We start from the raw sequence: 56,132 nt of genomic DNA, 5'->3' as shown, positions 1-56,132 counted from the left end.
GTAGCGGTCGCGGGCGATGGCCCAGAGCGTATTGCCCGGCTGCACCGTCACGGCGGTCAGAGGCCCGGCGACGGCACCCGCCGCCTCGGCCAGCGCCTCGGGCGATTCGCGCAGGAACGGGCTTTCCGCGCGGGCGACCACCGTCCCGCTGGCGTCGACCTGGTCGACCCTCAGCGTGTAGGTGCCGGTATCGACCTCGGGCAATTCGGTGCGCCATGTCCCGTCGCGCCCGATCCGGACGGTGGCGACGGGGCGGTTGTCGAGGTAGACGCGGACGAAATCCGTACCGCCGCCGCGACCTGAGAGCGCCACCTCGCCATCCGCGTCATAGGTGATCGCCCCGATGTTCAGCTGGCTTTGCGCGACAGGCTGGCCGCCGGGCCCCTGCGGCGCTTGCAGGACATCGACGCCGCCCGGGCGCGACACGATCACCGTCGGCGCGGGCGCGGGGCCGGGATCGGAGGCGGTCGCCGGGGCCGAAGGCGCGGCGGCGACGGTCTCTGACGGGCTCGGCACCGGAGCGTTTTGCGCAACCTCGGGCGCCGCGGTTGCCGGAGTGTCGGCGGCATCGTCGGCGGCGGTTTCCGTTGAGGTCGCCGGAGCGGGTGCCTGCGCCGCTTCCGTACCCGCCGCCGGGGCAGTTTCCGTGCCTTCCGCCGGAGCGGGTGCCTGCGCCGTTTCCGAGCCGGTCGTCGCGGAGGGCGCGGCGGTCGTGCCCGGGCCGGCCGGCGGTGCGGCGGCTGTTTCGGTACTGGCCGAAGGTTCAGGTGCGGCGGTCGTTTCGTTGCTGGCCGTCGGGGCGGGCGCTGCGGTCGTCTCCGAGCTGGACGCAGACGCCGTGACCGTGTCGGTGCCCGCTCCCGGCGTCTCCGGGGCGGGAGGCTCGAGCGCGGCAATCGCCTCTTCCTCTAGCGCGGAACCGCCCTGCCCGCCGGTTTCCGCGACGCGCGGCGCTGGCGCGCCGGGGGCCGGGGTTCCCTCAACCTCGGTTTCGGCGATAGCGGTATCCGGCGCGTCCTCTTGGGTGGCGTCCCCGACGGGGGCCGCCGTATCCGCGGGTTCGCCAGCGGCAGGGGCAGACGCCCCGGCGTCGGCAGCCTGCGCATCGTCACCGGCCCCGGTGCCAGAGGGTGCGGCGGCCACGGCCACCGGGGTGGGTGCTATGATGACCTCTTCCTCAGAGGCGACGGCCTCGCCTTCGGGGTCCATGACCATGGTCAGGGTGCGCGGCGCATCGCTGGGCGGCAGGTCGAGGAAGGCGGCGAAGCGGCCCGTGCCGTCGGTGTCGATCCGCGACGCCTCTTGCCCGTTGACCAGCAGCGCGATGCTGGAGCGCGCCACGCCCTGCCCCGCGATCAGCGTCAGCCCGTCGGCTTCGACCCGCACGGTGTCGAATCGCGGGGGCTGCGGGGCGGTTGGTTCATCCGCGGCCGGCGCGGCCTGCGGCGCGGCGGCGGTGTCGGTGGCGCTCTCGGGGGCGGCGCTTTCGGGGGCCGCCGGTTCGGGCGCGGGGGTCGACACAGCCGTTTCGGGCGCCACGGCCGTGCGAGGCCCGAGGACCCCGGTTGCGTAGAGCACGGCGATCAGGCCGCCGATCGCGACCGCCGCCAGTCCAAGGCCGCCCCAGCCGGCACCGAACGCAACTTTTTTCATTCTCATTCCTTGCTATCCGCACGCCGCCGGCACGATCTGTGCCGATCCCCCGATGCGCGGTTGAGCGTGTATAGCAAGCGCGTTATCACCGGTCAAAACGCCATTTCCCCAACAAGGCCGCGCCCATGTCCCAAAAATCCATCTGCGTCTATTGCGGATCGCGCCTCGGCGCGGATCCGGCCTATGCCGAAGCTGCACACGCGCTTGGCGCGGGGCTTGCGTCCGAGCGCTGGCGGCTGGTCTACGGCGCGGGCGACGTGGGTCTGATGGGCGAGACCGCGCGCGCCGCGCAGGCCGCCGGGGCCGACACTTTCGGCGTCATCCCCAAGCATCTGCTGGACTGGGAGGTGGGCAAGACCGATCTGACGCGCTTTATCGTGACCGAGACCATGCACGAGCGCAAAAAGGTCATGCTGATGAATGCCGATGCGGTGGTCGTGCTGCCCGGCGGGGCCGGGTCGCTGGACGAGTTCTTCGAGGTGCTCACCTGGCGGCAGCTGGGGCTGCACGAAAAGCCCATTCTGCTCTTGAACGTGAACGGCTATTGGGACCCGCTCGAGACGCTGTTGCAGCATGTGGTGGATCAGGGCTTTGCCGATGCTTCGCTTTTGGGCTTCGTCACCTCGGTGGGCAGCGTCGAAGACGCCTTGGCCGCCCTGCGCCGCGCCCTGTCATGACCCAGATGCGCGGCGGAATAGATCGCCAGCGCCGTCCAGATCAACCCGAAGGTGACGGCGTGCAGCAGCCCGAACGGCTCGCCGAAAAGAACGACCGCGCAGAAGAATTGCAGCGTCGGATTGAGGTATTGCACCAGCCCGACGGTCGCCATCGACGCCCGCTGCGAGGCGTATGAGAAAAGGATCAGCGGCAGCGCGGTCAGCAGCCCCGACAGGATCAGCAGCGCCGAGGTGGCCGGGTCGCCCGCGCCAAAGACACCCCCCGCCCCCCCGGCATGATGCAGCCAGACCAGCCAGGCCAGCGCGATCGGGCTGAGCATCGTCACCTCGGCGGTCACCGACACCACCGGCCCCACCGGCAGCCGCTTCTTGATCAGCCCGTAAAGCCCGAAGGTCGTGGCCAGGATCAGCGAAATCCAGGGCGGCGCGCCCAGCCCCACCGACAGGATCAGCACCGCCAGCGCCGCCAGCCCCACCGCGAGGATCTGCGGCCGCGACAGCCGCTCGCCCAGCACCAGCACGCCCAGCATCACCGATACCAGCGGAAAGATGTAATAGCCCAGGCTGGCCTCGGTCGTGCGGTCGATCTGGATGGCGTAGATGAACAGGAACCAGTTGCACGACACCAGCAGCGCCGCCGTCAGGATGCGCCCGACCGTCGCCCGCGACAGCGCCGCCCGCAGCGCGCCCAGCCGGCCCTGCAGCGCCAGAAGCGCGGTGAAGATCACCAGCGACCAGACGGTCCGATGCGCCAAAAGCTCGGACGGCGGGACATGCACCAGGAGCTTGTAAAAGACCGGCGACAGCCCCCAGATCGTGCAGGCCCCGATCAGGGCCAGAAGGCCGGTATATGGATGCTGCATGGATGGGTCCCGACGGCTGATGCTCCGCACTTAGACAGCTGCGCCGCCCCATGCAAGCGGCGCGCCCCCGCTCAGCCCAGTTCCGCGCGCAAGAGCGCCTCGATCTTGTCGATGGGATGGTTGGTGAGGGTCTTGGGAAGCTCGGCGACAATGCGGTCGGCCACCTCCTTGTGCATCGCGTCGCGCAGATCGCCCAGCACATGCGGCGGCGCGACCACGACCAGCCGGTCAAAGGCCCCCTTGTGCACCTGCCGGTACAGGACTTCGGCCAGATCGTGGGCGAACCGTTCCTTGGCAAGCTGATGCCAGTCGGTCTCTTCCATTGCCGATCTTTGCCCTGATCCGCCATCCGCCCGGCGGCCCTGAGGCCCGGTGGATTGGTCGCGATTTGACGGATTGTCCTGCGATTGCAGCCGCACCACGTTGAGATCGGGGGTTTCGGCATCCAGATCGTTGCGCAGAAACAGCGCCTTTTCGCCATCGGCCACCAGAACCCATGTGCCTTGGGTGAGCGTCGTCATCCTTTTCCCTCCTGCGTGTCGTTCCCGCCAACGGGCCCCGGATGCATAGGCACCCGGCGGCCCGATTGACGCTCTTGGGGAACCGCACGCGCCGCCGAATCCGACCCGCAAACGCAAAGCGCCCCGGATGACAGCATCATCCGGGGCGCCCCATCGTGCATTGATCAGGATCAGGCGTTGGAAAGACGCTCGGCCACGTTTTCCCAGTTCACCAGGTTGTCCAGGAAGTTGGCCAGGTAGGCCGGCCGCTTGTTGCGGAAGTCGATGTAGTAGGAATGCTCCCACACGTCGCAGCCCAAGAGCGCGGTCTGGTTGAAGCACAGCGGGTTCACGCCGTTTTCGGTCTTGGTCACCTTCAGCGTGCCGTCGGTGTCGACCACCAGCCAGGCCCAGCCCGAGCCGAACTGCCCGGCGCCCGCGGCCGAGAAGTCTTCCTTGAACTTCTCGACGCTGCCGAAGGCGTCGACAAGACGGCTTTCCAGCTCGCCCGGCATGGTGCTGGCGTCGGGGCCCATCATTTCCCAGAACTGGTTGTGGTTCCACAGCTGCGAGGCGTTGTTGAAGATGCCCGACTGCGCCACGGCGCCGGCCTGGTAGGTGCCCTTGACGATCTCTTCGAGCGGCTTGCCCTCCCACTCGGTGCCCGCGACCAGCTTGGCGCCGTTGTCGGCATAGGCCTTGTGGTGGATGTCGTGGTGATACTCCAGCGTTTCCTTCGACATGCCCTTGGAGGCAAGCGCGTCGTGTGCGTAGGGAAGATCGGGAAGTTCGAATGCCATGTCAGGCCCCCTCGTTGTGAAATGAGTGTCTGGGCACTAACTGAGCGTTCGGCGGCCCCGCGTCAAGGCTTGGTCGGTGCGGGGCGGGTCAATTCCGCTGTTTCACCTCGCACTGGCCAGCGGCCTGAAAGAGCCTGTCGTACCCCAGCGGGCGGGCGGTCGCCATGGCGCTGCCATCGCCGCGCTGATAGGTCAGACGATAGCTCATCCGGGCCGATTGCCCCCCCGCCCCACGCACGAAAAGCTCCCATGCGAATGTGATGCGCCGGGCGTTGTCGGTCACGATGCGCCCCTCGACAGGGGCGCGGTCGTTGAACGACAGGATGAGGATATCCGACACCACCACCCGATCCGCCGCCGCGTCGTGGCCGATGAATACGAAATCCGCCAGCCAGCGGTTTTCGGCGCTGGGGGTCAGCAGACATTCATAGATCGTCGCCGCGCGGGCGTCGCCAGCGGCCGCGAGTGCGATCAGAAGACAGATGATATGCCGCACTGCTACCTCCCGGGCGTGATCGACGCCCAAGATGCGGCGGCGCGGCGAATTCCGCAACAGGAACCGGCGATGCAGGTCCTGGATGCGGGGCCCGGATGCGGGACCTAGAAAAAGCCGACGCGGGCCTTGGGATCGGCGGCGGTGCAGAGCAGATCGTTCACATATCCCGCCACCGAGCGGAAGCAGACCAGCTGGGCGGTCGTCTCGTCGGTCAGCCAGAAGGCCCCGGCCACCTGCGCCAGCCGCGAGCGGCGCAGCTCACCCACCGCGAAGACGCCCGGCGCCATGTCGACCGGCGCAAGCTTGGCGATGACCTCGCGCACCGCGCCGCCCGAAAGGCGGAAGAACGCCCGCGCGTCCGAAACGTTGACCGCCAGCGCGTGCTCGCCCGAGAGTGCGTCCGCCAGCGCCGCCGCCTTTGCGGCCGCCTCGCCGTAAGGGCAGAGCAACAGCAGCTCGTCCGGCGACATCCAGCCGACAGCGCCTTCGGCCCCGTGCACGATGCGCCGCCGGTCGGGCAGCGCGCAGCCCGTGGCGGCCTTGACCGCCCCGGCAAGCGCGGACGACGACAGATCGCCGCGCAGGGTGATCATGCCTTGCAGGCCCGCCTCTTCGACCGTGACCAGCCCGTCGAAACGCGCCTTGTTCAGAACGCTTGTCGCCTCAGACATTTTGCTTGTCTCCGTTGGGGTCGAAAAAGACGGGGCTGACGATCTTGGCCTTGACGCGCCCGCCGTCGGTCCTGGCGAACTCGATCACCTCGCCCATGCGGTCGGGGCCGTTCAGCACCAGCCCCATGGCGATGCCCTTGCCCAGGGTCGGCGAGAAATAGGTCGAGGTGACGCGGCCTTGGGTGTTGAGCTGGCCGTTGGCGTTGTGGCCTTCGGCCACCGCATAAGCGCCGTCGGGCAGGACCGAACCATCGGTCGTCTCGAGCCCCACCAACTTCCAGCGGGCGGGATCGGTCATGTGGCTGCGCTGCTGCGCGCGTTTGCCCAGGTAATCCTCTTTCTTCTTCGAGATCGCCCAGTCAAGGCCCAGATCCTGCGGAATGATCGTGCCGTCGGTCTCGTCGCCGATCATGATAAAGCCCTTCTCGGCCCGCATGATATGCAGCGCCTCGGTGCCGTAGGGGGTCGCGCCCCACTCGGCCCCGTCGGCCAGCAGCCGGTCCCAGAAGGCACGGCCGGTGTTGGCGGGCACGGCGATTTCATAGCTGAGCTCGCCCGAGAACGAGATCCGGTAGACCCGGCAAGGGAACCCGCCCAGCGTACCGTCCGCCCAGCCCATGAAGGGCAGCGCCTCGGCCGACACGTCCATGCCGCCCAGCTTTTCCAGAAGCTTGCGGGCGTTGGGGCCGACCACGGCGATCTGCGCGAATTGCTCGGTCAGGTTGGCGGTGTAGACCTTCCAGTCCCACCATTCGGTCTGCAGCCATTCCTCCATATGGGCATGGATGCGGTCAGCGCCGCCGGTGGTGGTGTGGCAAAGGAACGTTTCGTCGTCGATCCGCGCCACCACGCCATCGTCGGTCAGAAAGCCGTTTTCGCTGCACATCAGCCCATAGCGGCATTTGCCCGGTTTCAGGCTGCTCATCATGTTGGTGTAGAGCATGTCGAGGAACTTTGCCGCGTCCGGGCCCTTCACCAGGATCTTTCCCAGCGTCGAGGCGTCCAGGAGCCCGAGGCTATCGCGGGTCGCGCGGACCTCGCGGTGAACCGCGCCTTCGATGGATTCGCCATCGCGCTGGAAGCAATAGGGCCGGCGCCAGTGGCCCACCGGCTCCCAATCGGCGCCGTTTGCCGCGTGCCAGTCGTGCATCGGGGTCTTGCGGATGGGCTGGAAGATGTCGCCCCGCGCCTCGCCCGCGATGGCGCCCATGGAAATGGGCGTGTAGGGCGGGCGGAAGGTGGTGGTGCCGACCTGGGGAATGTCTTCGCCCAATGCATGAGAAAGCGTGGCGAGGCCGTTGATATTACTCAGCTTCCCCTGATCCGTGGCCATGCCCAGCGTGGTATAGCGCTTGGTGTGTTCGACGCTTTCGAACCCCTCTTGCGCGGCGAGCTGCACGTCGGTCACCTTGACGTCGTTCTGATAGTCGAGCCAGGCCTTGGCGCGCAGTTTGCGCGCCGCGCCCTGGGGCATCAGCCAGACCGGCTCGAGCGGCGCCTCATCCGGCGCTGCCGCCTGCGGCGCAGCTTCCGTCTTCGGCGCGAGGCCCAGAGCGGCCAGCGTGGATTTCGCAATGGTATTAGCGTCTTGCAGGCTGGTGTTGAGGTGCATGTGACCGTTGGCGCTGCCTGCTGCCGCGACGAAAGGCGCGCCGTCGTGACCGGTGGGCGCGCGGCTGGCGTCCGGGCGGAAGAAGGCGTTCTGCGCGTCCCAGGTCAGCTTGCCGCCGCAATGGGACCAGAGGTGCACCACCGGCGACCAGCCGCCGGACATGGCGACCGCGTCGCAATGGATCTCGTCCAGCACCGCGCCTTCGCCGGCCTGTGCGCAGATCTGCACGCTGATCACGCGTTTGAGCCCGCGGACGTTGGCGATGCCGCGACCCGTCTCGACCCGGATGCCGAGCGCCTTTGCCTCTTCCATCAGCGCGCCGCCGCCGCTGGTGCGGGCATCGATGATAGCGGGCACCTCGAGACCGGCTTTCTTCAGTGTCAGGGCGGTGCGGTAGGCGTCGTCGTTGTTGGTCACGACCACGGTGCGGTCGCCCGGGGAGACGCCGTAATTCACCACGTAGTCGCGCACGGCGCTGGCCAGCATGACGCCGGGAATGTCGTTGCCGGCAAAGCTGAGCGGGCGTTCGATGGCCCCCGTTGCGGTGATTATCTGCCGTGCGCGGATGCGCCAGAGCCGGTGCCGGGGGCCGCCCTGATCGGGGGCATGGTCGGTCAGGCGTTCGTATCCCAGAACGTAGCCGTGGTCATAGACACCCGCCCCCATCGTGCGGGTGCGAAGCCGGACATTACCCATCTTCTCAAGGGCTTCCAGCGCCTTCTTGACCCAGTCTTCGGGCGTCACGCCGTCGATTTCGCCGCCGTCGACCGGCGCGCGGCCGCCCCAATGGGCGTCCTGCTCGATCAGCAGGACCTTCGCTCCGGCGGCCCCCGCCGTGAGCGCGGCCTGCAGCCCCGCGACGCCGCCGCCGACGATCAGCAGATCGACGAAAGCGTAGAAATGCTCGTAGCGATCGGCGTCCCGGGTTTCTGCGTCGGGCGCCTTGCCCAGACCGGCGGACTGGCGGATGAAAGGCTCGTAGACGTGCTTCCAGAGCGGGCGCGGATGCATGAACATCTTGTAGTAAAAGCCCGCAGGCAGGAAGCGCGACAGCGCGTTGTTGACCGCGCCCACGTCGTATTCGAGGCTGGGCCAGTGGTTCTGCGACGCGGCCGCGAGCCCGTCGAAAAGCTCGGTCGTGGTGGCGCGCTGGTTCGGTTCGAACCGCGCGCCCTTACCGAGGTTCACCAGCGCGTTGGGCTCTTCGGCGCCCGAGGCCACGATGCCGCGCGGACGGTGATATTTGAAGCTGCGGCCCACCAGCATCTGGTCGTTGGCCAAGAGCGCCGAGGCGAGCGTGTCGCCCTTCAGGCCCCGCAGCCATTTGCCGTTGAAGGTAAACTTGATCTGCTGGCTGCGGTCGGTCAGACGGCCGCCTGTGGCAAGACGCGTGCTCATGTGTCAGGCCTTTGCGATAGCGGAGGCGACGGAGCCTCCTGCGGGAGTATTTTTGCCAAGAAGAAGGATCATTTCAGATCTCTCCAGGTCCAGCCCGGGCGCTTTTCGGTGATTTTCGCCATGAGGTCGGCGGGCGGTTCGGTGGTCTGGGCGATGTAGGTGCCGAAGACCTCTAGCGAGGCGGTGCAGCGGGCGGCGTGAAACCACTTGCCGCAGCCGTTGACGTGCCGCCATCGTTCGAAATGCACGCCGCGAGGGTTTTCGCGCATGAAGAGGTAGCCCTCGAACGCATCGTCGTCCGAGCCGGGGCCGTGGCGGGTCAGATGCGCCTCGCCGCCGGCGTGAAGCTCGGTTTCCTCGGCGTGGACGCCGCAATAGGGGCATTCAAGGATCAGCATGTAAGGCATCCTTCGCTCGGAATAAAACTCGCAAAGCCCCACTGGACAGTCGCGGTCGCGGTAATCAGCATGGCCCAAAATTCTTTGGATTGGACCAACACAAGGAATTGTTCTTTGTAAGGAGGTTCCTCAATAAATCCAAAGTCTAGAACAAAGCCCGCCTCGCTGAGTAAAAGCGCGCCTCCGAGAGTGCCAACCGCCCCGAAAGCAGAAAACAAGTCGAAGTCTCGATAAGTCAGGCAGTAGAGGCTTCCGAACAGCCACGCTGTCAAAGCTATTCTCGACAGGCTTTTGTACATTACCAACGACAGATTTTTTCGACTTTGCGTCATCAATGCGCCACCCCCGCCGCGACCGACTCGTCGATGAACTTGCCTTCGCGGAAGCGCCACATGGAGAATTCCTCGGTCAGCGGTGAGTGGCCCTTGGCCATCAGCTCGGCGAAGCCATAGCCCGACCCCGGGATCGCCTTGAAGCCGCCGGTGCCCCAGCCGCAGTTGATGAAGCAGCCCTCGAGCGGGGTTTTCGACAGGATCGGCGAGCGGTCGCCGGTGACGTCGACGATGCCGCCCCATTGCCGCAGCATCTTGAGCCGCGAGATCATCGGGAAGGTTTCGACCAGGGCCCTGACCGTTTCCTCGATATGGTGGAACGAGCCGCGCTGGGTGTAGTTGTTGTAGCCGTCGGTGCCGCCGCCGAGCACCATCTCGCCCTTGTCGGACTGGCTCATGTAGCCGTGCACGGTGTTGGCCATCACGACCACGTCCATGCAGGGCTTGATCGGCTCTGAGACCAGCGCCTGCAAGGCCACCGATTCCAGCGGCAGGCGGAAGCCCGCCATCTCGGCCAGAACGCCGGAATGGCCCGCGACGACGATGCCCAGCTTGTCGCAGTCGATATCGCCCATCGTGGTCGTCACGCCGGTGACCTTGCCGCCCTCGCGGCGGATCGCGGTGACCTCGCATTTCTGGATGATGTCCATGCCCATGTCCGAGCAGGCGCGTGCATAGCCCCAGGCCACGGCGTCATGCCGCGCGGTGCCGCCACGGTCCTGCCAGAGCGCGCCCAGCACCGGATAGCGCGGCCCGTCGATGTTCATGATCGGGCAGAGCTCTTTCACGCGCTTGGGGCCGATGAATTCGGTCTTGACCCCTTGCAGCGCGTTGGCATGGGCGGTGCGCTGGTAGCCGCGCACCTCGTGCTGGGTCTGGGCCAGCATCATCACGCCGCGGGGGCTGAACATGACGTTGTAATTCAGGTCCTGGCTGAGCGTCTCGTAGAGCGCGCGGGATTTTTCGTAGATCGCCGCCGACGGATCCTGCAGATAGTTCGAGCGGATGATCGTGGTGTTGCGCCCGGTGTTGCCGCCGCCCAGCCAGCCCTTTTCCAGCACCGCCACGTTGCGGATGCCGAAGCGCTTGCCGAGGTAATAGGCGGTGGCCAGGCCGTGCCCGCCCGCGCCGACGATGATTGCGTCGTAGCGCTTCTTGGGTTCGGCCTTGCGCCAGGCGCGTTCCCACCCGGTGTGATACCGGGCGGCCTCGCGTGCGACGGCAAAGACGGAATAGCGTTTCATGGGCGTCGAATCCGGATTGGGTGGTTAATGCCTATCTGTACTGGTGAACGCATTCCGCCACGATCACAACCGTCACAAATTGGCGCAGTTGCGACATGGTGCGCATTGGGGTTTTTTCCGGCGGCGCGGAGCTATACATCAGGGGCGGAATACGGGGCAGGAGACACCATGACACCCTTCTGGATCATCACCGGTGCGCTGGCGCTGGCGGTTGCGGCGCTGCTGGTGCTGGCGTTGCTGCGCGGGCGGCGCGACACCGGGCCGGCGCAGGCCTTCGATCTGCAGGTCTATCGCGACCAGTTGGAGGAGATCGACCGGGATGCCGCGCGCGGGGTGATCGCCGGGGACGAGGCCGAGCGGCTGCGCACCGAGGTGTCGCGGCGCATTCTGGCCGCTGATGTCCTTGCGCAGGACGCAGGCGACGCTGACGGCCAGCCGCGCGCATTGAAGCTGGCGATGGCGGGACTGATCGGTGCGGTGCTGATCGGCGGCGGCTATGGGCTTTATGCGCGGCTGGGCGCGCCGGGCTATGGCGACCTGGCGCTGGCCGACCGGATCGCGGCGGCGCAGGACGCGCGCGAGAACCGGCCCTCGCAAGAGGCTGCCGAGGCGCAGATCCCCCCCACCGCCCCGGTCGATGCGCCCGAGGAATACCGCGATCTGGTGCAGCGCCTGCGCGGCGCGGTGGCCGAGCGGCCGGATGATCTGCAGGGCCATGTGCTGCTGGCGCGGTCAGAGGCGGCCCTTGGCGATTTCGTCGCCGCGCGCAAGGCGCAGGAACGGATCGTCGAGATCAAGGGCGGTGCGGCGAGCGCCGAGGATTACGTCGATCTGGCCGACATGATGGTGCTGGCGGCGGGCGGTTATGTGTCGCCCGAGGCGCAAGATGCGCTCGAGGCCGCCTTGCAGATGGATCCGCAAAACGGCGTGGCGCGCTATTACGCCGGATTGATGATGGCCCAGACCGGGCGGCCCGATGTGGCCTTTCGGATGTGGGACCGTCTGCTGCGCGAGAGCGGGCCCGACGATTCCTGGGTGCCGCCGGTGCAGGCGCAGATCGAGGAGATGGCCTTTCGCGCCGGGGTGTCCGACTACCGGATCCCCACGATCGGCGGGCGCGGCCCCAGCGCCGCCGATATCGAGGCCGCGGGCGACATGACCGCCGAGGAACGGCAAGAGATGATTTCGGGCATGGTCGCGCGTCTGTCGGACCGGCTGGCGACCGAGGGCGGCCCGCCCGAGGATTGGTCGCGGCTTATTGGCGCTTATGGCGTGCTGGGCCAGACGGACCGCGCCGCCGCCATATGGCTCAATGCGCAAGAGGTCTTTGCCGGCAACCAAGAGGCGCTTGCCATCGTGCGCCAGGGTGCTGCGCAGGCCGGTGTGGCCGGGGTCACGGAATGATCCGCGCATGATAGCCAAGATCCACGACGACATCGCCGATTTCGCCGCCGCCCTGCCCCGGCCCGGCGCGCTGGCCGGGCTCGATCTGGGCGACAAGACCATCGGCGTTGCGGTGTCGGACGGGTTTCTGACCGTGGCGACCCCGCTGGAGACCGTGCGCCGCAAGAAATTCGGTGTGGACGCTGCGCGGCTTCTGGAGATTTTCAAGGCGCGCAACATCGCGGGCGTTGTTCTGGGTCTGCCGCGCAACATGGATGGATCGGAAGGCCCGCGCTGCCAGTCCACCCGCGCCTTCGCGCGCAACTTCGCGCAGCTCTGGGACGGGCCGATCGGCTTTTGGGACGAGCGTCTGTCCACCGTGGCGGCCGAACGCGCGCTGCTCGAGGCGGATACGACACGAAAACGTCGCGCCGAGGTCATCGACCACGTCGCCGCGTCCTATATCCTCCAGGGTGTGCTGGACCGGATTCGGCATATGGACCGGTCGGCATGAGGGACGGCATGAAGGACGACATCTGGAAGCGCGACGAGATCGAGAGCCCCTGCGTCAAGATCTGCGTGGTCCATCCCGAAACGCGGCTTTGCACCGGTTGCCTGCGCAGCATCGACGAGATCACCCGCTGGTCCAAGATGTCGCCCGAGGACCGCCGCGCGGTGATGGCCGAATTGCCGGACCGTGCGGGGCTTCTGACCAAACGGCGCGGCGGGCGCGCGGCCCGGTTGGCGCGCGGCGACTGACGCTCAGGGCAGCTTTAGCCATTCCGCGATGCCACCCGGCAGGATGGGTCGGAAATAGGCGATCATGCGCCCCTCGGCCGGGGCCTTCGCGCCCTCGGCCCAGGGCGCCATCCCGTGCAGCGTCATGCGGTGCAGCAGGATCGCCTCTCCGGGCTGGGCCGCGATCTCGATCCGCGCGCAGGTCTCGAACACCCGCCGCCGCGCCGCCTGATAGACCTCGGCCACGTCCAGCGTGGGCCAGTCCTGCTGCGGATGGGCGGCAAAGGCCGCGCGAAAGGCCGCGCGCATCACCTCGTGGCTTTGGTCCCAGACCACCAGCGGGCTCGCCCCCGCGCTGCAAGCGTTAAGCGGCAGGCCCAGGATGAAGGCATGCGGTTCGGCCAGGTGGCGGTGGCCCTGATCATCTCGCAAGAGCCCGTCCACATGCGCCGCATCGCGCCTCTGCCGATAGCGGAAGGCGGCGTCGCTTTCGCCTTTGCGCGGGCGCGGATAGCCGGGATAGACGATGGAAAGCTGCGCGGGATGCAGCGCGGGCAGATCGCCCAGAGCGTCGCGCAGGGTCCCGGCCAAAGGCACCGCCCCGATGGCGCCGGACGGGTCGTTGGGCAGCACGTCGACACCGACGAACCAGGTGCCCTGACATTGCAGCCATTTGGCTTGCAGGTCCGGGTCCTGCGACAGTTGGGCGCCGAGGCCCCGCGCCGCCTCGGCCCAGATGGCGGTCCTTGGGTCGAAGGGGATCACAGCCCAGCCGCGCTCCCCCAGCGACGTCATTCCAGGAACACCTTGCGCAGCATGTTCAGCGCGACGATCAGGATGAAGACCGCGAAGGCCCGCCGCAAGACCAGCGGGGCCATGGCGTGGGCCAGCCGCGCGCCCAGCGGCGCGGTCACCAGCGTCATCGTGACCGACACCGCAAAGGCCGGCAGGTTGACCGCCCCAACGGTGCCGGGCGGCACGCTTGCGCCACCGGTATCGACCAGCAGGAAGGCCGCGACCGACGGCACCGCGATCAGCACGCCGAACCCCGCCGCCGTCGCCACCGCCCGGTGAATCGGCACCGCGAAAAGCGTCATCAGCGGCACACCAAAGCTGCCGCCGCCGATCCCCATGAGAACCGACAAGAACCCCACCGCGGGCGACAACGTGGCGCGGCGCAGGCCTGTGGGCATCGCCGCGCCCAGCCGCCAATGCTCGCGCCCGAAGGCCAGATAAAGCCCGACCAGCACCGCGATCCCGCCAAAGAGCATCTGCAACGTCTCGGACCGCAGCGCCGAGGCCACCGCCACCCCGACCAAAGCGCCCAAAGCGATTCCCGGAGCCCAGCCGCGCAGGATCGTCCAGTCGACCGCCCCGCGTTTGTGATGCGCCGCGACCGACCGCAGCGACGTGATGATGATCGCCGCCAGCGAGGTCGCCAGGCAGACCTGCATCAGCCACGACCCGTCATAACCCAGCCGCTCGAAGACGTAGAAGAAGGCCGGCACGTGGACGATCCCGCCCCCCACGCCAAGCATCCCGGCCAATAGGCCGGCAAAGGCCCCCGCAACCGCCAAGAGGGCGATCAGGGGCAAAAGCGTCGCGATATCGGGCATGTGGCCCTCTCTTTTCGGTATCCGGTCGGGCGATAGACCGCGCGCCCGCGCATCGCAACCCCTACTCGGCCGCCTGCGCCACCGCGTGCATCTGCGCCAGCGCCGCCTCGACCACCTCGGGCCCGGATTGCGGCAGATGCGCCGCCTCGGACAAGGCGCGCCGCCAGTGCCGCGCCCCAGGACGCCCGGCGAAAAGCCCCAGCATGTGGCGCGTGACCTGGTGCAGCCGCCCGCCGTCCGTCAGGTGCCGTTCGATATTGGGCAGCATGGCGCGGGCCACATCCTCGGGGCTTTGGTACGGCGCGGGGGCGTCCCAGACCCGGGCGTCCGCTTCGCCCAGAATGTCCCAAGGTTGATGATAGGCGGCGCGGCCGACCATGACGCCGTCCAGCCCCTCGTCCAGAAAGCCGCAGACCGCGTCCAGCGACGCGATCCCGCCGTTGATCGAAAGATGCAGCGCGGGGAACTCGGCCTTCATCCGCCGCACCAGCTCGTAATCGAGCGGCGGGATGTCGCGGTTCTCCTTGGGGCTCAGCCCTTCGAGCCAGGCCTTGCGCGCGTGCACGATCACCCTGCGGCATCCTGCCTCCGACAGACGGCGCAGGAAATCGGGCAAGACGTGTTCGGGGTCCTGATCGTCGACGCCAATCCGGCACTTGATGGTCACCGGCACGTCCACCGCCTCTTGCATCGCGGCAAAGCAGGTGGCCACCAGATCGGGCGATTTCATCAGCACCGCGCCGAAGGCCCCCGATTGCACCCGGTCCGAGGGGCAACCGACGTTGAGGTTGATCTCGTCATAGCCCGCGCCCTGCCCCATCCTGGCGGCCTGCGCCAGCTCGGCCGGATCCGACCCGCCAAGTTGCAGCGCAACCGGGTGCTCTTCTGTGTTGAACTCCAGCAGATGCACCGCCCCGCCCCGCACCAGCGCGCTCGAGGTGACCATTTCGGTATAGAGCAGCGCCTGCCGGCTGATCAGCCGGTGCAGATAGCGGCAATGCCGGTCGGTCCAGTCCATCATAGGCGCGACCGAGAGACGCGCGGCCGTGACGACATTTGGGTTCGTTGCACTCTTCAGCATCGGAAAGTCATACCATATTCAGATCGCCCGGCCCTGGGTCCGCGGTGGGCCCTGCCCTTTGACGGCAGGTCATACACGAGGTGGCCGCGTCATGCGAGATGGCAAGCCTGCGGGACAGCCCGCCGCAAGGAACGCTCGACCAAGGGCATGGGCCCGAAGGTCCACCCAATGAAACGACGGGAATTGTCCCGTGACGGGGCCGCCGTCACGCGTTCCAGATCACCGCGCCGAAATCGCCGGTGTCATAGCCGCCGTAAGCCTTGGCGCGGCTTGCGAATGGCGCGCTTGCGCAGAAAGCCGCGAGTTTCTGGAACGGGGCCTCGAACCAGGCCTTTCGATCGACGAGGATCGCGAATTGCTCTTCGACGATCGGCAGGTAGTCCAGACCGTAGCTGCGCGCGACGGCCTCGAGCCCGAAGGCCGCGTCCGCCTCGCCGCGCCGCACCGCCTCGACCGCCTCGTCCTCGGTCCGCGCGACCTCGGCGAAGTCGAGCTGCGCCACGTCCAGACCGTGCGTCCGCGCCAGTTCCCGAAACAGGGTGTCGGTTCCGGATTCGGGCTGCCGGGGGACGATGCGCCGACCGGCCAGATCCGCAAGCCCCGAGGGCGCGTTCGCCCCGGGCCGAAACACCAGCCCCCGCCGTCTGGTCGCAAAGGCGATCAGGACGGCGTTCTGCCCTGCGGCGGCGCGCGACACCGCCGGAACGTTCCAGCTGCCAGTTACGGCGTCGTGAATATGCAGCCCCGCCGCGATCCCTTCGCCCCGCACAAAGCGGTCGAGCCCGTCGAGCGATCCGTCGTAAAAGGTCGCCAGCCCGCAGCGGGATTGCCGGATCGCCCAATCCAGCAACGGATCGTGGCTGCCCAGCACGATGGGCGGACGGGCGGCGGGCGCGGGCACCTCCGGCAGCCCGCCCGATGTCGCCTCTTCGATCCACGCCCGGATCTCGGCGGCGGGGAACAGCAGCTTTCCGGTCGCCTTCGAACAGGGCACCGCGCCCGAGGACGCGAGATCGTAGATCTTGCGCTCTTTCAGCCGCAAAAGCGCGGCCAGCTCCTTGACCGTCAGGTATTCGTGATCGGGAAAGGCGAGGTCTGTCATGGCGTTCCTGGCGATCTCTCGGGACGGCGGCCGCCCCGGCACACCTATCAATTCTCCGGCGCGTTGGGGAAGAAAAGTTGCTGGCCGGCGACGCTGTAGGCCGCGATGGCCGCCTGCCCGTCGTCCGAGACCAGCCAGTCGGCAAAGCGCTGCGCGGCATCGGCCTTGACGCTGGGGCATTTTTCCGGGTTCACCGGGATCACGCCGTATTGGTTGAACATATCCTCGTCACCCTCGACCGCGATCCGGTAATCCTGCTTGTTGCCAAAACTGATCCAGGTGGCGCGGTCGGTCATGACATAGGCGCCCATGCCGATCCCGGCGTTGAGCGTGGCCCCCATGCCCGAGCCCGTCTCGCGGTACCACGTACCCGAGGCAGCCACCGGATCGACGCCCGCATCGGCCCAGAGCGCCATTTCCTTCTTGTGGGTCCCCGAATCGTCGCCGCGCGATGCGAACAAGGCGCCCGAGCCTGCGATCCTGGCCAAGGCGCCCTGCACGTCATTCATGCCGCCCACGCCCGCGGGGTCGGCGGCGGGGCCGACGATGACGAAATCGTTGTACATCAGGTCGGTGCGCGCGGTGCCAAAGCCATCGGCGACGAATTTCTCTTCCGCCGGTTTGGCATGGACAAGCAGCACGTCGCCATCGCAATTCCGGGCGTTCCTGATGGCCTGGCCCGTGCCCACCGCCACGACATCGACCCGGATCCCGGTCTTTTTACGGAAGATCGGCAACAGGTGGTCGTAAAGACCCGAGTTCGCCGTCGAGGTGGTCGACTGCACGATGATCGACTGGTCCTGCGCCCCGGCGGCGCCTGCGATCGCAAGGGCCAAGGCGGTGGCGGTCAGTTTCTTTGCGGGCATGTCGGAGGCTCCATTCCTTGCCGTGTCAAACGACAATCCTGCCGTTCAGGTAATCCCGCGCCGCCGCGTTTTGGGGGGCGGGGAAGAAATCGGCGGCGCGGCTGTGTTCGGCGACGCGCCCGCGGTGCAGGAACACCACGTCGTCGGCCATACGCCGGGCCTGACCGATGTCATGGGTCACAAAGACGATCCGGACGCCACGGGCGCGCGCCTCGGTAACGATCCTCTCGAACGCCAGAACCGAGGCCGGATCGAGGCTGGCGGTGGGCTCGTCCAGAAACAGCACCTCGGGATCGGTGGCGAGCGCCCGGGCCAGCGCCAGCCGCTGGGCCTCGCCGCCCGACAGACGGCGGGCGGGCTGTCCGGCCTTGTGGGCAAGGCCAACATGGTCGAGCAGCGCGTCGCGCCGCGCCCCGTCCTTGCCCCGCGCCCTGAGCACAAAGTCGATATTCGCGGCGACCGAGCGGCGCAGCAACACCGGTTTCTGGAACACCAGCGCCTGCCGCGCGGTCACCTGCGCGGGCGCGTGACCGCCCCAGTCGATCCGGCCCGAGGTCGGTTCCATCAACCCGTGCAAAAGCTTCAGCAGCAGGCTCTTGCCCGATCCGTTCGGGCCCAGGATCATGGTGCAGCCGGTGGGGCCGAGGTCGAGAGACACGCCCTCGAGCACAGTCGCCGCGCCGAACCGCAACCCAAGCTCGCGCACCCGAAGCGGCAGGATCGCGCCGGTCGTTTCACAGGCCCCCTCGGGCATGGGCATGATCGCCGATAGCTCAGACATAGGCCTGCCTCGCGGCGGTCATGCGCACGGTCTGCACGGCCGCATTTACGCCAAGCGCGATCACTAAAAGCACAATGCCAAGCGCCAGCGCCAACGCCAGATCGCCCTTCGATGTCTCCAGCGCGATGGCGGTGGTCATGACCCGCGTCAGGTGGTCGATATTGCCCCCAACGATGATGACCGCGCCCACCTCTGCCACCGCGCGGCCAAAGCCCGCAAGGCCCACCGTCAGCAGCGAATACCGCGCGTCCCACAAAAGCGCCCGCACAATCTGCCACCGCGACAGGCACAATGACCGGAACTGCTCGGCATATTCGGCGTGCAGGTCCTCGATCACCTGCCGCGACAGCGCCGCGACTATAGGCGCGATCAGAATGGTCTGGGCGACGATCATCGCCGTCGGCGTGTAGAGCAGCCCCAGAAAGCCCAGCGGCCCCGAGCGCGAGAGGTGCAGATAGACCAAAAGCCCCACCACCACCGGCGGCAGCCCCATCAGCGCGTTCATCAGGATCAGAACCGCCGTCCGGCCGCGAAACCGGCCGATCGCAACCAAAGCGCCGATGGGAAAGCCGACAAGGCAGGCCAGCGCCGTCGCAGTCAGGCTGACGCGCAAGGAAAGAGCGACGATTTCCAGCAGATCCGCATCGCCCGACAGGACGAGCGCCACGGCAAGACCCAAGGCTTCCCCGATGCTCTGCAAATTCTCCCCCCAGCGCGCATTATTTCCGACGCCAGACCAGTGATGCAATTCGAGAACGGAAGTTCAAGAGCGAATTTGTTCGCAAATATCGGAACCACGCCAAGAATTGGATGTTTCAGCCATCCGATGACGCGCATAATACTGCAAAATTTTCCGAAGGGATCGTGATCGGCACCTGCTTTCGCACGGCACATCGCACAAAGCCGCGCTTTGTGCCGCGCCACGGGCATTTGCCGGCAGGGGTATTGCCCCGCAGCAAACGCGCGCATTTTCGCGCACGACAGTCCATCTGTCGCTCGCTATCCTGTCCCCGACAAATGCGCGACAAGAGAAGACCGGTATGATTGTCTTTAGGAATGCCCAGCCTTCCGATGCGGATCGCTGCTTCGAGATCGAGACCTCCGCCTATGAAGGTGACGAGGCCGCGACCCACGCCAAAATCTCCAAACGGATAGAGACCTACCCGGATGGCTTTCTTGTCCTCGAAGTGAATGGAAGGGTTGTCGGCTTTATCAATTGCGGCTGTGCGCATGAGGTCGAGATGTCCGACGAGGATTTCAAGGAACTTATCGGCCACGACCCGGACGCACCGAATGTCGTCATCATGTCTGTCGTGGTGGACCCCGCAGAACAAGGCAAAGGCCGTTCACGGGCACTGATGGACGAGTTCGTCGGCCGGATGCGACGGATGGGCAAAGCGACGATCTATCTGATGTGCAAAGAGCATCATGTGCCGCTTTATGAGAAACTTGGCTATGGCTATCTGAGACCGTCGGCCTCGGACCATGGAGGAATGGCATGGCATGAAATGTCCATGACACTCTGACCCCGAACCCCGCCACCGGTACGCGAAATGGTCAAACCCATAGCTTTCTGCCACCGGAGAGAACCACGCGTTGCGCAACGGTGCCATGAGGGCGCAGACCACCCATGCCGCGCTGCCCCCCTGCGCGCGTTGAACGATGGTATCCCGGCCCGCCCGGTGGGCGGGAGGCGCACCGCCGTCATGCGCCACAGCGCCCCGTGCTGCTGGCCCGCCTGGCTGGCCGCGCCCTCATGACGTTTGACGATCTGGCGCGGCTCGAGACCGAGGCGCAGGTCTTTCCGGGCTAGGCCCTTTGGCATCCCACCATGGAGTGGCACCGCCATCGCGACCCGGAAGGCTGATCTGCTTCGCGCACGCCGCCAAGGGGCTTGAATGGCTGATCGCCGTCGCCGCGGTGCTGGATCAGAAGTTCACCCAGCGCGCCGGCACGCTCGGGGCCGCATTCGAGGGTGTCGACGATCTGACTAACCTGCGGGATCGTGCGGGGCGAGGCCACCTGCCCGCCTTCGCCGCACCCCAAAGCCACGCGCCCTTCATCCAGGCGCAGCCGCCGGCGGACGCGCAAGCGCTGTCTTGCGCTGACCCGCACACGCGTTCGGCTGATCCTGCCGATGCCGCGCGAACAGGCCAGCGCATCGAGCTTCATCGGCAAGCCGAGACTCTGACGATGGCGGCGCGTGGCCCGGACGTGGAGGCAGCCCGCACAGGCCAGCGCTGTCTTGCCGGGGCCGAAGCGGGCGTGCGTCACGGGCAGACGACGATATTGCCGGTGTGCCGCTTGGCGATGAAGGCGGCTTGCGCCGCGTGCAGCTCTTCCAGCGGATAGGTCGCGGCCAGCGCCGGCCTGATCTCGCCTGCCTCGATGTACTTCACCAGATTGGGCATGACCTCGGGATCGATCACGGTCGAGCCGGTGAAGGTCAGATCGCGCAGGTAGAGGGTGCGCAGATCGAGCGCCACGATCGGCCCCGCGATGGCGCCCGAACAGGTGTAGCGCCCGCCGCGTTCGAGGATGTCGATCAATGTCGGCCAATAGGGCCCGCCGACCACATCGGCGACAACGGTGATTTTTTCATCCCCCAGCGCCGCACGCAGGTCGTCCGGCGCGCGCGGCAGGACGCGGTCGGGGCCCAGCGCCCGCACGTCGGCATGTTTCGCCTCGGAGGCCATGGCGATCACACGCGCTCCGCGCCGTCTGGCCAGCTGCACCAGCGCGCCGCCGACGCCGCCCGACGCGCCGGGGATGAGAACGGTATCGGACGCTGTCACGCCCGCGCGCGCCAGCATGCCTTCGGCGGTGGAATAGGAACACGAGAACGTCGCCAATTCAGCATCCGACAGCGGGCTCTCGATCGCCAGCGCGTTGCGCGCCGGGACAGTGCTGTATTCGGCAAAGCCGCCGTCCCGCTCCGATCCGAAATAGCCGGTCTTGGTCTTGTCGGTCAGATCCTCGGGGTCGCGCAGCCAGTTGTCGACAATCACCCGCTCACCGATGCGGGCCGGATCGACACCCTCGCCCACGGCGACGATGCGCCCGCAGACATCCGCGCCCTGGATGCGCGGGAACTGGATCGGCGCGCCGCCCCAGGAGGGCTCCTCGTCCGCCTCGCTGTCGTAGGGGCCGCCGGTCGTGGCCTCGCTTACGGCGCTGGAATACCAGCCCGTTCGGGTGTTCACATCGGTGTTGTTCAGCCCGCAGGCCCCCACCCGGATCAGCACCTCGCCCGGCGCCGGATCGGGACGCGGCCAGTCTTCTTTGAGGACCAGCTGGTCCATGTCGCCAAGGCCCATCGTGACCATGGCGCGCATCGTGGGGGGAAGGGTCATAAGGCGGGCTCCGTGATTGTGTCGCTACGGGTTTCGGGGCCTTGCGGATCGCAGGCCTCCTATTCCAGTACACGGGCCGGGCGCGGTTTGCCATGGAGCGCGACCTCGAGCGCGGTGTCCGGCAATCAGCGGTTCACGAGCGGCAGAGGCCAGGCGCCTGCGGCGACCCATGCCAAGCGACCGAAGCGGTCGAGCCGAAAACGCAGCCGGGATTGCTTTTGTTACTGCGCGCTGCCCCGAGCGGCTCGCATCCCGACGCGGCGGCATAAGACAGTTGGAAGGAACGACCCGGTGTCCAGTACCGGCGGTCCGCTGCGCCAAACGCCAACCGAGCGATGCCATGTCGAGGCGCGCATAGGTGCACACCGCAGGCCCCTTGGCGCCGGACAGCCATTCACCGCGCACCAAATTTCTTACAAAGAAATTTGCAAATTCCTTTGTAAGGAATTTGGTCGCCTGCAGAAGACCCGGCAGGCGCCATTCGAAGACGGCCGCGCCGACCAAGTGGAACCCGTCCATCTTCCACGAAGAAAGGCTGGCACGCATCGGGATTTCCGACCGTCCAGCCACCCCGGTCGTTCGCGCCCCGCGACACGGCGGTGCGGGACCACCAAGACGCCCCCGGCCAGGGCGAGACACTTCACCGCCGCCGCCGGCTTGGCATCGACACCGAGGCCCCCGAGTAACCGGCCTGCACCATCCGGTGCGGCCACAGGAAGTCTGCCAGCACACCGATCCGCCGATGTTGCCGACGAAAGAGAGGGCCACTGGCGGTCGACCCGCGCTGCGTTAGGAACGCGGAACACACGATCCTGCAGCCGCGAATCTCGATGCGCGAAGCGGCGGACGGGCCCACCCGCGTCAGCGGATCTTGACGTCGGTTTCGACGTGGAACCGGGCCGGGTCGAAGGTGGCCACCGACACTTCGATCAGCGTGCCGTCATCGGCAAAGAGTTTCGCGTCGATGCACAGCGCCGGCGCGCCCTCGGGAATGCCCAGGATCTCCGAATCCCTGGCCGAACAGGCCACCGCACCCACCGATTGCCGGACGCGGCCCACGCCGATGCCGAAGGCCTCTTCGATCAGCTGAAAGACCGAGGTTTCCGCCCGCCCGATCAGCGCCTCTATCCCGGCGAAGCGGGCCGGCACGTAGACGCGGTTCGCGCTGAAGGGCACCTTTTCGTCGCGCAGCCGGCGCACCGCGCTGATTTCCAGCCAGTACCCCGTTTCGCTGGTCAGCCCGGCCAGTGCCTGCACGCTGTCTGTGGGCACGCTGCGGGTGCCCAGAATGGCGAATTCGGTGTCGCGCCCGAGGCTCAGCAGCTCGTCGATGCTTTGCGTGGCCATGCGGAACTGGCGCTGCGGGGCGGTCGCGACGATCTCGGTCCCGGCCCGCTTGCGCCGCCTGAGGACGCCCGCCTTCTCGAGCTCGGCAAAGGCCAGCCGCAGGGTCGAGCGGCTGACGCCCAGCTCGGCGGCGTATTCCGCCTCGGGCGGCAGTCGGTCGCCGATCTTCAGCTCGCCAGACGCGATCCGGGCCAGAAGCCGGTCGGCAAGCTGCGCATAAAGCGGCGTCATTGCAGCGTCCCCGGCAGCCACAGCGCCAGCCCCGGAAAGAGCGCCAGCAGCACAGCGAAGACCAGCAGCAGCACGAAGAACGGCAGCGCCGCGCGGGCGATGGCGCCGATCCCCTCGCCCGTCTGCGACTGGATCACGAAGAGGTTGAAGCCGATGGGCGGTGTGATCTGGCTGATTTCCACGGCGACCACGACGAAGATGCCGAACCACAGCGGATCGTAACCCGCCGCAGTCACCAGCGGCAGCGTGATCGGCAGCGTCATGACGATGATCGAGGTCCCATCAAGGAACATGCCGAGCAGCGCGTAGAACGCCAAGAGCACCAGGATCAGCGCGAAGGGCGCAAGGCCAAGCCCCGCGATCTGCGCGGCGATGGCCTTGGGGATGCCCAGAAAGCTGAACGCTGAATTCAAGAGCGCCGCACCGATGATGATCAACCCGATCATCGCCGAGGTTCGCACTGCCCGCCGCCCGGCCCGGATCATGGCGGTGAGGCTGAAACGGCCCATCAGCACGGCGATGACGACAGCGCCCAGAACCCCGATGGCCGCCAACTCGGTGACACTGGCGATGCCGGTATAAAGCGCGCCCATGATGGCCACAATCAGCCCAGCAACGGGGCCGATGTCGCGCAGGCCTTGCAAACGCTCGGCCCAGCTGGGGGGATCGGGCTTGGGCTGCGTGCCGCTCAGCGTCTGATGCACCGCGATATAGGCCATGTAGATCCCGGCCAGCGCCAGCCCCGGGATCACCCCGGCGATGAAAAGCTCGAGGATCGATTGCTCGGCCACCACGCCGTAGATGATCATGATGATCGACGGCGGGATCAGAAAGCCCAGTGTGCCCGCCCCTGCGAGCGACCCCATGGCCAGCCGCCGGTCATAGCCGCGCGCCTGCAATTCGGGCAGGCTGACCTTGCCGACGATGGCCGTCGTCGCCGCCGACGACCCCGAGACCGCAGCAAAGAGCGTCGAGCCCACCACGTTCACATGCAACAGCCCGCCCGGCAGCCGCCCGACCCAGGGCGCCAGCCCGGAAAAGAGCGACCGGCCCAGACCGGCGGCCACCAGGATCTCGCTCATCAGGATGAAAAGCGGCAGCGACAGCAGCGGCGACGGGATCATCGCACCCCAGATCACGCCGCTGGAAAAGATGTCCATCGGGATGTTGGGCTTGAAGACCGACAACAGGATGTAGCCCGTCGCAAAGAGCGACAGGCCGATCCAGACCGACCCGGCCAGCAGCCCGACGAACAGAAGGATGGCCACGGCCGAAATCTCAAACATCGTCGGGCTCCGCATCCGCGCCGCGGAATTCCGGCGCGCGCCCCGTGGCGCGGCGCAAGGCGCGGGCCAGAAGGTCGAGCCAAAGCTGGATCATGCCCCACAGCACCAGCGCCTGCGGGATCCAGAGCGGCGTCTTGGTCACGCTGGTGGCAAGGATATTACGCTCAAACGAGGTGGCGACCTTGGTCCACATCGCCGCCACAATCAGTGCGACGATCGCCAGGGCCACGGCATTCGCCGACACATCGAGCCATTTGCGCGCCACCCCCGGCAGCCGTTCGGTGACCAGCGTGATGCGCACATGCACGCCCGTTCGCATGGCCGGGCCCGCCGCAAGGGCAAAGATCGCCGCCATGGCGTATTGGCTGAACTCCCAGGTGAAGGACAGGCTCTGCGCCTGCGACCGTGCGGCCACCTCGACCAGCATCAGCCCGCAATAGCCAAAGATCAGCGCCACGGCGGCGCTCTCAGCAAGGCGGGACAGCCGGTCTATGGGGGACAGGAGCGTTTCCATGTCTTGGACGGGCCGCCGGAGTTATGCCCGGCGGCCCTGTGCCTTACTTTCCGACCTCGGCGGCATAGGCGTCGACGACGGCCTCTGCCTCGGGGACCTTGGCGAAGAAATCCGCCCACATCGCCTTTCCCGCCTCGGCCATCTTGGCCGTGAGGCTGTCGTCGGCGGTGGACACGGTCATGCCGTTTTCCACCAGGATCGCGGTTTTCGCCTGATCCTCGGCGGCCGAGACGGCCCAGAACTCTGCCTCCATCTCGTCGGCCAGCGCCTCGATGGTCGCGCGTTCCTCGTCGGTCAGCGCGTTCCAGGCGTCGAGGTTGACGGTCACCGCGTCGGGCGACATCGACCAGTTGAGCGGGTTGAAGTGGTCGGTGAACTGGTAAAGCTTGGAATTCGCGCCCGTCGAGGTCGAGGTCGCGGCCCCGTCCACCGTGCCGGCGGCGACGGCGGCGGCCAGCTCTCCGAAGGGCAGTTCCACCGGTGCGGCCCCCAGCCGTTCGAGGAATTCGAACGAGGTGGCGTTGAAGGCGCGGATGCGCTGCCCGGCGATGTCGTCGGCGCTGACCACGGCCTGCCTGGTGTAGATGCCCGGCGACGGCCAGGGCACGTAATAGAGCACCTTCTGATTATGCTCGGCAAAGATCGCGTCATAGGTCGGCCCCGCCACGTCAAGCCAGGTCTTCATCTCGTCCTGGCCCTGGATCAGATAGGGCAGCGTGTCGATGCCCAGGAACGGCGCCTCGCCCGCCTGCAGGAACAGCAGCATGTCGGCCATCTGGATGATGCCGTTTTCGACCGACGACAGCTTTTCGGTCGCGCCCACGCCAAGCTCGCCCGACGGGTGCACGGTGATGTCGACCGACCCGTCGGTCGCCTCGCGCACGGCGTCGGCGAAGGCCACGGCGCTTTCCACATGGAAATTGTTGGCGCCCCAGGCGGTGCTGAGAACCCATTGCGTCTGGGCCGAGGCGACGCCGCCGCTGAGCGCGAGCGCGGTTCCCGCCGCGAAAATCGTCCTGGTGAATGTCATGATGTCTTCCTCCCGTGGGTTATGGGTTGATAAATCGTTTCTGCGGCCTCGTTCGAGACCATGCCATGTTCGACGTCGCGCGCCAGCGCCTTTGGGTCGCGCCGGGCCGGATCGCCAAAGCCGCCGCCGCCCGGTGTCTGCAAAATCAGCCGCTCGCCGGCCGGAATGCGATAGAGGCCCTTGTCGGCGATCCGCGTGCCATCGGTGATGGTGACCTCGCCCCTGGCCCCGTCCTGCCCGCCGTCGCGGCCCGCAGGGCCGGTGGAAAGCCGCTCGAACGCGGCGGCCGAAAGCGACAGGTCCTCGCCGATGCGCGAGCCGATCTCGATCCGCTGGCCGAGCCCGCCGCGATACTGCCCGGCCCCGCCGGTATCGGCGGCGAATTCCTTGGAATGATAAATCAGCGGGGCGGCGACCTCTGCCGCCTCGACCGGCACCGCGCCCACGCCCGAAGGAAAGGCCGTGGTCGACAGCCCGTCCGCGCCGGGCCGCGCGCCCATGCCCCCCAGCGCCACGTTCAGCGACGCGAATTCCGTGGGCCCCGCGCCCGACAGCGACAGCGTCCAGAGCGCGCCCGAGCTTTCCGCCAGCACCTCGCCCGGCAGCGCCTGTTCCAGACAGCCGAGCATGAGGTCGGGCAAGGCCTGCCCGATCACATGCCGCGCGGTGACCGGGCTGGGCCGTTCGGCGCTGACCACCAGACCCGGCGGGGCGGTCACGGAAATAGCATCCAGAGAGGCCTGGTTGTTGGGCACCTCCGGCGTCAGCAGCGCGCGGATGCCGAAGGCGGCATAGGCGGCGGCATAGTTCAGCGGGCAGTTGATCCCGCGCGCCACCACCGGCGACGACCCGGCAAGATCCACGTCGATCCGCCCGTCGCCGATCACCATCTGGGCGCAAAGCTCGATCGGCGCGTCGTAGCCATCCAGCGTCATCCGGTTGCGAAAGGTCCCTTTCGGCGCGCGTTCGAGCGCCCGGCGCGTGCCTTCGGCGGAGCGCTCGAAGATAAAGCGCGAGATACCGCTCAGGTCCTCAAGCGCGTATTCGCCCATAAGATCGCGCAGACGCGTCACGCCGGTGTCGTTGCAGGTCAAAAGCGACAGGATATCGCCCCGCGCCTCTTCGGGGACGCGGGAATTGGCGGCGACGATGGCAAGCATGTCCTCGTTGAGCCTCTGCCCGCGCCGCAGATGCATCACCGGGAAGGTCACGCCCTCTTCGAAGACCGATGCGGCCTCGGCCGACCATCCGCGCCCGCCGATGTCGACGATATGGCTGGTCGAGGCGAGGTAGCCCACGATCCGGCCGTCGATAAAGGCAGGCGTCACGACGACGAAGTCGAAGATATGCCCCGCGCCCAGCCAGGGGTCGTTGGTGACCAGCGCGTCGCCCGGTTGCAGCGTCTCGGCGGGCACCCGGTCGAGCATGGCGCGCACCGAGGCCGCCATGGTGTTCACGTGCCCCGGCGTCCCCGTCACCGCCTGCGCCAGCATCAGCCCGTCGGCGTTGAAGACCCCGGCAGACAGGTCGCCCGCCTCGCGCACGATGGCGCCGAAGGCCGCGCGCATCAGCGCGTTGGCCTGTTCCTCGCAGACCGAGATCAGCCGGTTCCAGAGCACGTTCTGCGCCACGATATCGAAAGCGTCGCTCATGCGTCCTCGCGCTCCATCAGCAGATGGCCCTGGGGCAGACGCCGCAGGGTCCAGCCCGGGCGGACCAGCGTCGTGGTCTGCGCCTCGGGCACGACGGCAGGACCTTGGGTCGCGCCGCACCCCAGCGCGTCGCGCCGGATCTCGTGGTAGTCCAGCCGAGCGCGGGCGTTGAGATCGTAGATCGGACGGGTGCCGGTGTCGGGGCTTTCAGGCGATGGCGCCGCGGGCGTGGCGGTTGTCTGATCGCGGTCCTCGCGCGCGGTGACACTGATCGACACAAGCTCGACCGGGATATCCGGCAGGGTAAAGCCGACGAGGTCGCGATAGCGCGCCTCGAAGCGGTCCTCGAGCCCGGCCAGCGCCTCGTCCATGGCGCTCTCTGCGTCCAAGGTCAGCGGCACGTCGAGCCCCTGGCCCTTGTAGCGCAGCTCGGCCCGGACGGTTTGCGCGATCTTGTGCTCCGGCACGGCCTCGGCCACCACCTGCGTGACCTCGTCCACTGCCGAAGCGATGCGCGCGGCCAGCGCCGCCCGGTCGATGTCGCCCAGGATTTCGACCACCGACAGCGCCTTTTCGAACGCCACCGGCGAGCGCAGGAAACCCACGGCAGAGCCCACCCCGGCATTGTCCGGCACGATGATCCGGCGGATGCCCAGCTTTTCGGCGATCCGCGCACCATGCAGCCCGCCACCCCCGCCAGACACCAGAATGTCGAAGCGCGCCACGTCGAGCCCCAGCTCGACCCCGTGCACGCGCGCGGCGTTGGCCATGGTCTCGTCGGCCAGTTCGATAATCCCGGCGGCGGCGGGCGCTGGGTCGTCGAGGCCCAGAGGCGTCTGGATGTCGCGCGCGATGACCTCGCCTGCACGCTCGGGCGCAAGCTGAATGATGCCGCCCGCGAAGTTGCGCGCCGCAAGGTTGCCGACCGCCAGATGCGCGTCGGTGACCGTGGGCGCGTCGCCGCCGCGACCGTAAGCCGCCGGGCCGGGGTCGGACCCGGCGCTGCGCGGCCCGACCTTGAGCCGCCCCAGCGTGTCAATCTGCGCGATCGACCCGCCACCCGCGCCGATCTCGACCAATTCGACCGTGGGTACCTTCACCGGCAGCCCGCTGCCCTTGGTGTCGCGCCAGGCGCGGGCGACCTCGAAGCGGCGGCTGGTCTTGGGGATGCCGTTCTCGATGAAACAGATCTTGGCGGTGGTGCCGCCGATGTCTATCGACAAAGTCCGCTCCGACCCGACCTCGCGTGCCACATGCGCGGCCAGCGCCACGCCGCCCGCAGGCCCGCCCTCGACCAGGCGGATGGGAAAGCGGGTGGCCTGATCGACCGTCGTCAGCGCCCCGTCCGAGAGCATCATCAGGAACGCGCCGTCAAAGCCCTTGGCCCGCAGCCCGTCCAGCAGCCGGCCCACGTAGCGGGTCATCAGCGGGCGGACATAGGCGTTGGCGCAGACCGTGGAAAAACGTTCATACTCTCGGATCTCGCCCGCGACCTCGGAGCTGAGGCAGATGGTGACCGCCTCGTCCAGCCGCGCCCGCAACCTCTCGGCCACATGGCGTTCGTGCGAAGGGTTGCGATAGGCGTGCAGAAACCCGATGGCCACGGCCTCGGCCCCGGCGTCTTGCAGCTGGACCGCCAGCGCGTCGATCTCGTCGTCCTGCGGGGCCTGCAAGACCGACCCGTCCGCCAGGATGCGTTCGCTCAGGCCCAGCCGCAGCGGGCGCGGCACCAGCGGTTCGGGCATCTCAAGATCGAGCGCGTATTGGTCGAAGCGCTTTTCGTAGCGCATTTCCAGCACGTCGCGGAACCCTGCGGTGGTGACAAAGGCGGTCTTGGCCCCGCGCCGTTCGATCAGCGCATTGGTGGCCAGCGTGGTGCCGTGCACGACGCTCGACACCTGCGAGAGCGGGATTTTCATCGCGTCCAGCAGCCGCCCCACCCCGTCGAGCGCCGCGGTCTCGGGGCTGTGCGAGCTGGTCAGCACCTTGACCGAGGCCAGCCGGTCCGCGGTCTCGGCGACCATGTCCGTGAATGTCCCTCCGATGTCGATTGCGATGCGGACCATTTCATTTAAGTACGTACTTAATATTTTCGAGTCAACAATAAGCTCCCCTGAAGTCACCGCCATTAACTTCAAACTTAAAATTTCAACTTTGAAATTTTAAGCCCGAAAGGTATGATCGACCCGGACAGCCCGCATTGCGCGGCAGAATCAGTCGGAGAGACAGCGATGAACGTGCTTTGCCTGGGCGGAGGACCGGCCGGCCTCTATTTCGCGATCAGCATGAAACTGCGCGATCCCTCGCACAAGGTCACGGTGCTGGAGCGCAACAAGGCCAACGACACTTTCGGCTGGGGCGTCGTGCTGTCGGACGACGCGCTGGGGCGGATGGAAAAGAACGACCCGCAAAGCACGCAGGCCATCCGCGATCACTTTGCCTATTGGGACGACATCGCGGTCGAGCATAACGGCGTGCGCACGGTATCAGGCGGGCATGGCTTTGCCGGGATCGGGCGCAAGCAGATGCTGATCCTGCTGCAGGAGCGCGCGCGCGAGCTTGGGGTCGAGATGCGCTTTGAGACCGAATTCAAGAGCGCCGAGGAATATCGCAAGGAATACGATGTGGTCGTTGCCGCCGACGGGATCAATTCCGCGGTGCGCCGCGAATACGAGGACGTATTCAAGCCCGACATCGACACGCGCCTGTGCAAGTTCATCTGGCTCGGCACGCATCAGAAATTCGACGACGCCTTCACCTTCATCTTCGAAAAGACCGAACACGGCTGGCTTTGGGCGCATGTTTACCAGTTCGACGACAACACCGCGACTTTCATCGTCGAATGCCTGCAGCCCACATGGGACGCCTGGGGCTTCGAGCATATGACCAAGGAAGAAACGGTCGAGACCTGCCGGAAGATATTCGAGAAATACCTGGGCGGGCATGACCTTATGTCGAACGCCACGCATCTGCGCGGCTCGGCGGTGTGGATGAACTTCCCCCGGGTGATCTGCGACAGGTGGTATCACGAGAATGTCGTGCTGATGGGCGACGCCGCGGCGACCGGGCATTTTTCCATCGGGTCGGGCACGCGGCTGGCCTTCGACAGCGCCATCGCGCTGGCCGATTTCCTGCACAGCGAACCGACGCTGGAGCAGGCCTTTGCCCGCTATCAGCAGGAACGGCGGCTGGAGGTGCTGCGGCTGCAATCGGCGGCGCGCAATTCGCTGGAATGGTTCGAAGAGGTCGAGCGCTATCTCGACCAGGACCCGGTGCAGTTCAACTACAACCTGCTGACCCGCTCGCAGCGCATCTCGCATGAGAACCTGCGCCTGCGCGACCCCGAATGGCTGGAAAGCGCCGAGCGCTGGTTCCAGACCCAGGCGGGCGTGCCCGCCGACGCGCCGATCCGCACGCCAATGTTCGCGCCTTACAAGCTGGGGTCCCTGACCCTGAAGAACCGCATCGTCGTGTCGCCGATGGCGCAGTACAAGGCGGTCGACGGCTGCCCCACCGACTGGCACCTGGTGCATCTGGGCGAGCGCGCCAAGGGCGGCGCGGGGCTGGTCTATACCGAGATGACCTGCGTCAGCCCCGAGGGCCGGATCACGCCGGGCTGTCCGGGTCTCTATGCGCCGGAACACGAGTCCGCCTGGCGGCGGATCGTCGATTTCGTCCATGCCGAAAGCGATGCGAAAATCTGCTCGCAGATCGGCCATTCGGGCCGCAAGGGCTCGACCCAGCTGGGCTGGGAAGAGATGGACGCGCCTTTGAAGGACGGCAACTGGGGTCTGATGTCGGCCTCGGCGGTCCCGTGGTCGGATCGCAACGCCACGCCCCGCGCCATGACCCGCGCCGATATGGACGCGGTCCGCGATCAGTTCGTGGCGGCCACGGAAATGGCCGCGCGAGCGGGCTTCGACATGGTCGAGCTGCACGCCGCACACGGCTATCTGATCTCGTCCTTCATCACGCCGGTGTCGAACCGGCGCGAGGACGAATACGGCGGCAGCCTGGAGAACCGGATGCGCTATCCGCTCGAGGTTTTCGCGGCGATGCGCGCCGCCTGGCCCGCCGGCAAACCCCTGGCCGTCCGCATCAGCGCCAACGACTGGCTGGACGACGACGGCGTGACACCGCAGGACGCGGTCGACATCGCGCGCATGTTCCGCGACGCGGGCGCCGATATCATCGACGTCTCGGCCGGGCAAACCAGTGTCGAGGCGCGGCCCGTCTACGGCCGGATGTTCCAGACCCCCTTCGCCAACCGCATCCGCAACGAGCTGGGGATGCCGACGATGGCCGTCGGCAACATTTACGAGCCCGACCATGTGAACTCGATCCTGCTGGCCGGGCGCGCCGATCTGGTGTGCCTCGCCCGCCCGCATCTGGCCGATCCCTACTGGACGCTCCACGCCGCAGTCGAGCTGGGCGACACCCAGGTCAAATGGCCCGACCCCTACCTTGCGGGCCGCGATCAGGCCTACCGCCTGCGCGAACGGCAGCAAGAGGCGATCCGGGTATGACCTTGAAGGGGCGCCAGGTTCTGATCACAGGGGGCGGCACCGGCGTCGGCGCGGCGCTGGCCACCGCGTTCGCGGGCGCGGGCGCATCGGTGATCGTCTCGGGTCGCCGCGCCGAGCCTCTGGAAAAGGTCGCGGCCACGTCCGATGCGATCCGCGCAATCCCCGCCGACGTCACCGACGAGACATCGGTCGCCGCCCTCTTCGAAGCCGCCGGGCCGGTCGATATCGTGATCGCCAATGCCGGCGCGTCGGAAAGCGCGCCTTTGGGCAAGACCACGCTGGAGGCGTGGGAGCGCATGATCGCCGTCAACCTGACCGGCACCTTCCTGACGCTGCGCGCAGGGCTGCGGCAAATGCAGGGCTGGGGGCGGCTGATCGGCGTCGCCTCGACCGCCGGGCTGAAAGGCTATGCCTATGTCGCGCCCTACACCGCCGCCAAGCACGGCGCGGTCGGCCTGATCCGCGCCATCGCCCAAGAGGTCGCCCAGCGCGACATCACCGCCAACGCGCTCTGCCCCGGGTTTCTCGACACCGAGATGACCGAGCGGTCCATTGCCAACATCGTCGACAAGACCGGCATGGACGCCGACAAGGCCCGCGCGTCGCTGACCCGGCACAATCCGCAGAAACGCCTGATCCGGCCCGACGAGGTCGCCGCCGCCGCGCTCTGGCTTTGCGGGCCGGGGTCGGAGGGGATCAACGGTCAGGCCATCCCCATCGCCGGAGGAGAGATCTGATGGCGCAGGAAGAGCTCAGCCTGCGGCGTCTGCGCACCTGGCTGCGCCTTTTGCGCCTGACCCGCAGCACCGAAAGCCGCCTGCGCGATTTCCTGCGGGTGAACTTTGACACCACCCTGCCCCGCTTCGACGTCGCCGCCGCGCTCTACCGGCAGGACGAACCGATGAAGATGAGCGAGCTGAGCCGGATGCTGCTGGTGTCGAACGGCAACGCCACCAACGTGGTCGACCGGCTGGAACAGGAAGGCAAGGTGCACCGGGTGTCCCGCGAATCCGACAAGCGGGTCGTGCTGGTCGAACTTACCCCCTCGGGGCGCGACTGGTTCCGCGAGATCTCGGCCGCGCATGAGCAGGAAGTGAACAGGATCTTCGCCAATCTGGGCCACGACGAACTGACCCAGCTGCGCGATCTGATCCGAATTGCCGAAAGGGCCCAGGATGACCATCGCTAGCGATTTCGCGCCGCAACATTTTCAGTGGGAGAGCCGGGACGGCATCGCCACGATCCGCCTCAACCGTCCCGAGCGCAAGAACCCGCTGACCTTCGACAGCTACGCCGAGCTGCGCGACACCTTCCGCGCGCTGGTCTATGCCGAGGACATCAAGGTGGTCGTCTTTGCCTCGAACGGCGGGAATTTCTGCTCGGGCGGGGATGTGCACGACATCATCGGCCCGCTGGTCGGCATGGACATGAAAGAGCTGCTGGCCTTCACCCGGATGACCGGCGATCTGGTCAAGGCGATGATCGGCTGCGGCAAGCCGATTATCGCGGCGGTCGACGGGATTTGCGTGGGCGCGGGCGCGATCATCGCCATGGCCTCGGACCTGCGGCTGGCCACGGCGCAGGCGAAATGCGCCTTTCTCTTCACCCGGGTGGGCCTTGCGGGCTGCGACATGGGCGCCTGCGCGATGCTACCGCGCATCATCGGACAGGGGCGCGCGGCCGAGCTGCTGTATACCGGGCGGTCGTTCAGTGCCGAGGAAGGCGCGGCCTGGGGCTTCTGGAACGCGCTCCACCCCGCCGACCGGCTGGAGGACGAGGCCCGCGCGCTGGCCGCCCGGCTGGCCGCCGGGCCGACCTTTGCGCATGGCATCACCAAGACGCAGCTCAATCAGGAATGGAACATGGGGCTCGATCAGGCGATCGAGGCCGAGGCGCAGGCCCAGGCGATCTGCATGCAGACCCGCGATTTCGAACGCGCCTACCGCGCCTTCGTGGCCAAGGAAAAACCGGTGTTCGGGGGCGACTGATGGCGGACAAGAGCTTTCTTTACTGGCCGTTCTTCGAGGCGCGCCACCGCGATCTGGCCGAGGCGCTGGAAGGCTGGGCGACAGACCACCTGAGCGCGGTCGACCATTCCGACACCGATGCGGCCTGCCGCCAGCTTGTGACCCTTCTGGGCGAGGCCGGGTTCCTGACCCATTCCGCCGTCGATCCCGAGGGCGGCGCGGGGCTGGACGTGCGCAGCCTCTGCCTGATCCGCGAAACGCTGGCGCGGCACGACGGGCTGGCGGATTTCGCCTTTGCGATGCAGGGGCTTGGGACCGGGGCGATCTCGCTGTTCGGCAGCGCCGAACAGCAGGCCCAATGGCTGCCGCTGACCCGCTCGGGCCAGGCGATTTCGGCCTTCGCCCTGACCGAGCCGCAATCGGGCTCGGACGTGGCCAATTCCACCATGACGGCAGTGCGTGATGGCGATCACTTTGTGCTGAACGGCGAAAAGACCTGGATCTCGAACGGCGGCATCGCCGATGTCTACACGCTTTTCGCGCGCACCGGTGACGCGCCGGGGGCCAAAGGCCTGTCGGCCTTCGTCCTGCCCGCCGGCCTGCCGGGGTTCGAGGTCGCCGAACGGCTGGATACCATCGCCCCGCACCCGCTGGCGCGGCTGCGCTTCACCGATTGCCGGATCCCCGCAAGCGCCATGATCGGCAACCCCGGCGAGGGCTTCAAGATCGCCATGTCGGTCCTGGATGTCTTCCGTTCGACCGTGGCGGCGGCCGCGCTCGGCTTTGCCCGCCGCGCGCTGGACGAGGCGCTGGGGCGGGTCGGCAGCCGCCAGGTTCAGGGCGCGCCGCTTTTCGATCTGCAGATGGTGCAGGGGCATATCGCCGACATGGCGCTTGACGTCGATGCGGCGGCGCTGCTGGTCTACCGCGCCGCCTGGACCAAGGACATGGGCGCGCCGCGCGTCACCCGCGAGGCGGCGATGGCCAAGCTGTTCGCCACCGACCACGCCCAGCGGGTCATCGACAAGGCGGTGCAGCTGCACGGTGGGGACGGTGTGAAATCTGGCGAGACGGTCGAAAGGCTCTACCGCGACATCAGGGCCCTGCGCATCTACGAGGGCGCGTCCGACGTGCAGCGCGTGGTGATCGCCCGCCAGGCCATGAGCCATTATCAGGGAGGATGACGATGCTGGGTCCGACAGCGCATAGCGATACCTTCACCCGCGACGGGCTGCCGCCCGCGGATCAATGGCCCGACTTCCTGCTTCAGGGCTTCGACTATCCCGAATACCTCAACGCCGCGGTCGAGCTTACCGACGCACAGGTCGCGCGCGGCTTTGGCGACAACGTGGCGCTGATCGGCAACGGCCGCCAGCGCACCTATAAAGAGCTGACCGACTGGACCAACCGGCTGGCCCGCGCGCTGGTCGAGGATCTGGGCGTGAAGCCCGGCAACCGCGTGCTGATCCGCTCGGCCAACAACCCGGCGATGGTGGCCTGCTGGCTGGCCGTGACCAAGGCGGGGGGTGTCGCGGTCAACACCATGCCGATGCTGCGCGCCGCCGAGCTGACCAAGATCGTCGACAAGGCCGAGATCAGCCATGCGCTCTGCGACACGCGGCTGATGGACGAGATGACGCTTTGCGCCAAGGACAGCGGGTTTCTCAAGACCGTGGTGGGCTTCGACGGCACCTCGAACCACGATGCCGAGCTTGACCGGCTGGCGCTGCAAAAGCCGGTGCATTTCGAGGCGGTCCAGACCGGCCGCGACGACGTGGCGCTGCTGGGCTTCACCTCGGGCACCACGGGCGAGCCCAAGGCCACGATGCATTTCCACCGCGATCTGCTGATCATCGCCGACGGCTATGCGCGCGAGGTGCTGGGGGTCACGCCGGACGATGTCTTCGTCGGCTCGCCGCCGCTGGCCTTTACCTTCGGGCTGGGCGGGCTGGCGGTCTTCCCCTTGCGCTTCGGCGCGACGGCGACGCTGCTGGAGAACGCCTCGCCGCCCAACCTGATCGAGATCATCGAGAAGTACCGCGCCACCGTCTGTTTCACCGCCCCCACCGCCTATCGCGTGATGCTGCGGGCGATGGACGAAGGCGCCGATCTGTCCAGCCTGCGCGCCGCCGTCTCGGCGGGCGAAACCCTGCCCGCCCCGGTCTATGACGAATGGCAGGCCAAGACCGGCAAGCCGATGCTCGACGGCATCGGCGCGACCGAGCTTTTGCACATCTTCATCTCGAACCGTTTCGACGACCACCGCCCCGCCTGCACCGGCAAACCGGTCGGCGGCTACGAGGCCAAAGTCATGAACGATCAAGGCAACGAGGTGCCGCGCGGCGAGATCGGCCGCCTTGCGGTGCGCGGGCCGACGGGCTGCCGTTATCTCAACGACGACCGGCAGAGGAGCTATGTCCAGAACGGCTGGAACATCACCGGCGACAGTTTCGTGATGGACGAGGACGGCTATTTCCACTTTGCCGCGCGCAACGACGAGATGATCGTGTCGGCGGGCTATAACATCGCGGGCCCCGAGGTCGAGGCCGCGCTGCTGGCCCATGAGGCCGTCGCGGAATGCGCCGTGGTGGGTGCCCCTGACGAAGAGCGGGGAACCATCGTCGAGGCGCATGTGGTTCTGGCGGCGGGGGTGGCGGCCTCGGACGCGACGATCAAGGCGCTTCAGGACCACGTCAAGGCGGCGATCGCGCCTTACAAATACCCCCGTTCGGTTCGTTTTCACCAAAGCCTGCCCAAGACGGCCACGGGCAAGATCCAGCGCTTTGTGCTGCGCGAGCGGGAGGGCTAGCGATGCCCGGGGCACCAGACTCAACCCACACGGCGCGGCATCCAAAGGATGAGCCAAAGGCGAAACCTTTGTTATAGAGAGACCGAACGCCCCGTTAAAACGCCAAAGGACAAGGCGTTCCGAACAAAAGACATCCAACAGGAGGATAAAATGAAAGTGAAAAGTCTGTTTATGGGGGCCATGGCCGCCCTGCTTGCCACGGCCGCACAGGCCGAAGGCGTCAAGGTCGGCATGATCACCACGCTCTCGGGCGGCGGCGCCGGTCTGGGCATCGACGTGCGCGACGGCTTCATGCTGGCGGTCGAGCAATCGGGCCGTGACGACATCGAGGTCGTGATCGAGGACGACCAGCGCAAGCCCGACGTGGCGGTGCAGCTGGCCGACAAGATGATTCAATCCGACAAGGTCGACGTGCTGACCGGGATCATCTGGTCGAACCTGGCGATGGCGGTGATCCCTGGTGCTGTGGCGCAGGGCAAGTTCTACCTCTCGCCCAACGCCGGGCCGTCCGCACTCGCAGGGCGCGGCTGCAACCCGAACTACTTCAACGTGGCCTGGCAGAACGACAACCTGCACGAGGCCGCAGGCGCCTATGCCAATTCGGCGGGGCTTAAGAACAGCTTCATCCTCGCGCCCAACTATCCGGCGGGCCAGGACGCGCTGACCGGCTACAAGCGCTTCTACGAAGGCGAGCTGGCGGGCGAGCTTTATACCAAGCTCGGCCAGACCGACTATGCCAGCGAGATCGCGCAAATCCGGGCCTCGGGGGCGGACAGCGTGTTCTTCTTCCTGCCCGGCGGGATGGGGATTTCCTTCATGAAGCAATATGCCGACAGCGGGCTCGACCTGCCGGTCGTGGGCCCGGCGTTCAGCTTTGACCAGGGCATCCTGCAGGCGGTGGGCGAAGCCGCGCTTGGCGTTCGCAACACCTCGCAATGGTCCAAGGATCTGGACAACGCCGCGAACGTGGCCTTTGTCGAGACCTTCCAGGCCAAGTATGGCCGACTGCCCTCGCTCTACGCCAGCCAGGGCTTCGACACGGCGAACCTGATGATCTCGGCCATGGAAAGCGCCGATATCTCTGACGCGGACGCGTTCCGCGCGGCGCTCAAGGCAGCCGATTTCGCCTCGACCCGCGGCGATTTCGCCTTCGCGTCGAACAACCATCCGATCCAGGATTACTACATCCGTGAAGTGATCCAGGAGGGCGACGTCTTTACCAACAAGATCGTCGCCACCGCGCTCGAGGATCACAGCAACGCCTATGTCGGCGAGTGCGGGATGTAAGCAAAGCACGGTCCCTGCCCCGCGCGACGCCGCGGGGCAGGACAACGCGATTGGCGGGGTGACATGTCCTTGATCCTACTGGCGGAACAAACGCTCAACGGGCTGCAGTTCGGCGTGATGCTGTTTCTGATGGCGGCGGGCCTGACCCTGATCTTCGGGGTGATGGGGCTGATCAACCTCGCGCATGGCTCGCTTTACATGATCGGCGCGTTCTTTGCGGCGGTGACGGCGGCGGCTACGGGATCGTTCCTGCTGGCGCTGGCCGCGAGCCTTGCGGCGGCGGCGGTCGCGGGGGTGCTGATCGAGGTGACCGTGATCCGCAGGCTCTACGACCGCGATCACCTCGACCAGGTGCTGGCGACCTTCGCGCTGATCCTGATCTTCTCGGAGGGCACGCGCTGGGTCTTCGGATCGTTCCCGCTGTTCCTCGACACGCCGGACTATCTGTCGGGCACGGTCCTGCTGCCCTTCGGCGTGGAATATTCGCTTTACCGCCTGACGCTGATCGGGATCGGGCTGGTGGTCGCGGTGGGGCTTTTCCTGATGATCGCCCGGACGCGGCTCGGCATCCGCATCCGCGCGGGCGAAAACGACCGCGAGATGATCGGGGCCCTTGGCGTGGATATCTCGCGGCTTTACACGCTGGTCTTCGCTTTGGGGGCTGCGCTGGCGGGGCTGGCGGGCGCGCTGATCGGGGCGATCCAATCGGTGCAGGTCGGCATGGGCGAGCCGGTGCTGATCCTGGCCTTCGTGGTGATCGTCATCGGCGGGATCGGGTCGATCAAGGGTGCCTTCGTCGGCGCGCTGCTGGTCGGGCTCACCGACACTCTGGGGCGCTTTCTGCTGCCCTCGTTCTTTTCGCTCTTCCTCGATCCCGCGCAGGCCACATCGGTGGGTTCGTCGCTGGCCTCGATGTCGATCTACATCCTGATGGCCGGGGTGCTGCTGTTCCGGCCCAAGGGCCTTTTCGGAGACGCCTGAGATGAGACGAGAGACCCTTCTCAACGCCATCCTGATGGCCGTGCTGCTGGGCTTTCCGCTCGCGGCGTGGGCGATGGACGAGCCGTTCCTGATCACCCTCGCCACCCGCGCGGTGATCTTCGCCATCGCGGGCGTCGGGCTGAACTTTGCCCTGGGCTTTGGCGGGCTGGTCAGCTTTGGCCACGCGGTATTCTTTGGCCTGGGCGGCTATGCGATGGGCATCCTGGCCTATCACGCCCAGACCTACACGCCGCTCTTCGACGGGCTTTTCGTCATCGAGGGGACGAATTCGATGCCGGTGATCTGGCTGGTCGCGGTCGTCGTCAGCGCCCTGGTGGCGCTGGCCATCGGCGCGCTGTCGCTGCGCACCACGGGCGTCTATTTCATCATGATCACGCTGGCCTTCGCGCAGATGGTCTATTACTTCGCCATCTCCTGGCCCGCCTATGGCGGCGAGGACGGGCTGTCGATCTATGTCAGGAACAACTTCCCCGGGCTCAACACGATGGACCCGATCCAGTATTTCGCCATCTGCTACGGCCTGCTGGCGATCGTTCTGCTGGGGGTGCACCGGGCCGCGCATTCACCCTTCGGGCTGATGCTGCGCGCCGCACGGCAGAACGAAGAGCGGGTGCAGGCGGTGGGGCATGTGCCCTATCGGCTCTACCTGACCGCCTTTGTGATTTCGGGCGCGATCACCGGGCTGGCGGGGGCGCTTTTCGCCGATCTCAACCGCTTTGTCAGCCCGACCATGCTCAGTTGGCACACCTCGGGCGAGATCATGATCTTCGTTATACTCGGCGGTGTGGGGCGCGTCTTTGGCCCGGTCGCGGGGGCGGCACTCTTCATCCTGCTGGAACATGTGCTGGGGGGCCTTAGCGACTATTGGCACATCTATCTGGGGGCGATCCTGCTGGGCGTCGTGCTGTTCGCGCGCGGCGGGCTTTTCGGGCTGCTGGCCGGGCGGGAGGTCGCGCATGACTGATCCCATCCTGTCGGTGCGCGGCATCACCAAAAGCTTCGGCGGCCTCAAGGCCAGCAACGACATCACGCTCGATCTGCACCCGGGCGAGATCCACGCCCTGATCGGCCCCAACGGCGCGGGCAAATCCACGCTGATCAAGCAGATCGCGGGCGGGCTGAGCCCCGACAGCGGCAGCGTGCATTTCAACGGCCGCGACGTGACCCATATGTCCACCGCCGCGCGGGCGCGGCTGGGGATGGGGCGGACCTTCCAGATCTCGTCGCTGGCGATGGACTATACCGTGCTGCAGAACGCGGTTCTGGGCGCTCTGGGCCATCGCGGCGACATCTTCCGCTTTTTCACACCAGTAATGAAGGACAAGGCGCTGCTGGCCTCGGCGCAGCACGCGCTGGAACAGGTCGGGCTGGAAGACTTCAGCACCTTCCGCACCGCCGATCTCTCGCACGGGCAGCGCCGCCAGCTTGAGGTGGCGGTCGCACTGACGCTGGAACCCAAGGCCTTTCTGATGGACGAACCGATGGCCGGGCTGGGCGCGGAAGGCTCGCAGCGGCTGATCGGTTTTCTGGACGGGCTGCGCCACAAGGCCCCGATCCTGCTGGTGGAACACGACATGGACGCGGTCTTTGCGCTGGCCGACCGGATCAGCGTGCTGGTCTACGGTGAGATCGTCGCCACCGGCAACGCCGACGAGATCCGCGCCAATCCAGAGGTGCGCCGCGCCTATCTGGGCGAGGAGGACGCCGCATGAGCCTGCTGAAACTGGCGCATATCTCGGCCTTCTACGGCCAGTCGCAGGCGCTTTTCGACGTGCACCTGGATATCGACGACGGCGAGGTCGTGGCCCTGATGGGGCGCAACGGGATGGGCAAGAGCACCACCGTCAAGATCATCTGCCGGATGCTCAGGAACCGCGGCGGATCGGTTGTCTTTGGCGGGCAGGACATGGCCGACTGGCCCGCGCACAAGGCCGCGCGCGCCGGGATCGGGCTGGTGCCCGAGGGGCGGCGCTGCTTTGCCGACCTGACGGTGCATGAAAACCTCATCGCCGCGGCGCGCCCGGGCGATTGGGATTTCGCGGCGGTGGCGGCGCTCTTTCCCCGGCTGAAGGAACGCCGCGACCAGAAATCGGGGACGCTCTCGGGGGGCGAGCAGCAGATGCTGGCCATCGGGCGCGCGCTGATGACCAATCCCCGCCTTCTGGTGCTGGACGAGGCGACCGAGGGGCTGGCCCCCGTGGTGCGGCAGGAAATCTGGGCCGCCATCGCAAGGCTCAAGGCCGAAACCGGCATGGCGATCATCGTCGTGGACAAGTCGCTCAAAGAGCTGGGCAAGGTCGCAGACAAGGCGGTCATCCTCGAAAAGGGCACATCGGTCTGGTCGGGCGACTTTGCCGCGCTCACCCCCGATCTGACCGACCGGTATCTGGGGGTCTGATCGTGGCCTATTCCTGCCCGCAGAAGATCATGTTCAAGCATTGCGACCCGGCGGGGATCGTCTTTTATCCGCGCTATTTCGAGATGATGAACGATTGCGTCGAGGCCTTCTTCGAAGAACGCCTGAACCTGCCCTTCGCGGCGCTGCACAGCGAAGGCGCGGTGCCCACGGCCGAGATCTCGACCCGCTTTACCGCCCCCAGCCGGCTGGGCGACGAGCTGACGATCGGCCTGCGGGTCACGCGGCTGGGACGCACGTCGCTGGGCCTGCGCCTGACTGCGCTTTGCGGCGAGGAAACCCGGTTCGAGACCACATCCACCCTAGTCATGGTCGACCGCGACGGCAGACCAACCGCATGGCCCGCAGAGGTCAGGGAAAAGATCAACGCCTGTTTGGAGAACGACAATGACGCATGACACCATCCAGCCCGACGGTTGGGCCCCGGCCAAGGGCTATGCCAACGGCATCCTGGCGGCGGACGGCACGCTTTACGTCGGTGGCCAGATCGGCTGGGACGCGGACCAGGTGTTCCGCTCGGACGATTTCATCGGCCAGATGGAACAGGCGCTGACCAATATCCGCACGGTCGTTGAAAAGGCCGGCGGCACGGTCGAGGACATCGTCCGCCTGACCTGGTACGTGACCGACAAGCGCGAATACCTCGCCCGTCAGCGCGAGGTGGGCCAGGTCTACCGCCGCGTGCTGGGACGGCATTTCCCGGCGATGACGATGGTCGTGGTGGCCGCGCTGGTCGAGGACCGCGCGCTGGTCGAGATCGAAGCCACCGCCGTGCTGGCGCGCAAGACCGGCTGACGCGGCAGCGGCGCTCTTAGAGAAAGAGCGTCGCCGTGGCCGGCACCAGCGCCACGATCACCAGCACCGCCAGCATCACCGCGATGAAGGGCAGCGTCGCGGCGAAGATCTGTTCGACCGACACCGATGGATCGTTGAGCGTGTTGTGCACCGTAAAGACCGAGATCCCGAAAGGTGGCGTCAGCAGCCCGATCTCGACGGCGATCACCGTGACGATCCCGAAATGCATCAGGTCGATCCCCATGCCCTGGGCGATGGGGGCGGCGATGGGCACCATGATCAGAAGGATCGAGGTGCTGTCGAGGATCATTCCCATCAGCAGGATGATCGCGGCATAGAAGAACAGGAACCCCAGCGGCCCAAAGCCCGATCCGGTCACCAGCCCGGCGATGGCGTTGGGCAGCCCCGCGATGGCCAGCATCCGCGAATAGAACGAGGCCGCGATCAGCAGCAGCAGGATCGACACCGAAATGACCCCAGTCTGCTTCATCACATGCCAGAGCGTGCGCGCATCCAGGCTGCGCCGCGACAGCGCCACCAGCAGCGCGCCAAAGGCGCCGATGCCGCCCGCCTCGGTCGGGGTGAAGAACCCGGTGTAAAGCCCGCCCAGAACGAGGATCACCAGCGCGACGATGGGCACCAGTTTGGCCAGCATCGTGCGCAAGGGCATCGGCGTGAAATCCGCATCCACCCGGCGCGAGCGGACGGCCTCGGGGTCCTGCAGCACAAAACCGGGCGCAACCACCGTGATGCCGATCAGCATGGCGACAAAGCCCGTGGCCAGCATCAGCCCCGGAATGACGCCCGCGATGAACATGCCGCCGATCGACACCTCGGCCAGCACGCCGTAGATGATCAGCAAAAGCGACGGCGGGATCAGCATCCCCAGCACCGACGACCCCGCCACCGTTCCGGCCGAAAAGGCCGGGCGATAGCCGTGCCGGGTCATCTCGGGCACCGCCACGCGGGTAAAGACCGCCGCCGAGGCGATGGAGACGCCGGTCACGGCGGCAAAGATCGTGTTGGCGGCCACCGTGGCGACCCCCAGACCGCAGATCATCCGGCGCAGCAGCTCCTCGGCGACCTCGAACGTGTCGCGCCCGACGTTGGACACGCTGACCAAGAGCCCCATCAGCACGAAAAGCGGAATGGTGGCGAAAAGATAATCGGCGATCCCGGAATAGGCGGTCAGCTCGAGCATCCGGAAGGCAAGACCCATGTTGTCGCGGATGATCCAGATGCCGACGAAGGCCACGCCGAAAAGCGCATAGGCGATCTGCATGCCCAGCAGCACCAGGGCGATCAGCACGCCGATCAGAAGGAAGCCGATGGCGAGCGTGGTCATGGCTGTCCTCTCAGGCTGCCGATCTCTTCACGGGCGCGGTAGAGTGCCGCCAGCGCGGCGACGGCCGCCCCCAGCACGGTGATGCCCCGGAACGGCCAGGTGGGAATGGTCCAGACGCCCTGCACGCCGAAGAATTCGGCGCTGGCCCAGGCGTCGGCCAGCTTCGGCCACGAGGCCCAGAGGATCAAAGCGAAGACAATCGCGCCCGCGAGGCAGAAAAGCGCCTCGATCCCCGCCACCGCGCGGGGGCTGGCCTTTTCAAGCCGGCGCACCAGGAAATCGGCGCGGGTCAGGCGCTTTTGCAGGATCGCGGCGGGCACTTGCAGAAAGACGATGGCGACGACGGCGCGGGCGGCGATCTCGGACACGCCGGTGATCGGCGCATCCAGAAAGTTGCGCCCGATCACGTCGGCCACGATCAGCAGCATCAGCGCGCCGATGCTGGCGGTGCCCACCGCCGACATCGCCGCCGCGACCGAGCCGAGCAGAGCGCCGAAAGGCGCCTCGGAAAAGGCCGGGACGAAGCCATCGTCCTCCAGCTCGGCGGTGTCGTCGTTGCTCATGGGTGCTCACCCTACTGTCGCGTTTGCGCCCGCCCGGGCCGGAAGGGGCCGGGCGGGCGCTGTTTCATACCACGGGTCTCAGAGACCTTCGTCCCAATTCCGCAGCGGCGTCGCCCCGCGTTCGCGCAGCGCGTTGAAATAGGCCTTGAGCACGGTCTTGCCCGCCTCGCCGGTCTGTTCCAGCCAGGGCTCGATGATGTTGGGCAGACCGTTCACCCACTTGGCCTTTTCCTCGTCGGGCAGCTGGTGGATGGTCAGGCCGGCCGCCTGCATCTCGTCCAGCGCGCGCGCCGCCAGATCGCCCACGTAATCGCCATGCGCGATCGAGGTCGCCCGCGCGGCCTCTTTCATCGCCGCCTGCACCGGTGCGGGCAGGCCTTCGTAGAAGTCCTTGTTGGCCGCGATGCCGCCGAAATACATCGATCCGATGCCGACGCGGGTCAGTTCCGGGGCCACCTCGTAGACGCGGGTGGGCAGGATGCCCGAGGCAAACGACAGCGTGCCCTCGGTCACGCCGGTCTGGATGTTGGTGTAATAGGTGGTCAGCGCCCCGTCGACCGGAGTCGCGCCGGTTTCCTGCAGCCAGTTGGCCGAGGTGCCCGGCGCGTTCAGCTTGCGGTTCTGCAGATCGGCCATCGAGCTGACCGGGAAGGTGGCGTAGATGTCGTAGCTGTCGGTGATGAGCGAGCTGAGATGCACCATGCCGTTCTCGGCCCAGCTGTCGCGCAGCTCGGGCAGGCTGTCGGACAGCTCGTCGAAGATCTCGATGATCATGCGGTGGTCTTCGGTTGCGAAAGGCGTGAAGTAGGTCACGTTCTGCAGCGGCATGTTGGCGCCTTCCCAGACCGTGCCGACCATGCCGACGTCGACGATGCCGTCCATCACCGCCTCACGGGTGTCGGTGAACTTGTAAAGCGTGCCGGCATAGCTTTCGACCCAGTTGACCTGGTACTCGTTCCCAGCCTCGGCGAGAATGCGGTTCACCTCGGGCTGGAAGGTGTTCTTCATCGCGTAGACCCAGATGTTGGCCTCGGGATGCGACGATCCGATGTTGACGGTGATCGTCTGCTGGGCCCAGGCCGCGCCGCCCGCCAGGACGGCCGCCGCCGTCGTCAGTGCTGTAAGTTTCATGTTTTCCTCCCTGTGGATGCGCCCTCCCCCGGGCGCGAAGTGGTTCAGTCTTCGATCTTCCCCAGCGCGCGCAGGATGCGCTCGGGGGTAAAGGGCATTTCGGTAACCTGCCCGCTCAAGGGGCGCAGCGCGTCGTTGATGGCGTTCATCACAGCCGCCGGCGCACCGGCGGTGCCCGCCTCGCCCGCGCCCTTGGCGCCCAGCTCGCTTTCGCCGGTGGGCGTTTCGACGTGGCCGATGATCATGTCCGGCATCTCGGCCGCCATCGGCACCAGGTAATCGGCCATCGACCCGTTCAGCAGCTGGCCGTCCTCGTCATAGTGGATTTCTTCGTAAAGCGCGCCGCCGAGCCCCTGCACGATGCCGCCGCGGATCTGTTCGTCCACCAGCTGCGGGTTGATCACCCGCCCGCAATCCTCGACGCACCAATGCTTGAGCAGCGTCACCACGCCGGTGTCGGTATCGACCTCGAGATACGAGGCCTGCACGCCGTTGGTGAAGGCGAAAGGATAGTCCATGGTGATGAAGTGCCGCGTCTGCACCAGCTCGCGCGGCAGCTCCTTGGGCAACGTGTCGCCGCGGAAATAGACGATACGGCCCAGTTCCTCCAAAGGCATGCGCTCTTCGCCGGTGTCGGTGTCGACCACCTGCCCGTCGCGGATATCGAGCGACGAAGGATCCGCCTGAAGCATGGCCCCCGCCACCTCGAGGATCGAGCCGCGCAAGGCCCGTGCGGCCTGCAACGCCGCCTCGCCGCCGATGCCCGCCCCGCGCGAGGCCCAGGTGCCGCCGCCATACGGCGTGACCTGCGTGTCGCCGGTGATGACGCGCACCTTGGCGGGCTCGACGCCGACGCCCTCGGCCACGACCTGGCTCAGCATCGCCTCGGTGCCCTGGCCCTGCTCGGTCACACCCGACAGCGCCACGACCGATCCGTCCGGATCCATGCGCACCGTGCAGCCGTCCTGCGCCGAGATGCGCGCGCCGCCGATGCCGTACATGAAGGGCGACGGGTTGGTCAGTTCGATGAAGGACGCGATGCCGATGCCGCGATACTTGCCGCGCTTTCGCGCCTCGGCCTGATCGGCGCGCAGCGCGTCGTAATCCATCAGCTCCATCAGCTTGTCCATCGAGGCGTGATGCGACAGACCTTCGAATTTCATCATCGCGGGCGATGTCACCGGATAGGCATCGTCGGCAAACATGTTGCGCCGCCGGATCTCGACCGGGTCCATACCGATGGCGGCGGCGGCCATGTCCACCAGCCCCTCGGTGATCGCCACGGCGATGGGATGGCCCACCGCGCGGTACTGACAGGTCGGGGTCTTGTTCTGGAAGACCACACTGGTGCGCGCGCGGTAATTGGCGAAATCGTAAGGCCCGCCGCAGAGGTTCACCACCTGATTGCCCTCGATGGCCGAGGTGCGCGGGTAGACCGAATAAGGCCCGATCCCGGTCCAGTCGTCCACGTCGATGGCGAGGATCTTGCCCTCTGCGTCCACCGCAATCGCCGCCTCGATCTCGTGGTCGCGGGCGTGGATATCGGTGGTGAAGCTTTCCAGCCGGTCGGCGATGAACTTGACCGGGCGGCCCATGATCTTGGCGATGGCGGCGGTGGCCACCTCGTCGGGATAAACATGCACCTTGATGCCGTAAGAGCCGCCCACGTCGCCGCAGATCACCCGCACGCGGCTTTCGGGAATGTCGAGATGCTTGGCAAAGACCGTCTGCATCATGTGCGGGGCCTGGGTGGCGTGCCAGGCGGTCATCTGACCCTCGGCCTTGTTCCAGTCCACCAGGATCGAACGCGGCTCGAGCGTGACGCCGGTGTGGCGCGCGGTGCGGAAGGACGCGCGCACGACCTTGTGCGCCCCGGCCATGGCGGCCTCGACATCGCCCTGTTCGTGCAGGCGGCGGAACGCCAGGTTGTCACCCAGATCGGGGTGCATCACCGGCGTATCGGCATCGAGCGAGGTCATCGTGTCGGTCACGGCGGGCAGCGGATCGTAATCCACATCGACCAGCGCAGCACCTTCTTCGGCGGCGGCGCGGGTGGTGGCCACGACGGCGACCACCGGCTCGCCGACCCAGAGCGCGCGATCCACGGCCAGAGGATGCTCGGGCGGCGATTTCAGACCCTTGAGATGGGCCAGCACCGCAACCCAGGGCGTGCAGACCTCGGCCAGATCGGCGCCGGTGAAGATGCGCAGCACACCCTTGACGCCGCGCGCCGCATCGGCGTCGATCCCGGTGATCCTGGCATGGGCGAAGGGCGAGCGGACAAAGGCCACATGCACCATGCGCGGCAGGGTGATGTCGTCGACGTACTGCCCGCGCCCCTCGACCAGCTTGCGCGCGTTGGGGCGCGGCACGGTCTTGCCGATGTAGGAATTGGGCCGGTCGGGATTGCCGAACTGGATGGTCATGCCGCCCCCTTTCCGGCGCGCGCCTGCGCCACCTCTTCGACCGCGTCCACGATGGCCTCGTAGCCCGTGCAGCGGCAGTAATTGCCCGACATATGTTCGCGAATCTCGGCGCGGCTGGGCACCGAGCCGCCGCTCAGCAGCTCTTCGGCGGCGACCAGCATTCCGGGCGTACAGAACCCGCATTGCAGCGCGTTGCGCGCGACGAAGGCGTCCTGCAGATCGGCGATGGCGGCACTGTCGGACAGCCCTTCCAGCGTCCAGACCTCGGCCCCGTCGGCCTGTGCCGCCAGCATCAGGCAGCCGCGCACCGCCGCGCCGTCGACGCGGATCGTGCAGGCGCCGCAGACGCCGTGTTCGCACGAGGCATGCGCGCCCGTCAGCCCCAGCTCGGCGCGCAGGAAATCCACCAGGTGCTGACCGGCGGGCACGCGCGCCTCGACCGGCTCGCCGTTCACCGTCAGCTCGATATCGACCTTGTCGCGGAACATGTCCGTCATGCTGTCTCTCCTTCGATCCGCGCCACTGCGCGGCGCAGCAGAACCCCCGCCAGATGCCGCCGGTAGGCGGCGGAGGCCTGGGTGTCGGAGGGCGGGTCGATTTCGGACTTCAGCGCGGCGACCGCGCCGTCCAGATCGCCCGCGTCGAGCGCCGCCATCGCCCCGGTCGCCAGAACCGGCGTCGCGGCCACCGACAAGAGCGCCACGCGGTGACCCAAAGACCGCTTGACCAGGCACAGCCCCGCCAGCGCGTAATCGCCCGACCGCCGCGCCACTTCCTCAAGCGCCTGGGCTTCGCCGTCTTCGGCCTTGGGCACGGAGATGGCGGTCAGAATCTCGCCCTCGCCGATGGCGGTGGTAAAGAGATCCTCGAAGAAATCCTCGGCCGCGACGTCGCGCGCGCCGTCCGTTCCCTCGACATGCATCACCGCCCCCAGCGCCAGCGCGCAGGCGGGGAATTCGGCCGCCGGATCGGCATGGGCCAGCGCCCCGCCGATGGTGCCGCGGTTGCGGATTGCCGCATGGGCGATGTGGCCCACGGCCTCTGCCAGAAGCGGCGCATGGGCGCGCACCAGCGGATCGGCCCCGACGGCGGCATGGCGCGTCAGCGCGCCGATGCGCAGATGCGTGCCGGTGTCCGTGACACCCGCCAGCTCGTCCAGCCGCGAGATATCGACCAGCAATTCGTCGGTGGAAAGCCGCATGTTCATCGCGGCCACAAGGCTCTGGCCGCCGGCCAGAATGCGCCCCTGCCCCTCCGAGGCCGCCAGCAGGTCGAACGCATGGCGCAGATCCCTGGCGCGGGCGTAGCCGCCCACAGATGCCTTCATGATGTCCCCTCCCCTTGATCCGCACTCTCTTATTGAGCGCTTGATCAATCCTGTTGATCATATGATCTATAAAAGTGAGTCGTTTCAACCCCGAATTTCGGATAGGCACGTCAGCGGAGGCGCAAATGGACGGACGGACCGACAGAGCTCAGACCCCCGCCGAGGACGCCGCGACCCGCCGGCGCCTGCCCCCCGAGGAGCGCCGCCAGCAGATCGTGGACGAGGCCGTTAGGTTCTTTGCCGAGGTCGGGCTGGACGGCAAGACGCGCGATCTGGCCAAGCGGCTGGGCGTCACGCAATCCTTGCTTTTCAACTACTTCGCGACCAAAGACGATCTGATCGAAGCGGTCTACGAGAAGGTCTATCTCGACCGGCTGTCACCGGGCTGGCCGGATCGTCTGACCGACCGCTCGCTGCCGCTGCGGGTGCGGCTGCTGGCGTTCTACACCGAATACAGCGCGCTGATATTCGAGCGGGAATGGATGCGAATCTTCATGTTCTCGGGGCTCGCGGGGGCGGCGCTGAACCATCGCTACCTCAAGCATCTGGGCGAGGTGATTCTGCGCCCGGTGCTGGCAGAGACCGCCGCACTGGCGCGCGGCGCGCGCCAGCCGGACATGGAGGACATCTGGAATCTGCACGGCGGCATCGTCTATGTCGGCATCCGCCAGCACATCTACCGGATGCCGCCGCCCGACGATCCCGACGCCGCCATCGCGCGCGCGGTGGACAAGTATCTCAGCTATTTCGGCATCCGCCCCGAGGATTGATCCCGCCCTCAATGGCGGCACAACACGCCATCACTCGGCGGCGGCATCGCCGAAAAGCGGCGCGGCCTCGCCGCTGTCCAGCGCCTTGGCAAGGGCCGCCTGCGCGCCGGTCACATGCGCGCCCGCCAGGGTGACCGCGCCGTCTTAGTCGCCCGCGACCAGCGCGTCCAGAATGCCCTCGTGCTGCACCCAGGCGGTGTGCCCCCGGCCCACATGGGTCACGATGCCGATCACCACCCGGCGCAGGAACAGCCAGTGCGACTCGGCCTTGGCGGCAATCAGCGGGTTGCCGGAAAGCTGGTAGATCATTGTATGAAAGGCCACGTCGTGGCGCACCATGGCCGCCGCATCGCCGCGCTCGCGGGCGCGCGCGCCCTCCTCCAGGATCGCCGTGCCCTCGCGGCGCAGATGCGCGCCAAAACCGGGTTCCTCTGTGACGCGACCCGCCACCAGCCGTGCCGCCAGCTCATCCAGCACCTGCCGGATCTGGTAGTGATGCCGCATCCCCGCCCGGTCGATGGGCGCCACGTAAAGCCCGCGCTTGCCCTGTTCGACGACCAGACCGTCGCTTTTCAGCAGCAGCATGGCCTGCTGGACCGGTTGCCGCGACACGCCCAGCTTTTCGGCGATATCCTCCTGGACCAGATGGGTCCCGGGTTCGAGCCGGCACTCGCAAATGCTGTCCCGCAGGACATGGTAGACCTGCTCGGAGCGGCTGGGAACACTGGCCAATGGCTGCACGGATACGACTCCTGGGAACGGCGCGTCCGGGATAGGACAGGCAGGGCCTTCGCGCCAGAAAATTATTCCTTTGGGGCGGTCGGGGCCGCGGTTTGCGGGTATTTTCGGCGGTGAGCTTCGGGTCACGCCGCCCAATACGGCCCGGATCGGAGCGGCAACCGGCCCGGCGCGCCTTGCGAAATCCGAATACAGAATTCATAAAAGGCGCCGGAGGAGGCGCGGCGCGGGGGCTGGACGCTGGGGCCGGACAGGTGTGGAGCGCCGCCAGAGCCCAAGACCCGCCCCCGCGCCCGTATCCCCCTTCCCCATAGCCGAAAGGACATCGCATGAACCTCTCTTACCTCGCCGCAGAGGCCGCATCGCGCGGCGCGCCCGTCCGCGCGGGGCTGATCGGCGCGGGCAAGTTCGGGTCGATGTTCCTGTCCCAGGTGCCGACCATCGCGGGGCTCGAGGTGACGGCCATCGCCGATCTCGACCCCGGGCGCGCGCGCAACGCCTGCCGCGCCGTCGGCTGGGACGCCGCCCGGATCGACGCCTGCGCCTATCTCGAGGACGGCAGCGCACTGGCCGCGCGCGACGATGTCGACGTGGTGATCGAGGCGACGGGGCACCCCCGCGCCGGCATCGCCCACGCCCGCGCGGCCTTTGCCGCCGGAAAGCAAATTGTCATGGTCAATGTCGAGGCCGACGTTCTGGCCGGGCCGGTGCTGGCGCAAGAGGCCGAAGCGGCGGGCGTGGTCTATTCCATGGCCTACGGCGACCAGCCCGCGCTGGTGTCGGAAATGGTGGACTGGGCGCGCGCCGCGGGGTTTCACGTCGCCGCCGCCGGGAAAGGCACGAAATACCTGCCGACCTACCATCAGGTCACCCCCGACAACGTCTGGCCGCATTACGGGCTGACACCCGAAGAGGCCGCCAAGGCCGGAATGAACCCGCAGATGTTCAACTCGTTCCTCGACGGCACCAAGAGCGCGATCGAGATGGTCGCCATCGCCAATGCCTGCGGCCTTACCGTGCCGTCCGAGGGGCTGGCCTTCCCACCCTGCGGTGTCGACGATCTGGCCCATGTGCTGCGCCCGCGCGCGGCCGGCGGCCAACTGGAGGGGCGCGGCATGGTCGAGACGGTGTCGTCGCTCGAACGCGACGGACGGCCGGTCTTCCGCGATCTGCGCTGGGGGGTCTATGTGGTGATCGAGGCGCCCAACGACTACGCCGCCGCATGCTTTCGCCAATACGGGCTGCCCACCGACGATACGGGGCGTTTCGCGGCGATGTACAAGCCCTTCCACCTGATCGGGCTCGAGCTGTCGATCTCGGTCCTGAGCGCCGCGCTGCGTGGCGAGCCGACAGGCCGCACCCGGGCGATGCGGGGCACCGTGGCCTCGGTCGCGAAACGCGCGCTGAAGGCGGGCGAAGTGCTCGATGGCGAAGGCGGCTATACCGTCTGGGGCAAGGCGCTGCCGCTCGACCGGGCGGGCGAGGCGCTGCCCATCGGGCTGGCGCATGGCGTAACGCTGCGGCGCGACATCCCCGCCGGTGCGGTGCTGACGCTGGACGATGTCAAGCTCGGCGCGGATCCGGTGGCCGAGCTTTACCGCACAGCACTGGCCACATCGCGCTAGGGTCTGGGCCCGGGACGAGGTGGCTCCAGGCTCCGGCGTCGCGCCGTGCAATCCGTTCCGCCCCGCGCGGCGGCGGACAGGGCTGCGTAGAGAAGCTTCCGTTGGCCGCCACCGTCTTTTGGACCGACATGCCGTGGCGCAGGTCATGGCGGCGCATCGCGATCTCGTCGGGGGGGGCGCCGACATGCCCCGTCTCGTGGGCCGAGGCGGCACCTGCCCGACGCCCGGTTGGTCGCGAGATAGGCCAGAGGATGGCCCGTTCCGCTGCGTCCGGTTTCAGCGGTCTTCGAGGACCGGTGAGGCAAGCGGGGCTTGGCGGATAGCGGACGCTACGAAAGACGCCCGCATCGCACGCGCCCCGCAGCGCCTGCGGATCAGACCTTTAGGATGTCCTGCAGGCTGGTCTGGGCGCGCGGCAGTTCGCGCAGGTCGAGCGCCGCGACGATATCGACCAGGTGGCTTTTCATGAGATCTTCGGCATCGTCCCCGTCGCCCCGGCGGAACGCCTCGAGAAGCGCGCCGTGGGCATGCTTTTCGCACAGCGCGCTCTGGCGCTGCCAGTAGAGCGCGATGATCAGCGACGACCGCGCCACCAACCGTTCGATGAACCCCGCGATGGTCGCCTGGTCGGCGATGCGCGAGATGTCGATGTGGAACTGCCCCGAGAGCCGCAGCGCCTTGCCGTGTTCGGCATTGGCGATGGCGTCGTGTTCGGCGGCGATATGCGCCTCGAGCCGCGCCAGATCCTCGGGCGTCATGCGTTCGGCGGCCGAGCGCGCGGTGCGCGGCTCAAGCAGGGCGCGGGCCTCGAAGACCTCGCGCGCCTCGCGGATCGTGGGCTGCGCGACAAAGGCCCCGCGGTTGCGCCTGAGCTCGACCAGTTCCTCGTGCGACAGCGATTGCAGGGCCGACCGCACCACGGTGCGCGAGACGTTAAAGATGCGGCTCAGCTCGTCCTCGCCCAGCTTGGTGCCGGGCAACAGCCGGTGTTCGTGGATCGCCTGCGACAGCGCCACGACGATATCGGCGCTGGGGCCGCCGACGGTGGGATGGATAAACGAGGGTGTACTGGCACTGCGAGTCATGCCCGCGACATTGGCCGGTCCGCCCCATGCGCACAAGGCATGACAGAATCAAATCCAACATGAGAGTTAATTGTATACATCTATTGTGCGCAACATTCGGGCGCTCCCCCCTCCCGACCGCTCAAATAAACGGCAAAGCGCAAAGAGCGGACCGAGAGGCCCAGTTAGTCGTTGCCTGACGCCCTGCGGAAGCCCCGACTGGTCGCAAGAGCTGCCAGGACGACCGATGACACCTTCCGCCGACCTTGAATTCGTTTCCCTGACGAAACGCTACGGACAGACCGTCGCCGTCGATGCGATCGCGCATCACTTCAAGGCGGGCACCTATGCGTGCCTGCTGGGGCCGTCGGGCTGCGGCAAATCCTCGACCCTGCGCATGATCGCGGGGCACGAGGATGTCAGCGACGGCGCCATCCTGCTGGGCGGGCGGGACATTTCGCACCTGCCGCCAGCCAAACGCGGCACGGCGATGATGTTTCAGAGCTACGCTTTGTTTCCGCATCTGACCGTGCGTGACAACGTGGCCTTCAGCCTCAAGATGGCCGGCACCGACAAGACCGCGCGGCTGAAGCGGGCCGACGAGATGCTCGAGCTGGTGGAGATGACGCGCTATGCCGACCGCAAGCCCGACCAGCTGTCGGGCGGCCAGCAGCAGCGCGTCGCGCTGGCGCGCGCGCTGATCACCCGGCCGCAGGTGCTGTTGCTGGACGAACCGCTGTCGGCGCTCGATCCGTTCCTGCGTATCCGGATGCGGGCCGAACTGAAGCGGCTGCAGCGCGATCTGGGCATAAGTTTCATCCATGTGACCCACGGCCAGGACGAGGCGCTGGCGCTGGCCGACGAGATCATCGTGATGAACGACGCGCGCATCGAACAGGCCGGCCCCGCGCGCGAGGTCTTCAATGCGCCGCGCACCGCCTTCGTCGCGCGCTTCATGGGCGGGCACAACGTGCTGACCCTGCCGCAGGGGCAATTCGCGCTCCGCTCGGACGTCATGAAGGTGACGGCGCCCGACGAGGGCCGCATCGACGGGCGTGTGACCGGCATCGAATATCAGGGCGCGCATGTGGCGCTGACCGCCGTCGTCGCGGGCGACCAGGAGGTGACCGCGCTCTTGCCCGATGCGGCGTTTTTTGCCGACCCGCACGATCTGGGCGAGGTGATCGGCCTCGGCTGGGACGACGCGGCCGCCCACCCCGTCACCGCCTGACATCCAGAACATTCCGGCACAACGAACCCAACAGAGAGGACGAACCATGACCACGATTTCCAAAATTCGCTACAGCCGCCGCGCGCTGCTGAAAACCGGCGGGGCCGCGCTGGCCGCCTCGGCCCTGCCCGCCCCGATGGTCTGGGGCCAGGAAAGCAAGGACATCGTCCTGCGCCAGTTCGGCACCGGCGTGTCGAACCTCAACGAGGTGGCCACCAAGGTGAAGGAAGACCTCGGCATCACGCTGGAAATGACCGCGCTCGACACCGACAGCGTCACCCAGCGCGCGGCCACCCAGCCCGACAGCTTCGACATCGCCGATATCGAGTATTTCGTCTGCAAGAAGGTCTGGCCCACGGGCAACCTGCAGGCGATGGATGCCAGCAAGATCGCGAATTACGACAAGATCGTCGGCATCTTCCGCAACGGCAAGCTGACGCCCGAAAGCGAGATCGCCCAGGGCACCGCGCCGCACACGGTGGGCTTTGTCGAGGGCCCCGGCGGCACCGACTTCGTGGACAACGAAAGCGGCTGGATGACGCTGATCCCGACGATCTACAACGCCGACACGCTGGGCATCCGCCCCGACCTGATCGGCCGCCCCATCGAGTCCTGGACCGAGCTGCTGAACCCCGAGTTCAAGGGCAAGGCCTCGATCCTCGACATCTCGTCGATCGGGATCATGGACATGGCCATGGTCTGCGAGGCGATGGGCGAGATCACCTATGGCGACAAGGGCAACATGACCCGCGAGGAGATCGACAAGACCATCGCGATCTTCACCGAGGCCAAGAAAAACGGCCAGTTCCGCGCCTTCTGGAAGACCTTCGACGAGAGCGTCAACCTGATGGCGTCGGGCGAGGTGGTGATCCAGTCGATGTGGTCGCCCGCCATCACCGCCGTGCGCTCGCGCGGGATCCCCTGCGTCTACCAGCCGCTCAAAGAGGGCTACCGGTCCTGGGGCGGCGGCATCGGGCTGTCGGCCAACCTGTCGGGCATGGAGCTGGATGCGGCCTATGAGTACATCAACTGGTATCTCTCGGGCTGGGTCGGCGGCTTTTTGATGCGGCAGGGCTATTACTCGGCGGTGCCCGAGACCTCGAAGGCATTCATGAGCGAGAACGAGTGGGGCTATTGGTTCGAGGGCAAGGAATCCACCGGCGACATCCTGTCGCCCTTCGGCGACAAGCTGGCCGGCGCGGGCGAAGTGCGCGACGGCGGGTCGTTCTACGACCGGATGGGGGCCGTGGCCTGCTGGAACTCGGTCATGGAAGAGAACCAGTACATGGTCCGCAAGTGGAACGAGTTCATCGCCGCGTGACGTGATGTGTCGGATCGCCTGCGGCGATCCGACCGGGGGGGGGGGGGGGGGGGGGGGGGGGGGGGGGGGGGGGGGGGGGGGGGGGGGGGGGGGGGGGGGGCGGGCGGGGGGGCGGGGGGGGGGGGGGGGGGGGGGGGGGTTGGGTGGGGGGGGGGGTGGGTGGGG

55 protein-coding genes (1 of these 55 running past the window's edge) are annotated in these 56,132 nt (G+C 67.1%); 22 read left to right on the top strand and 33 right to left on the bottom strand.

What is annotated here, in order from left to right:
* Positions 1-1,653, bottom strand: partial view of a LysM peptidoglycan-binding domain-containing protein gene (locus RXV88_RS14975; protein WP_316294295.1) — the 5' portion only. It extends 105 nt beyond the left edge of the window; only the first 1,653 of its 1,758 coding nucleotides appear in the window; its start codon is at positions 1,651-1,653; the stop codon falls past the left edge of the window.
* Between the two features lie 125 nt (positions 1,654-1,778).
* On the opposite strand from RXV88_RS14975, the gene RXV88_RS14970 reads away from it, so the two are divergent.
* Positions 1,779-2,330 carry a TIGR00730 family Rossman fold protein gene (locus RXV88_RS14970; RefSeq protein ID WP_316294293.1) on the top strand — a complete coding sequence of 184 codons (552 nt, stop codon included), beginning with the start codon at positions 1,779-1,781 and terminating at the stop codon, positions 2,328-2,330.
* On the opposite strand, the gene rarD is transcribed toward RXV88_RS14970, so the two are convergent.
* From rarD to RXV88_RS14925, 9 genes are all read right to left on the bottom strand, one after another.
* On the bottom strand, positions 2,237-3,193 hold the full coding sequence (gene rarD, locus RXV88_RS14965; RefSeq protein WP_316294291.1) for an EamA family transporter RarD: 957 nt from the start codon (positions 3,191-3,193) through the stop codon (positions 2,237-2,239). The genes RXV88_RS14970 and rarD overlap by 94 nt on opposite strands.
* Positions 3,194-3,264: 71 nt before the next feature.
* Entirely contained in the window at positions 3,265-3,714 is a 450-nt protein-coding gene (locus tag RXV88_RS14960; protein WP_316294289.1) for a host attachment family protein, read from the bottom strand.
* A 170-nt stretch (positions 3,715-3,884) separates the two neighbouring features.
* The gene (locus RXV88_RS14955; RefSeq protein ID WP_316294287.1) at positions 3,885-4,493 is read right to left on the bottom strand and encodes a superoxide dismutase; all 609 of its coding nucleotides are present in this window, start codon (positions 4,491-4,493) and stop codon (positions 3,885-3,887) included.
* Between the two features lie 88 nt (positions 4,494-4,581).
* The gene (locus RXV88_RS14950; protein WP_316294284.1) at positions 4,582-4,989 is read right to left on the bottom strand and encodes a hypothetical protein; all 408 of its coding nucleotides are present in this window, start codon (positions 4,987-4,989) and stop codon (positions 4,582-4,584) included.
* Positions 4,990-5,093: 104 nt separating this feature from the next.
* Positions 5,094-5,660: a sarcosine oxidase subunit gamma gene (locus RXV88_RS14945; RefSeq protein ID WP_316294282.1), complete on the bottom strand. Its 567-nt coding sequence runs from the start codon at positions 5,658-5,660 to the stop codon at positions 5,094-5,096.
* Complete coding sequence (locus RXV88_RS14940) at positions 5,653-8,670, bottom strand: sarcosine oxidase subunit alpha family protein (RefSeq protein WP_316294280.1); 3,018 nt, start codon at positions 8,668-8,670, stop codon at positions 5,653-5,655. Before RXV88_RS14940 ends, RXV88_RS14945 begins: the two co-directional genes overlap by 8 nt.
* A 68-nt stretch (positions 8,671-8,738) precedes the next feature.
* Entirely contained in the window at positions 8,739-9,068 is a 330-nt protein-coding gene (locus RXV88_RS14935) for a sarcosine oxidase subunit delta (RefSeq protein ID WP_316294277.1), read from the bottom strand.
* Positions 9,062-9,367 carry a hypothetical protein gene (locus RXV88_RS14930; RefSeq protein ID WP_316294274.1) on the bottom strand — a complete coding sequence of 102 codons (306 nt, stop codon included), beginning with the start codon at positions 9,365-9,367 and terminating at the stop codon, positions 9,062-9,064. Before RXV88_RS14930 ends, RXV88_RS14935 begins: the two co-directional genes overlap by 7 nt.
* A gap of 32 nt (positions 9,368-9,399) precedes the next feature.
* Entirely contained in the window at positions 9,400-10,644 is a 1,245-nt protein-coding gene (locus RXV88_RS14925; protein ID WP_316294271.1) for a sarcosine oxidase subunit beta family protein, read from the bottom strand.
* Between the two features lie 168 nt (positions 10,645-10,812).
* Between RXV88_RS14925 and ccmI the strand changes: the two genes are divergently transcribed.
* From ccmI to RXV88_RS14910, 3 genes are read left to right on the top strand one after another with little or no spacing between them, the layout of a single operon-like run.
* Positions 10,813-12,048: a c-type cytochrome biogenesis protein CcmI gene (gene ccmI / locus RXV88_RS14920; RefSeq protein ID WP_316294268.1), complete on the top strand. Its 1,236-nt coding sequence runs from the start codon at positions 10,813-10,815 to the stop codon at positions 12,046-12,048.
* Positions 12,049-12,055: 7 nt separating this feature from the next.
* Positions 12,056-12,541, top strand: a complete 486-nt coding sequence (gene ruvX / locus RXV88_RS14915) for a Holliday junction resolvase RuvX (protein ID WP_316294266.1) — start codon at positions 12,056-12,058, stop codon at positions 12,539-12,541.
* Between the two features lie 8 nt (positions 12,542-12,549).
* The gene (locus tag RXV88_RS14910) at positions 12,550-12,786 is read left to right on the top strand and encodes a DUF1289 domain-containing protein (RefSeq protein WP_316294263.1); all 237 of its coding nucleotides are present in this window, start codon (positions 12,550-12,552) and stop codon (positions 12,784-12,786) included.
* Positions 12,787-12,789: 3 nt separating this feature from the next.
* Here RXV88_RS14910 and RXV88_RS14905 read toward each other — a convergent pair whose 3' ends face one another.
* The 7 genes from RXV88_RS14905 to RXV88_RS14875 all read right to left on the bottom strand — a co-directional run bounded on the left by RXV88_RS14905 (position 12,790) and on the right by RXV88_RS14875 (position 18,911).
* A complete protein-coding gene (locus tag RXV88_RS14905; RefSeq protein WP_316294261.1) occupies positions 12,790-13,560 on the bottom strand; it encodes a hypothetical protein in 771 nt (256 codons plus the stop codon).
* The gene (locus RXV88_RS14900) at positions 13,557-14,381 is read right to left on the bottom strand and encodes a sulfite exporter TauE/SafE family protein (RefSeq protein WP_316294258.1); all 825 of its coding nucleotides are present in this window, start codon (positions 14,379-14,381) and stop codon (positions 13,557-13,559) included. Before RXV88_RS14900 ends, RXV88_RS14905 begins: the two co-directional genes overlap by 4 nt.
* Before the next feature lie 61 nt (positions 14,382-14,442).
* Entirely contained in the window at positions 14,443-15,402 is a 960-nt protein-coding gene (gene dusA / locus RXV88_RS14895; protein ID WP_410468829.1) for a tRNA dihydrouridine(20/20a) synthase DusA, read from the bottom strand.
* Between the two features lie 265 nt (positions 15,403-15,667).
* Positions 15,668-16,564, bottom strand: a complete 897-nt coding sequence (locus RXV88_RS14890) for a helix-turn-helix transcriptional regulator (RefSeq protein WP_316294254.1) — start codon at positions 16,562-16,564, stop codon at positions 15,668-15,670.
* A gap of 47 nt (positions 16,565-16,611) precedes the next feature.
* The gene (locus tag RXV88_RS14885; protein WP_316294251.1) at positions 16,612-17,430 is read right to left on the bottom strand and encodes a substrate-binding domain-containing protein; all 819 of its coding nucleotides are present in this window, start codon (positions 17,428-17,430) and stop codon (positions 16,612-16,614) included.
* Positions 17,431-17,455: 25 nt separating this feature from the next.
* Positions 17,456-18,211: an ATP-binding cassette domain-containing protein gene (locus RXV88_RS14880; protein WP_316294249.1), complete on the bottom strand. Its 756-nt coding sequence runs from the start codon at positions 18,209-18,211 to the stop codon at positions 17,456-17,458.
* Positions 18,204-18,911, bottom strand: coding sequence for an ABC transporter permease (locus tag RXV88_RS14875; protein ID WP_316294246.1), 708 nt, complete (start codon positions 18,909-18,911; stop codon positions 18,204-18,206). Before RXV88_RS14875 ends, RXV88_RS14880 begins: the two co-directional genes overlap by 8 nt.
* A 340-nt stretch (positions 18,912-19,251) precedes the next feature.
* Here RXV88_RS14875 and RXV88_RS14870 point away from each other — a divergent pair, with 340 nt between their 5' ends.
* A complete protein-coding gene (locus RXV88_RS14870) occupies positions 19,252-19,737 on the top strand; it encodes a GNAT family N-acetyltransferase (protein ID WP_316294244.1) in 486 nt (161 codons plus the stop codon).
* A 283-nt stretch (positions 19,738-20,020) separates the two neighbouring features.
* On the opposite strand, the gene RXV88_RS14865 is transcribed toward RXV88_RS14870, so the two are convergent.
* The 8 genes from RXV88_RS14865 to RXV88_RS14830 form a co-directional block, all read right to left on the bottom strand.
* On the bottom strand, positions 20,021-20,485 hold the full coding sequence (locus RXV88_RS14865; RefSeq protein ID WP_316294241.1) for a hypothetical protein: 465 nt from the start codon (positions 20,483-20,485) through the stop codon (positions 20,021-20,023).
* Positions 20,482-21,564 (bottom strand): alcohol dehydrogenase family protein, encoded by a 1,083-nt coding sequence (locus RXV88_RS14860; protein ID WP_316294238.1) that lies wholly within the window; start codon positions 21,562-21,564, stop codon positions 20,482-20,484. Before RXV88_RS14860 ends, RXV88_RS14865 begins: the two co-directional genes overlap by 4 nt.
* A gap of 861 nt (positions 21,565-22,425) precedes the next feature.
* Positions 22,426-23,142: a GntR family transcriptional regulator gene (locus RXV88_RS14855; protein ID WP_316294236.1), complete on the bottom strand. Its 717-nt coding sequence runs from the start codon at positions 23,140-23,142 to the stop codon at positions 22,426-22,428.
* Positions 23,139-24,428, bottom strand: coding sequence for a TRAP transporter large permease subunit (locus RXV88_RS14850; protein ID WP_316294233.1), 1,290 nt, complete (start codon positions 24,426-24,428; stop codon positions 23,139-23,141). The genes RXV88_RS14855 and RXV88_RS14850 overlap by 4 nt, the downstream gene beginning before the upstream one ends.
* Positions 24,421-24,942 carry a TRAP transporter small permease gene (locus RXV88_RS14845; RefSeq protein ID WP_316294230.1) on the bottom strand — a complete coding sequence of 174 codons (522 nt, stop codon included), beginning with the start codon at positions 24,940-24,942 and terminating at the stop codon, positions 24,421-24,423. Before RXV88_RS14845 ends, RXV88_RS14850 begins: the two co-directional genes overlap by 8 nt.
* 43 nt (positions 24,943-24,985) lie before the next feature.
* The gene (locus RXV88_RS14840) at positions 24,986-25,972 is read right to left on the bottom strand and encodes a TRAP transporter substrate-binding protein (RefSeq protein ID WP_316294227.1); all 987 of its coding nucleotides are present in this window, start codon (positions 25,970-25,972) and stop codon (positions 24,986-24,988) included.
* On the bottom strand, positions 25,969-27,624 hold the full coding sequence (locus RXV88_RS14835; RefSeq protein ID WP_316294224.1) for a hydantoinase B/oxoprolinase family protein: 1,656 nt from the start codon (positions 27,622-27,624) through the stop codon (positions 25,969-25,971). The genes RXV88_RS14840 and RXV88_RS14835 overlap by 4 nt, the downstream gene beginning before the upstream one ends.
* Positions 27,621-29,690, bottom strand: coding sequence for a hydantoinase/oxoprolinase family protein (locus tag RXV88_RS14830; RefSeq protein ID WP_316294222.1), 2,070 nt, complete (start codon positions 29,688-29,690; stop codon positions 27,621-27,623). The genes RXV88_RS14835 and RXV88_RS14830 overlap by 4 nt, the downstream gene beginning before the upstream one ends.
* Before the next feature lie 165 nt (positions 29,691-29,855).
* On the opposite strand from RXV88_RS14830, the gene RXV88_RS14825 reads away from it, so the two are divergent.
* The 13 genes from RXV88_RS14825 (at position 29,856) to RXV88_RS14765 (ending at position 42,426) form a co-directional block, all read left to right on the top strand.
* Positions 29,856-32,150, top strand: coding sequence for a bifunctional salicylyl-CoA 5-hydroxylase/oxidoreductase (locus RXV88_RS14825; protein WP_316294220.1), 2,295 nt, complete (start codon positions 29,856-29,858; stop codon positions 32,148-32,150).
* On the top strand, positions 32,147-32,887 hold the full coding sequence (locus RXV88_RS14820; protein WP_316294217.1) for an SDR family NAD(P)-dependent oxidoreductase: 741 nt from the start codon (positions 32,147-32,149) through the stop codon (positions 32,885-32,887). The genes RXV88_RS14825 and RXV88_RS14820 overlap by 4 nt, the downstream gene beginning before the upstream one ends.
* Entirely contained in the window at positions 32,887-33,339 is a 453-nt protein-coding gene (locus RXV88_RS14815) for a MarR family transcriptional regulator (RefSeq protein ID WP_316294215.1), read from the top strand. The genes RXV88_RS14820 and RXV88_RS14815 overlap by 1 nt, the downstream gene beginning before the upstream one ends.
* Positions 33,326-34,138: an enoyl-CoA hydratase family protein gene (locus RXV88_RS14810; protein WP_316294213.1), complete on the top strand. Its 813-nt coding sequence runs from the start codon at positions 33,326-33,328 to the stop codon at positions 34,136-34,138. The genes RXV88_RS14815 and RXV88_RS14810 overlap by 14 nt, the downstream gene beginning before the upstream one ends.
* The gene (locus RXV88_RS14805) at positions 34,138-35,301 is read left to right on the top strand and encodes an acyl-CoA dehydrogenase family protein (RefSeq protein WP_316294211.1); all 1,164 of its coding nucleotides are present in this window, start codon (positions 34,138-34,140) and stop codon (positions 35,299-35,301) included. Before RXV88_RS14810 ends, RXV88_RS14805 begins: the two co-directional genes overlap by 1 nt.
* A 2-nt stretch (positions 35,302-35,303) precedes the next feature.
* Positions 35,304-36,926, top strand: a complete 1,623-nt coding sequence (locus RXV88_RS14800) for an AMP-binding protein (RefSeq protein ID WP_316294208.1) — start codon at positions 35,304-35,306, stop codon at positions 36,924-36,926.
* Positions 36,927-37,076: 150 nt separating this feature from the next.
* The gene (locus tag RXV88_RS14795) at positions 37,077-38,213 is read left to right on the top strand and encodes an ABC transporter substrate-binding protein (protein ID WP_316294205.1); all 1,137 of its coding nucleotides are present in this window, start codon (positions 37,077-37,079) and stop codon (positions 38,211-38,213) included.
* A gap of 63 nt (positions 38,214-38,276) precedes the next feature.
* Entirely contained in the window at positions 38,277-39,194 is a 918-nt protein-coding gene (locus tag RXV88_RS14790) for a branched-chain amino acid ABC transporter permease (RefSeq protein WP_316294203.1), read from the top strand.
* 1 nt (position 39,195) lies between these two features.
* Complete coding sequence (locus RXV88_RS14785; RefSeq protein WP_316294200.1) at positions 39,196-40,179, top strand: branched-chain amino acid ABC transporter permease; 984 nt, start codon at positions 39,196-39,198, stop codon at positions 40,177-40,179.
* Positions 40,172-40,927, top strand: a complete 756-nt coding sequence (locus RXV88_RS14780; RefSeq protein ID WP_316294198.1) for an ABC transporter ATP-binding protein — start codon at positions 40,172-40,174, stop codon at positions 40,925-40,927. Before RXV88_RS14785 ends, RXV88_RS14780 begins: the two co-directional genes overlap by 8 nt.
* Positions 40,924-41,613 (top strand): ABC transporter ATP-binding protein, encoded by a 690-nt coding sequence (locus RXV88_RS14775; protein WP_316294197.1) that lies wholly within the window; start codon positions 40,924-40,926, stop codon positions 41,611-41,613. The genes RXV88_RS14780 and RXV88_RS14775 overlap by 4 nt, the downstream gene beginning before the upstream one ends.
* Before the next feature lie 2 nt (positions 41,614-41,615).
* On the top strand, positions 41,616-42,029 hold the full coding sequence (locus RXV88_RS14770) for a thioesterase family protein (RefSeq protein ID WP_316294196.1): 414 nt from the start codon (positions 41,616-41,618) through the stop codon (positions 42,027-42,029).
* Positions 42,019-42,426: a RidA family protein gene (locus RXV88_RS14765; RefSeq protein WP_316294195.1), complete on the top strand. Its 408-nt coding sequence runs from the start codon at positions 42,019-42,021 to the stop codon at positions 42,424-42,426. Before RXV88_RS14770 ends, RXV88_RS14765 begins: the two co-directional genes overlap by 11 nt.
* Before the next feature lie 16 nt (positions 42,427-42,442).
* On the opposite strand, the gene RXV88_RS14760 is transcribed toward RXV88_RS14765, so the two are convergent.
* From RXV88_RS14760 to RXV88_RS14735, 6 genes are all read right to left on the bottom strand, one after another.
* Complete coding sequence (locus RXV88_RS14760; RefSeq protein ID WP_316294193.1) at positions 42,443-43,771, bottom strand: TRAP transporter large permease subunit; 1,329 nt, start codon at positions 43,769-43,771, stop codon at positions 42,443-42,445.
* A complete protein-coding gene (locus RXV88_RS14755; RefSeq protein ID WP_316294191.1) occupies positions 43,768-44,334 on the bottom strand; it encodes a TRAP transporter small permease in 567 nt (188 codons plus the stop codon). Before RXV88_RS14755 ends, RXV88_RS14760 begins: the two co-directional genes overlap by 4 nt.
* Before the next feature lie 78 nt (positions 44,335-44,412).
* Positions 44,413-45,465, bottom strand: a complete 1,053-nt coding sequence (locus RXV88_RS14750) for a C4-dicarboxylate TRAP transporter substrate-binding protein (RefSeq protein ID WP_316294189.1) — start codon at positions 45,463-45,465, stop codon at positions 44,413-44,415.
* A gap of 44 nt (positions 45,466-45,509) precedes the next feature.
* Entirely contained in the window at positions 45,510-47,891 is a 2,382-nt protein-coding gene (locus RXV88_RS14745; RefSeq protein WP_316294187.1) for a xanthine dehydrogenase family protein molybdopterin-binding subunit, read from the bottom strand.
* Positions 47,888-48,388, bottom strand: a complete 501-nt coding sequence (locus tag RXV88_RS14740; RefSeq protein ID WP_316294184.1) for a (2Fe-2S)-binding protein — start codon at positions 48,386-48,388, stop codon at positions 47,888-47,890. Before RXV88_RS14740 ends, RXV88_RS14745 begins: the two co-directional genes overlap by 4 nt.
* Complete coding sequence (locus RXV88_RS14735) at positions 48,385-49,218, bottom strand: xanthine dehydrogenase family protein subunit M (RefSeq protein ID WP_316294182.1); 834 nt, start codon at positions 49,216-49,218, stop codon at positions 48,385-48,387. Before RXV88_RS14735 ends, RXV88_RS14740 begins: the two co-directional genes overlap by 4 nt.
* A gap of 125 nt (positions 49,219-49,343) precedes the next feature.
* Here RXV88_RS14735 and RXV88_RS14730 point away from each other — a divergent pair, with 125 nt between their 5' ends.
* Positions 49,344-49,988, top strand: a complete 645-nt coding sequence (locus tag RXV88_RS14730) for a TetR/AcrR family transcriptional regulator (protein WP_316294180.1) — start codon at positions 49,344-49,346, stop codon at positions 49,986-49,988.
* A 144-nt stretch (positions 49,989-50,132) separates the two neighbouring features.
* On the opposite strand, the gene RXV88_RS14725 is transcribed toward RXV88_RS14730, so the two are convergent.
* A complete protein-coding gene (locus tag RXV88_RS14725; RefSeq protein ID WP_316294178.1) occupies positions 50,133-50,729 on the bottom strand; it encodes a GntR family transcriptional regulator in 597 nt (198 codons plus the stop codon).
* A gap of 326 nt (positions 50,730-51,055) precedes the next feature.
* Here RXV88_RS14725 and RXV88_RS14720 point away from each other — a divergent pair, with 326 nt between their 5' ends.
* The gene (locus RXV88_RS14720; RefSeq protein ID WP_316294176.1) at positions 51,056-52,351 is read left to right on the top strand and encodes an NAD(P)H-dependent oxidoreductase; all 1,296 of its coding nucleotides are present in this window, start codon (positions 51,056-51,058) and stop codon (positions 52,349-52,351) included.
* A 374-nt stretch (positions 52,352-52,725) separates the two neighbouring features.
* Here the strand turns inward: RXV88_RS14720 and RXV88_RS14715 are convergent, their stop codons facing one another.
* Positions 52,726-53,436, bottom strand: a complete 711-nt coding sequence (locus RXV88_RS14715) for a GntR family transcriptional regulator (protein WP_316294174.1) — start codon at positions 53,434-53,436, stop codon at positions 52,726-52,728.
* A 226-nt stretch (positions 53,437-53,662) separates the two neighbouring features.
* Here RXV88_RS14715 and RXV88_RS14710 point away from each other — a divergent pair, with 226 nt between their 5' ends.
* The gene (locus RXV88_RS14710; RefSeq protein ID WP_316294172.1) at positions 53,663-54,646 is read left to right on the top strand and encodes an ABC transporter ATP-binding protein; all 984 of its coding nucleotides are present in this window, start codon (positions 53,663-53,665) and stop codon (positions 54,644-54,646) included.
* Positions 54,647-54,701: 55 nt separating this feature from the next.
* Entirely contained in the window at positions 54,702-55,967 is a 1,266-nt protein-coding gene (locus RXV88_RS14705; protein ID WP_316294302.1) for a PotD/PotF family extracellular solute-binding protein, read from the top strand.
* Positions 55,968-56,132: the final 165 nt, after the last annotated feature.

This window comes from Aestuariicoccus sp. MJ-SS9 (assembly GCF_032586235.1).
Classification (GTDB): domain Bacteria; phylum Pseudomonadota; class Alphaproteobacteria; order Rhodobacterales; family Rhodobacteraceae; genus Aestuariicoccus.
The sequence above is the reverse complement of the archived record's forward strand: the minus strand, read 5'-3'. Positions and strand labels throughout refer to the sequence as shown.

Bases quoted from the DNA above. Each gene is read 5' to 3' on its own strand.
- RXV88_RS14825 (WP_316294220.1), top strand. From the start codon at position 29,856: ATGAACGTGCTTTGCCTGGGCGGAGGACCGGCCGGCCTCTATTTCGCG.
- RXV88_RS14970 (WP_316294293.1), top strand. From the start codon at position 1,779: ATGTCCCAAAAATCCATCTGCGTCTATTGCGGATCGCGCCTCGGCGCG.
- RXV88_RS14935 (WP_316294277.1), bottom strand. From the start codon at position 9,068: ATGCTGATCCTTGAATGCCCCTATTGCGGCGTCCACGCCGAGGAAACC.
- RXV88_RS14745 (WP_316294187.1), bottom strand. From the start codon at position 47,891: ATGACCATCCAGTTCGGCAATCCCGACCGGCCCAATTCCTACATCGGC.
- RXV88_RS14880 (WP_316294249.1), bottom strand. From the start codon at position 18,211: ATGTCTGAGCTATCGGCGATCATGCCCATGCCCGAGGGGGCCTGTGAA.
- RXV88_RS14750 (WP_316294189.1), bottom strand. From the start codon at position 45,465: ATGAAACTTACAGCACTGACGACGGCGGCGGCCGTCCTGGCGGGCGGC.
- RXV88_RS14815 (WP_316294215.1), top strand. From the start codon at position 32,887: ATGGCGCAGGAAGAGCTCAGCCTGCGGCGTCTGCGCACCTGGCTGCGC.
- RXV88_RS14765 (WP_316294195.1), top strand. From the start codon at position 42,019: ATGACGCATGACACCATCCAGCCCGACGGTTGGGCCCCGGCCAAGGGC.
- RXV88_RS14870 (WP_316294244.1), top strand. From the start codon at position 19,252: ATGATTGTCTTTAGGAATGCCCAGCCTTCCGATGCGGATCGCTGCTTC.
- RXV88_RS14720 (WP_316294176.1), top strand. From the start codon at position 51,056: ATGAACCTCTCTTACCTCGCCGCAGAGGCCGCATCGCGCGGCGCGCCC.
- RXV88_RS14960 (WP_316294289.1), bottom strand. From the start codon at position 3,714: ATGACGACGCTCACCCAAGGCACATGGGTTCTGGTGGCCGATGGCGAA.
- ccmI (WP_316294268.1), top strand. From the start codon at position 10,813: ATGACACCCTTCTGGATCATCACCGGTGCGCTGGCGCTGGCGGTTGCG.
- RXV88_RS14955 (WP_316294287.1), bottom strand. From the start codon at position 4,493: ATGGCATTCGAACTTCCCGATCTTCCCTACGCACACGACGCGCTTGCC.
- RXV88_RS14885 (WP_316294251.1), bottom strand. From the start codon at position 17,430: ATGCCCGCAAAGAAACTGACCGCCACCGCCTTGGCCCTTGCGATCGCA.
- RXV88_RS14925 (WP_316294271.1), bottom strand. From the start codon at position 10,644: ATGAAACGCTATTCCGTCTTTGCCGTCGCACGCGAGGCCGCCCGGTAT.
- RXV88_RS14735 (WP_316294182.1), bottom strand. From the start codon at position 49,218: ATGAAGGCATCTGTGGGCGGCTACGCCCGCGCCAGGGATCTGCGCCAT.
- RXV88_RS14940 (WP_316294280.1), bottom strand. From the start codon at position 8,670: ATGAGCACGCGTCTTGCCACAGGCGGCCGTCTGACCGACCGCAGCCAG.
- RXV88_RS14845 (WP_316294230.1), bottom strand. From the start codon at position 24,942: ATGGAAACGCTCCTGTCCCCCATAGACCGGCTGTCCCGCCTTGCTGAG.
- RXV88_RS14805 (WP_316294211.1), top strand. From the start codon at position 34,138: ATGGCGGACAAGAGCTTTCTTTACTGGCCGTTCTTCGAGGCGCGCCAC.
- RXV88_RS14790 (WP_316294203.1), top strand. From the start codon at position 38,277: ATGTCCTTGATCCTACTGGCGGAACAAACGCTCAACGGGCTGCAGTTC.
- RXV88_RS14930 (WP_316294274.1), bottom strand. From the start codon at position 9,367: ATGTACAAAAGCCTGTCGAGAATAGCTTTGACAGCGTGGCTGTTCGGA.
- RXV88_RS14855 (WP_316294236.1), bottom strand. From the start codon at position 23,142: ATGACGCCGCTTTATGCGCAGCTTGCCGACCGGCTTCTGGCCCGGATC.
- RXV88_RS14775 (WP_316294197.1), top strand. From the start codon at position 40,924: ATGAGCCTGCTGAAACTGGCGCATATCTCGGCCTTCTACGGCCAGTCG.
- RXV88_RS14820 (WP_316294217.1), top strand. From the start codon at position 32,147: ATGACCTTGAAGGGGCGCCAGGTTCTGATCACAGGGGGCGGCACCGGC.
- RXV88_RS14785 (WP_316294200.1), top strand. From the start codon at position 39,196: ATGAGACGAGAGACCCTTCTCAACGCCATCCTGATGGCCGTGCTGCTG.
- RXV88_RS14795 (WP_316294205.1), top strand. From the start codon at position 37,077: ATGAAAGTGAAAAGTCTGTTTATGGGGGCCATGGCCGCCCTGCTTGCC.
- ruvX (WP_316294266.1), top strand. From the start codon at position 12,056: ATGATAGCCAAGATCCACGACGACATCGCCGATTTCGCCGCCGCCCTG.
- RXV88_RS14760 (WP_316294193.1), bottom strand. From the start codon at position 43,771: ATGACCACGCTCGCCATCGGCTTCCTTCTGATCGGCGTGCTGATCGCC.
- RXV88_RS14800 (WP_316294208.1), top strand. From the start codon at position 35,304: ATGCTGGGTCCGACAGCGCATAGCGATACCTTCACCCGCGACGGGCTG.
- dusA (WP_410468829.1), bottom strand. From the start codon at position 15,402: ATGATGGACTGGACCGACCGGCATTGCCGCTATCTGCACCGGCTGATC.
- RXV88_RS14945 (WP_316294282.1), bottom strand. From the start codon at position 5,660: ATGTCTGAGGCGACAAGCGTTCTGAACAAGGCGCGTTTCGACGGGCTG.
- RXV88_RS14900 (WP_316294258.1), bottom strand. From the start codon at position 14,381: ATGCCCGATATCGCGACGCTTTTGCCCCTGATCGCCCTCTTGGCGGTT.
- RXV88_RS14890 (WP_316294254.1), bottom strand. From the start codon at position 16,564: ATGACAGACCTCGCCTTTCCCGATCACGAATACCTGACGGTCAAGGAG.
- RXV88_RS14830 (WP_316294222.1), bottom strand. From the start codon at position 29,690: ATGGTCCGCATCGCAATCGACATCGGAGGGACATTCACGGACATGGTC.
- RXV88_RS14715 (WP_316294174.1), bottom strand. From the start codon at position 53,436: ATGACTCGCAGTGCCAGTACACCCTCGTTTATCCATCCCACCGTCGGC.
- RXV88_RS14905 (WP_316294261.1), bottom strand. From the start codon at position 13,560: ATGACGTCGCTGGGGGAGCGCGGCTGGGCTGTGATCCCCTTCGACCCA.
- RXV88_RS14810 (WP_316294213.1), top strand. From the start codon at position 33,326: ATGACCATCGCTAGCGATTTCGCGCCGCAACATTTTCAGTGGGAGAGC.
- RXV88_RS14910 (WP_316294263.1), top strand. From the start codon at position 12,550: ATGAAGGACGACATCTGGAAGCGCGACGAGATCGAGAGCCCCTGCGTC.
- RXV88_RS14860 (WP_316294238.1), bottom strand. From the start codon at position 21,564: ATGACCCTTCCCCCCACGATGCGCGCCATGGTCACGATGGGCCTTGGC.
- RXV88_RS14850 (WP_316294233.1), bottom strand. From the start codon at position 24,428: ATGTTTGAGATTTCGGCCGTGGCCATCCTTCTGTTCGTCGGGCTGCTG.
- RXV88_RS14780 (WP_316294198.1), top strand. From the start codon at position 40,172: ATGACTGATCCCATCCTGTCGGTGCGCGGCATCACCAAAAGCTTCGGC.
- RXV88_RS14755 (WP_316294191.1), bottom strand. From the start codon at position 44,334: ATGAGCAACGACGACACCGCCGAGCTGGAGGACGATGGCTTCGTCCCG.
- RXV88_RS14730 (WP_316294180.1), top strand. From the start codon at position 49,344: ATGGACGGACGGACCGACAGAGCTCAGACCCCCGCCGAGGACGCCGCG.
- RXV88_RS14740 (WP_316294184.1), bottom strand. From the start codon at position 48,388: ATGACGGACATGTTCCGCGACAAGGTCGATATCGAGCTGACGGTGAAC.
- RXV88_RS14840 (WP_316294227.1), bottom strand. From the start codon at position 25,972: ATGACATTCACCAGGACGATTTTCGCGGCGGGAACCGCGCTCGCGCTC.
- RXV88_RS14835 (WP_316294224.1), bottom strand. From the start codon at position 27,624: ATGAGCGACGCTTTCGATATCGTGGCGCAGAACGTGCTCTGGAACCGG.
- RXV88_RS14710 (WP_316294172.1), top strand. From the start codon at position 53,663: ATGACACCTTCCGCCGACCTTGAATTCGTTTCCCTGACGAAACGCTAC.
- rarD (WP_316294291.1), bottom strand. From the start codon at position 3,193: ATGCAGCATCCATATACCGGCCTTCTGGCCCTGATCGGGGCCTGCACG.